The following is a 57671-nucleotide window of genomic DNA, read 5'->3' as shown; positions in this document are numbered from 1 at the left end:
TTTTTGTGCTAGGAGGTGCTATAAGCCATTTTTTTATGATTTATTTCCATGTTATTTAAAAGCGTTTCTTTTTATAAAGAGCTATTTTTTGTCTAAGTTGTTTACAGGAGAAATCATAATATGCGCCCTATGTGTTCCTGGGTTCATAATCCAAGGATGATTAGAAGCTACTGGTGCTTCAGGAAGTCCTGTCGTTTCTGAAGTTGCAAATGGTAGATATACAACATAACGGTATATTGCATCTTCAACTAATGAGGTTTCAGGATCGTATCTATTGCTAGTGCCGTAGTAAATATGAAGTGTAGCACCAGGTTCTCCCATACTAAGCTTACCAGATTTAACTTCCTCTTCTCTGATATCAAATATTTCTACTCCTGTTTTACCCTCAGCTTTTAATTCTCGACCTCTTGCCATAAAAGGTTCTAGGCTTTTATGATAACAGGCAGCATTAAATCCTGACTTTTTTGGATTGTCAGTTAAAACAATGAACTCATTGGTACCTTCTCTAAACGTTACAAATTCTCCAGCCATATTATAGCCTATAACTTTGCAATTTGCTCTACTTGATTTTGGAGCTGCCATTAAGGCTGTAGCTACCAATGCCTCGTCATTGTCAATCGAAACATAGTTCTTTTTAGTTGTATCAGTTACCGTATCGTTTGTAACTTCTGTGATTTTTGATTCAGATTCTGTTTTGGTTTTTTCATTTGTATTACATGATGTAATAACGACGATTATGAATAAAGCTGACCATAGATTTCTCATGAGTAAAGAATTTATTGGTTAATTATGAAATATTGAATACCTGTATCTTATAAAAATACACAATTTTACTGGCAATTTTGTGTGATGAAAACAATTAGCGAAGACTTATCCTTTGATAATATCTCTATATTCTTCAAAGAATGTTTCAAACAAAATCATGTTGGTATTAAAGAATTCCATAACAGCTCTCCATGAGTTTTTGTTATGAATAGATACTTTTTGTTCTAGTGGTAAATAGATTCGAGATATTTCTTTTCCATTGTCTAAATAGAATTCTTCTTCGTAAATAGCATCGGGCAGATAGTCGCTGTGCAGAATGTTTTTTAGTGCAATTAGTTTTTCCCAACAATTAATGCGATTTTCTAAATCATCTTCTAGATCTAGAGTAATGAATGCCTTTTTTGTGTCAAAATAAAACTTGAAGGAAAGACCTTTGATTTTTGTATTGTATAAAAGCCATTTTCTTGGAAAGGATTTTCCGAAACTCGTCCAAAATTCTTGACGTAACAAGCGACTATCTTCTTTCGAGAACATTAAATAAAATAAGCAATTAACACACCTAATACAATAGCGAGAAGCTTTGATAAATTAAACTTATGCCCTTCGCCAGTTTCAAATAAAATAGTTGTAGAGATATGTAAAAAGATACCAATAGCAACTGCACTAACAATATCTTCATATTCTGGTGCTATTGAAGTATTATTAGAAATAATTGTACCTAGTGGTGTCATTACACCAAAAACTAGCAAAAATCCAACAATTTGAATCTTAGTATAGTTTGATTGTAATAAAAACGCAGTGATAAGAGCTGCTATAGGAATTTTATGGATAAATACTCCATAAACCATGTCATTATGTTGGTGAATTGGGAATCCTTCGATTAAGCTATGAATACATAAACTTAAAAATAGGAGCCAAGGAAACCGATTTTCTTCTTTATGAATATGTATATGTCCATGCTCCGCACCCTTTGAGAAAAACTCTAATATGACTTGAAGTAAAATACCGCACATTATAAAAAGCCCGGTGCGTTTGGCATCTAAATGCTCATATACTTCTGGCAATAGATCAAATAAGGTTAATGCTAATAAAAATGCACCACTAAAGGACAATAAAAGCTTAGTGCCTATGGATTTTTGCTTTTTTGTTAGAATGGCGATTACAACACCTATAATTATTGCATAAACAGGAAATAGATACTTATTCATATCTGCAATTTACTTAAAAATCATAATGAGACGTTCTGACGTGTTTGATTGGTATTTACTAAGATTATAATCACCAAACACATCAAGCAAGTGAACACCTGCTTTTTCAAATAAATTTTTAAAATCTTCTAGTGTAAAAGCTCTCACACGCTCCTGAAAGTTGAATTGCTCACTATCAATTTCAAAACTTATATCTTTAATAATGTAACCATTTTCAGCCCTTCTTTTTTGATAAAAATCAATCCCATCAACCGATTTAACATCTTGAGCTACTAAATTGGATGTAACATAATTGGTATTCATAAAATCAATAACTCCAAAACCAAATTCATTAAGCTCTGATTTTATTGCCTTAATCGTGTTAAGATTACAGCTTTCGTCATCAAAATAGCCAAAACTTGTAAAGAGATTAAAAACGGCGTCAAACTTATCATTAAAAGGTTTACTCATATCATGTACCTCAAACTTTAAGGTATCATTTTCATATTGCTTAGCGTAGTTAATACTCTGTTCTGATAAATCTACACCTGTAACATCATAGCCTAATTTATTTAGATAAACGGAATGCCTTCCTTTACCACATGCCAAATCCAAAATTTTTCCGTTATCTGGCAGATTTAAATAATTGGTAAGATTATCCATGAAACCCTGAGCTTCAGAGTAATCTCTATCTTTATATAAAATATGATAATAAGGCGTGTCAAACCACGATGCATACCAATGTTTAGTGGATTTATTCATATCAATAAATGTCGCACAAAAATACTGTATTTTTGCAATCTATTAGACGTTGCTTATGGACAATAATTTCAAAATGGTTGCTAAAACTTTATTTGGCTTTGAGGATATTCTGGCTAATGAATTGACTCAATTGGGTGCTATGCATGTGGAAAAAGGTGTCCGAAATGTCAGTTTTGTTGGTGATAAGGGTTTTATGTACAAGGCTAATCTTGGACTTAGGACAGCAATAAAGATTTTAAAACCAATTCATTCTTTTAGAGTAGCACGTGAGCAAGATTTATATAATAACGTTAAAAAATTTAAATGGGAAAATTTCCTTAAGACGGATGGTTCACTGGCAGTAGATGCAACGGTTCATCATAGTATTTTTACCCATTCTAAATATACTGCACTTAAAACAAAAGATGCTATTGTAGATCGATTTAGAGAAACAACTGGTACAAGGCCTAATGTAGATCTTCGCTTCCCTGATCTAAAAATAAATGTTCATATCGATAGGCAGCGTTGTACAATATCACTCGATACGTCTGGTGAATCCTTGCACAGAAGAGGATATAAAACAGCAACTAATATTGCGCCAATAAATGAAGTATTGGCAGCAGGATTAATAATTATGAGCGGTTGGGATGGTCAAACTGATTTTATGGACCCAATGTGCGGTAGTGGAACTATTTTGGCAGAAGCCGCAATGATTGCCTGTAATATTCCACCCAATTTAATGCGTAAAGAATTTGCTTTTGAGCGTTGGCAAGATTGGGATGTTGATTTATTTGAAAAAATTGAAGAATCGTTACTGAAGAAAACAAGAGATTTCCACCATAAAATTTTTGGGTATGATAAATCACCATCTGCTGTAAAAAAGGCAAAAGAGAATATAAAGAATGCCCATTTAGATGAGTTTATTTCAATAAAGCACGAAGATTTCTTTAAAACTCAAAAAGCAGGTTCTGAAAAATTGCATATGGTTTTTAATCCACCGTATGGTGAACGACTAGAAAATCTTAATGTTGAAGAATTCTATGGTAATATTGGAACTACACTAAAACATGGTTATCCAAATACAAATGCTTGGTTGATAACTTCAAATTTAGAGGCACTTAAGTATGTTGGTCTGAGACCTTCACGAAAAATTAAAGTATTTAACGCAAAACTGGAGTCGAGATTGGTTAAATACGAAATGTACGAAGGTAGCCGAAAGGCAAAGAAGCAAGTTCAATAATTAAAATGTCTCGAATTCCTTTTTTTCATCTGGATTCTTTGCCACTAACGTTTTAGGATAAGTATCGTACAGATCTGATACTAGGTCGTATATGTATGGTTTCAATTTTTTCTCTGATTGTTGAAGATCACAAACTATAGAAGCATGCCAAATTACTTTTTTGGTTTCAAAATCTGCAACATAGACAACTAATGTCTCTTCTTCATAAGTTTCAGTGTGAATTGTACAGCTCTCCCAATATTCTAATTCTTCTGAATGTTCACAATCCGTAAATTCTGCAGTCTCTTCACTAATTAGTAATCTAAATCCGGCTTGCAATTGTGGTTTTAATACATTGGTTCGGTGTCCTTTATTTTCAATTTCTAAGGCAACCGCATCACCAATAATTCTTCTTACTTCTTCATTGTCTAAATCGGGATGATTAGTATGTTCTACAAAAAAATCATCCATACATAATACGTAAGTATCGTATTGGTTAAAGTCTACTTCTAGGTTATAATCATATACAACTTCACTGGTAGAAGCACAGCCCAAAATAATTGCGAATAATAATAACAAAAGTTTATTAACAGTTTTCATGACTCCAGAGTTTAGAATTTTACTAAAGGTCTAAATATTGAAGTAGAATAACTATGACAAATGTCAAGTTTAAAATAATAAGTTTATTTATGGTTTTCTATCTCCTCTAGTTGAATCGTATAGTCATATTGAAGATCTTCATGAAGTGCAGTGATTTTCTTCTGAATAGAAACCACTTGTCTATGGTAGAGATTGCTCAAAGTTCTGTTTCTGTGAATCGAAGGTGTAAGTGAATTTAACCGTTCACAGAAATAAAGAAGGAGTTCTACTTCGGTTGATTTTTTGTTAGAATACCTGTTGTAGGTTCTTATTTGCCTTAATATTTTACGAATCGTTTTTTTCATATAGAAATAACTATCCGTATTCATAGTTTCAAATAGTTCGTCTAAGGTATTTTTTACACTAGCCACATAACCATCTTCATCATGGGATTCAAAAAGTAGATAGGTGAGTAGTGCTTTATTTTCTTTTTTAAATCTACCTAATCGTAAACACAGAGCTAGTAAATCCTCTTTTGGAAGGTGTTTTAATTCTTTTTTAATTGTAACAATAGATTCAATCTTCATTCTACAAATTTAAAGCATTTAAAACGGATTGCTTATAGGTTTGGCCAATTGGTATTGTGTAATTATCAACTGAAATTTGATTACCTGAAACTTGTGTCATTTTATTAAGATTTACACTAAACGATTTGTGTACTCTAAGAAAATAATCTGGAAAATTTTCAATTAAACTAGAAAATGTACTATGTGTTACAATAGTTTTGTTTTCTGCATGCACCTTTACATAGTCGCCAAAAGCTTCGAGGTAAAGAATATCATCAAAATTAATTTTATGAAGCGATTTGTTCTCTTTTAAAATTATAAAATCTTGAGCATCGCTTTCAATGTTTAATAGGCTTATGGTCTTGTTAATTGCTGTAAGAAAGCGTTCAAACGAAATAGGTTTTAATAGGTAATCAACTGCATTTACTTCAAACCCTTCAACAGCATATTGAGGATAAGCTGTAGTGAAAATAACCTTTGGCGGATTTTTAAGGGTTTTGTAAAAATCTAATCCTGTTTGATTAGGCATATTAATATCTAAAAACAACAGATCTACATTTTCATTTAATTGCAGGTATTTAAATGCTTCAGAAGCATTATTGCAAGTTATTTTTAGGTCTAAAACAGTTACCTCAGCAACAAAATGTTGCAACACCTTTTGTGACGAAATTTCGTCATCAATAATCAAGCATGATATTTTAGTTTTATGCTTCATCGGTTAAATTTAAGATAACTCTAAAAATATCTTCATTTTCACTTATAGTTAGTTGGTGTTTATCAGGATATACCAAATTTAAATTATTCTTGAGGTTACTTAAACCAACACCTGAGTGTTTTTCATTAATTGCATTTTTTATTTGAAGATTTGCGTTTGAAATTTCAAAGCAAAATGTATTTCCTTTTTGTGAAATACTTGCCTTGATAGGTAAATGATCTTGACCATGGATATCCCCATGTTTATAACTGTTCTCCAGCAATGGTAATAAAAGCATTGGATAAATCTTAAAGTCGTAATCTTCTATATCTAAAGTAAAATCTACGGCATTTGTTGTGTTTATGCGATAATTTTGAAAAGCTATATAATTCTTCAATAAATTAACTTCATCTTTAAGACTTACCCTTTCAGTATCAGAATCATAAATAACATATCTTAAAATATCTGAAAGTTGAACAATAGCTTTAGATATGTCTTCTTTTTTTTCTAAAGCCAGCGCATAAATTACATTAAGAGAATTAAATAAAAAATGAGGGTTAATTTGAGACCTTAAAGCTGATAATTGGGTTTCAAACTGAAGACTTTTCTGTTTGAGTGCTTTATTCTGACTGCTATTAAAATAGAACCAATCCTCTCCTAGTTTCAGCAATGTAGTGCTTACAAGAAATATAGCAATTACTATAATTAAATTGTTGTTTGTGAGATATGAAATGAAAAAATAAGATGGAAAAAGAGTATCTAAAAATGGTTGAAAAAAATTATAAATAATATAGCCAAATACTAGGCCAGATAAGGCAAATCCTAATAAATATGAGATATATTTCTCTCTTTTGAGAAACTTTGGAATGAGCCCATAGAAATTAATGCAAACAGGAATAGCTATAAGAAGCAGAAATCCAATGGTGTAAATAAAATCTATTGTTACCGGTTGCTTGCCTTTTGTAAATACAAATATTAAAATTAGAAAAGCCAATATCCACAGAACACTATGAAACAGCAATGGTCTGTGGATATTTTTTGGTTTTATGAGTTGATGGATATTAAGGCTTGACATTGGCTGGTGTTAAAGTTTTTATTACATCTTTATCCCATTTATCTTCTAGATCTGACTCCATAAACTTTTTGAGGAATCTATAGAGTTCTTCGCTACTTGCCGTTAGAATAAAGTCTTCGTCTATTCCTGTTTTTTCGTGTTTAATCCTCAACTTTTTTTCCTTAATTAATTTTTTTACTACAGACTCATCAAGCCACTTTAGTTTTATTGAACCATTTTCTTGAAAATCAACAAAGGTTACCGAATGTGTTTTGAGTAAATGTTGTGCGGCAAGCCCATTTAAACCACTGTCTTCAAAGTCAAAAGGTGTGAAATCCAAAAATAAATGTTTACCTACCATAAACGGCATTGCTAGGAATAAAGCTTCTTTTTCCGAACTCGTATAATTTATAATATATGACTCCTTGTAGAGTTTATATGCTACTTCGTCTTCCTTCATTAGCTCTGTATTGCCTTCATTGTTCTTTTCCCAAGATTCTTTAAAGGACAAAATTTCCCATGTACTACTTTTTCCGGATGTCCAATTTCCGATTAAATCATCATTAAATTTTATATGCTCACTTAAGTAGAAGGGACGTAACGATTTTACGATGCATGAATTAAGAAGAAAAATTAGTGTAAATAATAATATGAGCTTTAATTTTTTCATGTCGAATGGATTTAAAGTTTATACAAATTTCAGGGTGTTTTATATTATAAACAACAAATTTCGACAAACAAGGATCTGCTCATGCCAAACAATATAGAGATGCTATTTTATTAATGATTTTAAAATTATACCTTATAGTGTTTACGTATTTTACGTTTAACACGTATAAGGCGAAAGATACCAATCGCAAGAATAATTACAGATACGTTAACTAATATTATTCCAAAGGATTCTATATCCGAAAACATTTCCAGTTTTATTATTGTTACTCCTGTCCCAAGTAATACTAAAAAGGTCCTAAAGTAAGCTAGAAAGGTGCGTTCGTTGGCAAGTTTAGTGCGTTCTATGGCAAGCCAATCCCTAGTAATTAATTGATTTTCTTCTTTATTTGACATTAAATTTCTCCCTTTAAAAGGTTTATACTAACTGTGGCTAAATCGCTATCAGGAAACCTAGCAAAATGATTGTCATCTGGCCTTAGTCCTGCTTTCTGAGCCATAGCTCTAAATACATCTACTTCTAAAATATACTGGTCACTGAATCCATGAGTAGCATCGTATGCTGTAGCTGGTGTCTTGCCAATATTTTTAGCTGTTAATTCTGGATTTATTGTATGTAATTCGATAATTAATAATCCAAATTTCTCAACATAAGGTTTCCATTTGTTGAGGTGTTCAAAAAGAGAGGCTTCAACGTTGTTATTTGACAACCTTATGCCATTAGTTGCAAAAGCTCCTGAGGAATTGCTTATAATATTGTGTTGATTATTTGGTGCATTCCAGATTCTATTGTGATCTAAAAATGTCCTTACATTCAGCAAATCTTTAAGCTCAATGTTGTAATCTTCCTTTAAATCCGAAGCTAAAAGGTCTGGTCTTCCTATATCACCCCAAATTATCTTAGCCCAGATATCTGCCTTAATCAGATTTGCTCGCGTTACCTTGAGAGCAGCCTTATTAAAATCTGCTCCGACTAATAGGAGAGGGTATTCATCTAACATCGTTCCTCTGAGAGTTTGTTGATCAATTACATTAAAAATGTGCTCTATAAATGCACCATTGCCACAACCCATGTCTAAAATGCCTTTAGGTTGTTCATCAATTGGCCTGTTAAACAAGTCAATAATCACCTTGTCAATTACTTTAAAATAAGTGGCGTGTGCACCACCACTTCCCCAAACATTCATCTCTCTATGAACATGTTTTTCGGTTTCGCTAGGTGATGTAGTCTTTAATATTTTTGGGTTTCCAAAGATGAGTTCATCAAGTTTTAAAAAGGTTGGAATATAGGATACCGTTACACCGTAAGCACTTGCGCGTTTAGCAAAAAACAGACCTTTATCGGTAAATTGATAAGTATTCTTTTTCTTGTTAAACCATCCTAAATGTGAAAAGAAGTCAAGAATCTTCCTAAAGCTCTCAGGATCTCTATGGTATTCTTCAGCTGTAAATGAGGCCTCCATAAAGTATTTATGAAAAAGACCATTGACACCAAGTAAAACTATAATAGGACCTACAATAACACCCTCAATATGTTTTAAAACTTGAAATTCTATTGATGATTCATCCTCATCAACTAAGCCATATTTACTTTCAAATTTTTTAAAGATTCGTTCCAAAGTAATAAATGCATCAACACTTATCATTTTTTCTTGAGCAAACCTGTCTGAATATTTTAATAGATTAACGACATCTTCATATAATAATGCAAGCTCAAATGCTTTTTTACTATTATGGTTAGTTTTATAGGTTACATGGTTGGTTTCATTATTTATTTCTTGAATTAGCCATCCTTGTGAACATAATACCCTTAATGCTACATTAAGATAACCTTCATTGGCTTTAAATTCTTTAGTTAAGTCATGTAAATCAATAGTTTCAAACTTTAGAATATGGTCTAAAACTTTATGTTTATGTAATGTATAAGCCGATGTTGATGTGGCAATACCGTCTAAGTGTCTGAAAATGGTGCTTCTAAGTTTTGACTTGTCTGTTTTTGTAAGCATTGAAGTTGTTTGATTTAAAGATATAAAAAAAGCACTTATTACTTTTAAGTGCTTTTTAAACTATAATTAATGACTAGAATAAATCAATGGTCTTGCCTTCATCTTCTTTTTTAATTTTAATCAGTAATTTTTTAAATCCTAATCCATTGACTTTATAAACCTTTGTACCTATAGACCAGTTTTCTTTTCTTTTAGAATAAGGCATCATTGGAAAGCCGTAACTAAATTTTGATCCGTCAGGTTTTGGACCAACCACATAAAAGTGGTTTCTGTTATTTGAATTATTCTTTATCCTGAATTTTATGAACTTGGGATTTTGGTTTTTAACGATTGTCAAAGAATTAAATACCTCCCTATTAATTTCCTTGTTATGAGAAATACCTGTAAGACCTATAAAGAACAATAATAGAATTGTCTTTTCCATGGTTTAGTTTTTAGTAATTTTTTCTTTAGGATCATTAAAAACTGCTTGGTATAAAATAGTTTCTGGCTTGTATTCAAAACTAATTTTTCTATTGTTTGAATCCTTCAATTCATATTCGTCATTGTTGTTTACAAATTTGAATTGTATTTGATTTACTGCAGTTTCTTTAGAAAGTGTACCTTCATATATACCATCATTATTTTGATCCTTTAATAGAATAGTTTCGTTCCACGAATTATCTGTGAAATTACCTCTAACCCCAACATATTCAGGTGCTTCAATAGATGACATATCTACCTTAAATGTTATTGTTTTTAAATGAACCTCTTGCACACAACTTGTGAGAATTAATCCAAATGCAATAATTATAATTGGTTTAATATTTTTCATGGTTTTATTGTTTTTTAGTGAATTGATATGTATTTCTTACAAATCGATTTTCATCATTCTTGTATTGAACCTCTTTAACAATTTTTAAGTTATCATCATCAAATTTGTGTGTTATAAAGATGTCGGCCTTTCTACCATTATCTTTACCTTCATAGTATGTGACAAAAATTCGTTCATCGTCTATTTTAGAGTTACTAATAACCTTTTCATTACCGTAATAAGCACCATCTTTTTTTAGCTTTACAGAAGATGAATTGTTTTTATTTGGCTCATAGGTATATTGAATATTTGTAATAATTCGATCATTTTTAATCTTCATCTGCATGGTAGCGTCAATTGTGCTTAGTTTTCCGGATTGGTAGTCTTTATATGTCAATTGACCTTCCCAACTGGTATTATTAAGAATTTCGAAATCTGAAATTTTTAAGGGTTCTTGTGCATTTAAGATCACTGCGCATCCAAATATGCTTAAGTATAGTAGTATATTTTTCATTTTATTTAAGTTTTTTACTGATTAAATAGTCTAAACCAAATCGTCCAGACCCGAGAATAAGATTGTAGATAGAAACCCATAGAAATCCTATAGCAGGTAACATTCCCCAAAGGCCTTGATTCCATTTTTGCATAAATATGGCGACCAACATGGTGCACATAATAAGAAATGAAGCTATCCTTGTTTTAAGACCTAGCATTAAAAATAATCCTCCAACGGCTTCACTAAATGCACCCATCCAAGCAAAGAATATTGGTGCTATAGCAAATATGCCACCATAAGTCGCTACGTCTTCTGGGAACCAGGCAGATACTTCGAATAAGTTTAAATTTTGACTGTCTGCAGTCCATGGCATTCCAAATTTATCAGCACCAAACATAGCTGTTAACCAAAGGCCACATAAAATGCGTGGTATGGCGAGAATTAAATCTGATGACCAATGTTTTTGAGTTACAGGTTCAATTAATTGTTTTAAAAGTTTTTTTAAGCGTTTCATTGCAAATCTGTTTTTGTTTGTTGGTACAAATTTGCAATGATAAAACCGGGTTGGAGACTTATATCGTAATGAGAGGTCTTAAATACGATTTGAGACGTCTCATGTGCTCTGTGATTTTAAATATTCGGTAGGAGAGGAGTTAGTTATTTTTTTAAATACCCTGTTAAATGTCGCTTTACTATTAAAACCACATTCCTCAGCAATACCAAGCAATGATAGTTGTTTATGCTTCTCTTCACTAAGCATTTTTTTGAAGGCATTGACCCTATATTCGTTTACAAAATCATTGAAGTTTTTATTGAAACCAGAATTTATGGTTTCTGATAGTTGTGCTCTACTCATTTTAGCCATTTTGGCTAAATCTGATAGATTGAGGTCAGAATTTAAATAAGCTTTTTCATTCTCCATTAAAGTCTTTACTGTATCAATATCCTCATTAGAAATAGACTTTACTTCAATATCGGTATTGGCCTCTGGTATACCTATGGTTTTAGGAGTGAAAGTAAAGTCTAACTTATTTAGTTTAGTAGTGTCAGTGAAATAGCCTTTAATACCAACATACAATGTTACTAGCGCCACAAAGAGATTAAGCCACCATCTTTGTTGATATCCTAAGTCAATAAAGCGAGCACCTATTATATCTTGTATAACACCATATAAGAATGAAAGACTGAATAGTATTAAAAAGCTGAGTATCCAATTAAGCTCTAGTTTATAAGTGTTAGAAAAATATTGGATGATCTTCTTTCTATAATTGTAAAACAGTTGAAAGGTAAATGCCAAATAAACGAGTATAAAAGGAGCTTCGATATAACTCATTATAGACTGAACGTAAGTCTCGTCTAATTCAATTTTTAATATTCCATTTTGTGTGTCGTCAAAACCTGGTTGAAAGGCATCATAAGTATAAATAGCAAAGCGATATATAATAACAGCAAATGCTAATGCAAAATGCCACCAATATGATTTCTTAAACTTGAAATTCGATGTGGTTATGGATTTTACATACAAGAAAATAAGTGGAGCTAAACCGATTCCAATATTAATTAGGAAATAATTGATTTTGGTTGTCCTAAATTCGTTATACCATCCCATGAAACCAACGGTGTAACAAATTTGGCTATAGCAAGTGAGTAAGAGTATGAGTCCTAAAAACAAATCAGATATGTTTCTTTTTCTGTAGTAACGTGATAATAATAGTACTACGAATATTAAACCTTGAAGTACGAGTATTAAAAGAGGTAGGCTCCAACGGTTAAAATCTGGAAACATAAATGATATATTTTATTCCCTAAAGTTAGAATTTTTATTAAATGCTAAGGCCTTAAAAAGGTCTCAAATTGTAATTTGAGATAAATTAAATGGTTTTAGATGCAGCATTTATTTATCGCTACAAAGATTTTTATAGTCTTCTGCAAATTCGCGAATTATTGCTTTTGAATCTGGGTAATATTTGCCTTTTTCAGCATTTTCGATAAGCTTTGGACATTTCTTAAAACCTTTTTTAACCGAGCGTTTATTTGAATTTAAGAGGGTGAAATGCTGTACTTGGTTGTTCCTTTTTGAGACCTCTGGTTGTTATAGAAATTTGAGCATAGACCGAAATAGGAATAAACAGTACAGTTAGAACAAAATAGAGCTTGTATTTCATGTAATTTTAATAAAATACAATTATATAAAAAGTAAGATTACCCTTCTAATAATGTGCGGATGGATTTAGGTTTTATAGTTTCTAAATCTTTAACTTCATAAGGTATTTTATGTAGTATGTACTCAAATGCTCTAATCCTAGCATTTGTTTTTCTATTCGCCTTAATGATTTTCCAAGGTGCAGCTTTCTGGGTATTTAAAAACATTGTTTCCTTATACTTTGTGTATTCATCCCAAAGTGTGATCGCTTGTTTATCCACCTCACTATATTTCCATTTTTTGTGAGGGGAGGAGATGATATCATTAAAACGCCTTGCTTGTTCATTCTTGGTTATTGAAAAATAAAGTTTCAACAATATAATTCCAGAATCCTGAATCATCTTTTCAAATTCATTTACCTGGCCCATAAATATGTCATATTCTTTTTTGGAGCAGAATCCATTTACAGGTTCAACTACAGCCCTGTTATACCAGCTTCTATCAAAGAATACGATCTCTCCATTATTAGGCAACCTATTGATGTAACGCTGAAAATACCATTGACCCATTTCGGTTTGATTTGGTTTTGGTAATGCAACAACTCTAATAGCACGTGGTGGCAAATGTTGAATAATACGTCTGATGGCACCACCTTTACCGGCTGCATCGCGTCCTTCAAAAAGGATGATTACTTTTTTATTATTTCTAGCAACCCATTGTTGTAGAATAAGCATTTCTTCTTGAAGTTTTTCAAGACGCTTCTCGTACTTTACATTTCTTAGCGACTTTTGTAGATCGAATTTGTTTTGTCTTAAAAGCGCTTCTAATCCTTTCTTGGAATTAAGAATATTAAGGTCCTTATCAGTTAAATTATATAAATTGTTCATTATTGGTCTAGTTGAATGGTGTTTCTAAAATAACGTTGTACAATGTTAGGGTCTGGCAGTAGGTTTTTACAAATCTCACCTTTGTTTTCGTAATCAAACAAACTAAGTACGTACTTTATACTTTCTAAACGAGCTTGCTTTTTGTCGTTAGATTTTATTACTACCCATGGGCTAAAGTGGTTATGGGTCCTACTAAACATTTGGTTTTTATAGGTAGTGAATTCGTCCCAAAGCTCTTGGCCCTTTTCATCAACTGGGCTAAATTTCCATTTTTTAAGTGGATTATTTAGGCGTTTTTCAAACCGACGTTGCTGTTCATCTTTAGAAACGGAAAACCAAAATTTAATGATGTGAGTGCCAGATTCAAATAACATGTGTTCAAATTCTGGTACTTGGATCATAAAACGGTCGTATTGTGTTTTATCACAAAATCCCATTACAGGTTCTACAACTGCTCTGTTGTACCAACTTCTGTCAAAGAATACAATTTCTCCGGCATTTGGCAATTCTTTTATATAGCGATTAAAATACCACTGATTCCTTTCAACCTCAGTTGGTTTATTCAATGCAACAACTCGCATGGCTCTGGGATTAAGATGCTCCTTAAATCGTTTTATAGTACCCCCTTTACCTGAGGCATCCCGACCTTCAAAAATTATAGCTATCTTTTTATTTTCTTTCTGTACCCATCTCTGAAATTGTACTAACTCAGCCTGTAATGGCAATAACTCTTGTTCATAGGCATATTTTTCAAGCGCTTTGTCAAAAATTAAATTTGAAGCTCTATTGGCTTCTAAATAATCAGTAAGGTCGGATTTTGTTTTAAAGGAATTTATAAGTTCTCTAGTCAGCATAGAATAGTATTGTTTATGATAGTTGTATCAAATCTATTTAATACACTTTAAATATATTATGATTTATGTCATATGAAAAAATAAAGCCCTCATTTTTTGAGAGCTTTATTTAACAATTGCTATAATCAAGACTTATTTATCGTAATGCAGGATAATTGGTTGGATTTAATTCGTGCATTATCGAATAAACAGTTTCAAAAATATCTTCAGTTGATGGTTTTGAGAAATAATCACCATCGGTTCCATATGCTGGTCTATGAGGTTTTGAAGCCAATGTTTTTGGCTGGCTGTCTAAATGCTCAAAGGCATTTTGTTTATTTAAAATCTCATTTAATATATAAGCAGATGCACCACCTTCAACATCCTCATCTATAATTAAAACACGATTAGTTTTAGCTATACTTTTTACAATGTCGTGATTAATATCTAATGGAAGTAATGACTGAACATCTATGACTTCTGCATCTATACCTACTTCTAGTAATTCTCTAGAGGCTTCCATAACTAATCGCAATGTAGAACCATATGATACTAAGGTAATATCTTCACCTTCTTTTAAAGTTTCTACAACGCCAATTGGTGTTTTAAATTCACCAATGTTACTAGGTAATTTTTCTTTTAATCTATAACCATTAAGGCATTCAACAACAAGTGCTGGTTCATCACATTGTAGTAAGGTATTATAAAACCCTGCTGCCTTAGTCATATTTCTTGGAACTAACACATGGATACCTCTAATTAGATTTAGTATGCCACCTAATTGCGATCCAGAGTGCCATATACCTTCTAATCTATGACCTCGAGTTCTAACTATCAGTGGAGCTTTTTGCCTTCCTTTAGTGCGGTATTGAACTGTAGCCAAATCATCACTCATAATTTGAAGAGCGTACATGAGATAATCCAAATACTGAATTTCTGCTATAGGTCTTAATCCACGCATTGCCATTCCGATACCTTGACCCACAATTGTTGCTTCTCTAATTCCAGTATCTGATATTCTTAGTTCACCATGTTTTTCTTGTAATCCCTCTAAACCTTGATTTACGTCACCAATGTATCCGGAATCTTCTCCAAAAATTAATGCTTCAGGATATTTATTAAAAATGGCATCAAAATTTTCTCGTAAGACGATACGCCCATCAACAACTTTAGAATCTTTACCATAAATTGGTTCTACAGCTGCTTGATTTAAAACATTTTTATCAGACTCGCTGTAAAGGTGCGAGCTGTATTTTGGTTGTACATCATCTATATACGTGTTGATCCAATTTTGAAGGGTAGTTTTTTCATTTGTATTTTCAGACAATACATATCTGAGGGCCTTTCTGGCTATTGATAAAACATCTCGTCTTAATGGCTCAATAACCGATTCTAATTCACCAATTAATTTGTTGATAAATACACCATTTGGACTAGAAGAGGCAAGCTGTTTCAATAAACCCAACACTTCATTTTTCTCCTGGAGAATTGGCTTCAGAAATGCAGACCAAGCTGCCTTTTTGCCATCTCTTACAGCCTTTTTTATTTCACGCTCTAGAGTTAACAATTCATCGTCCGTAGCAATATTATTGTTAATCATCCATTTACGCATCTGAGTATTACAATCGTGCTCAACTTCCCATGTTAGTCTTTCGTTATCTTTATAACGCTCATGCGATCCTGAAGTTGAATGCCCTTGAGGTTGAGTTAACTCTTGTACATGTATTAAAACAGGAACATGCTCATTACGTGCTATTTGTCCTGCTCTTTGATAAACATCAATAAGTTCTGGATAATTCCATCCTTTTACACGGAAAATCTCATAACCGTTTTCATTATCGGTACGTTGAAACCCTTTAAGGATTTCTGATATATTTTCCTTAGTGGTTTGGTGTTTAGCGTGTACTGAAATTCCATATTCGTCATCCCAAACACTTATTACCATAGGTACTTGCAAAACACCTGCTGCATTTACAGTTTCGAAGAACAGACCCTCGCTAGTACTTGCATTACCAATAGTTCCCCAAGCAACTTCGTTTCCTTCATTAGAAAAATTAGTAGTGTCAATTCCTTTTACGTTTCTGTATATTTTAGATGCTTGAGCCAATCCTAATAGTCTTGGCATCTGACCAGCAGTTGGTGAAATATCGGCACTAGAATTCTTCTGCTTGGTTAAATCTTTCCAATTCCCGTTTTCATCTAAACTGTGCGTTGTAAAATGACCACCCATTTGACGTCCAGCAGACATAGGTTCTTGCTTCAGATCTGTGTTGGCATATAGTCCGGCAAAAAACTGTTCTATTGATAATTCTCCAATCGCCATCATAAAGGTTTGGTCTCTATAATACCCTGACCTAAAGTCGCCGTTAGCGAATGCTTTTGCCCAAGCGATTTGAGGAATTTCCTTTCCTCCGCCAAAAATTCCAAATTTTGCCTTTCCTGTTAAAACCTCTCGACGACCTAGTAAACTACATTCTCTACTTGTAACAGCAAGCTTGTAATCATTTAAGACTTCTGCCTTAAAATCTTCAAATGTAATCTCTGTTTTAATATCTGGGTTGGTCTTCATTAAGGTCTAAATTAGAATACGCAAAGGTACGTAAAATAAAATTTTATGCAATATAATACACTGTTATAAAATTGAAATATTCTTATTAAATAAGCATTTTAATTATGTAATTATTAAAAAAATGTAAAAAATTAACATTACTCTAAGAATATGTTAATACCATTTTCGTCTAAACAGCCCTAAAAGTACTTGTGGGTCTACGGTTATAATGAAGCGGATTCTTTCTCCATAATTTGGTTGGGCAATCTCCCAGCCCAAGTTTGAATAAAGGGGAAAGTATAATTCAAAGTAATCTTCAACTAGATTTAGCCTAATACCAGAATCATATACGAATTTCGTTTTTTCAAATTTGTTTTTTACCAAACCAATGTCACCATAGGCTTGTATATAGCGCCAGATTGATGTGCTGAAATTGGCAGTAGTAATCCATTGATTGGCAAAGGGTGTATCTAACATGGACTTAAACCCTCCTTCTGCGATTATAATTTGTTGGCTAAATAATCCTGCATCTTCGGATCTTCCAAGATAGTTTAAATCAAATAGATAATCCGTTGGTCTGTCTAGTGCAAAACTGAAATAATCAGAATTTGGATCACTGTCATTGTTTAAGAAAATACCAGCAAAGAATCTAAAATTTATATTTCTATTACTCCTTGTGAGACGCCTAAATTCATAGTTTACAGAAAGTTTGCTGAACTGATCTGCAAGTTGAAAATCTGCATTAAATCTTGAAAAATTAATAATTCCCGGATTAGAATGTGTGTAACGTAAATTAAAAACACCATAATCAGGCTCGTCGACTGTTACAGTAGCATCTTCGCCAATATCTCTTGTAATACTTACATATCTAGCTGTAATTACGTCCCTTCTATCTGCTCTAAAATCACTGTCGTCTCTAAACGAGAACGAGATAGAGGGTCTAATCCTTGTAAAAAATGCATCTTGAGCAAAAGATTGATAACCAGCTGATATGCCATATGATATATCAAATAGATTTTGATTTTCTAAATTATGACTGTAAAACACCGAGGCTGAACCTGTTAATGACTTAGACCTTAATGCATACTGTGGCGAGAATCTATAGTTTAGTCGTTTCCTTAAAATTGTTTTGTTATAAATTTTTGTACCTAGGGTTAAACCATCATAGATATTATTAAACTCAACCAAAGGCATGAAAAATATTTGATTATAGTCTGGATCCTCAATATCCTTAAATAACCTAAACTGAAATGGCTTATTATTTAAGAAAGATCCATTTACCGCTTTATAATTATCTCTTTGATTAAATTCAGGGACTACATTGTCATAATCGAGTACAAACTTTTCCGTATCGTCTTTTGGAATAGAAATGGTCTTTGTGCCAACAATATTTTCAACCCATGTTTGGCCAATTACGGAATCATTTTTGAGTTTAAAAAGAGAGATGGGCATAGTGTTTTCTCTTTTATTCTTTATAGTTACCTTGATGGAGTCTTCTGTGGTTTCTACATCCTTTATTTTAAAATCTATTTTTTTTCTTGTACCAACATAATCTTTAAAAAACCAATCGATATCCTTAGTTGTTTCATTTTTTATAAATGATTCAAAGTCATTTACTGAGACATTTTGTGTTCTGTTTGCTTTAAGGAACTTAGTAATACTCTCCCTTAAAACAATATCGTTAGCAAATTCATCTAGATAATTAAAACCAACACCAGCTTTGTATTTATTAGCAATATTGGCATTAAACTTTATAAGTGAATCTTTTGAAGTTGCTAATGGTTGATCACGGTTTTTTCTAGCAATTTCCATTGAATACAGAAAGTACTGAAAATTAAAGTCTAGATCAGCAGCATGGAAAGCTCTAATTCCCCAGATATTGGCAAGTGTACCAATTAATTTCATATCAGGGTAATGCTCTTCAACATATTTAATTAGAAAATATATTTGTAATCCATCACTAAGCCAATATTCCTTACGTGGATTTATAAGCAGAATATTATCTAGATACTTTTTTAAAGCCGTTTTAAGCAATTTCAATTCGTATTGAAATTCTTTTGGAAATGGTCTTAGGAAGTCTGGTAACTGGTTAAGACCATATAACGGATTCTGGTTGTAATCAATTTCAGTAACTAAAAGTTGGTTATGTGGGTATTCTCCCAAGTTTTTGGTTAAAAACCGTGTAATTTTATCAGTTAAGACAGCTTTGTCCGTTGGAGCAAGTCCTTTTTCATTGATATTAGAAAGTACTATAAAATCATCTGTCTGCACAAAGCTAAATCTCGGAAACCGGTTTATTGACAAATATGTATCAACCCTATCCTTACCACTAAGAAAGGTTATCTGCGATTTTTTGTCTTCGGTTAAATCTAGGCGCATCAAATCTAACTCTGAGGTTACCTTGTAATTTAATGGGTGTGTGATTTTTAGTTCTAAATCTGCTTTTGGAAGAAATAAATCATTTAAGTCCTTGTTACTATAATAATTCCATTTACCATCATATACAGTAGGCGTTAAGTACCAGTATTTAAGATCAAAATTCTTGTTTTTAGTAAAGCCGTAATCTGTAAAGGTTGCATCTGGTAATACAAGGTTGTAATTCAGTATTAAATGAAAGGAATCACCTGGATTTAATTCTGAATTTAATGTCACCTTAATAACATCAGGATGATTTATTAAATTGGTAAACTCCAATTCATTATTAGAGATATCCTTTAGCGAAGTAATTGTGGTAAATCCTCTTTGTTCACTTTTGGCTAAGTGAAATTTGGTGCTAAATTCTTCCTCAAACCGTTTTGCAAGCGGCGTAGTTTTTGTTGAGTAACTATTGTTCCAATCATTTAGGTAAATTTCTTTTAAGGCATCGTCTGATTCATTTTTATAAATTATTGTTTGCGAAATAGAAATAGATTTAGTGTCTACATCAACTACAGCATCAACTGTAATTTTGTTCTGGGCAAATAATATTGACCCAAAACAAAATAATAAAAATGCTATGTGAGATTTACCTATCAATGAGAAACAATAATTTTAATCGGTTTGACACTATAATTTGGGACAGTTAAAAAGTACATACCATTTACCAAATCTGAACTATTGATTTTTAAATTTGAATTTAATCCTAATTGTATCTTTTTTATCATTTTACCATAACTATTATAAATGACTACTTCTTCGGTAAAAAGTTTAGTTGGTATATTAATGATGTGAATCTCCGAATCTACAATGTTTTTTTCTAGTTTTAATTTTGCTTCTGCAACATTATCATCAATGCTCAGCAAATTTTCATCTATTTCTAGGTTCAAAGTTACTGGTAAATGATCACTGAAATTATGCAAGGCATCTCTAACTTCAAAAGAAAATTCAGAACCAGGAATTGCACATGCGGTAGAATTTATGGCACTATTATAACAAGCTGATAACCCGTTATTACCATAAACTTGATAGGAGTTAGGTTCGTAGGTAATTGTGGCATTTGTCAACATATTCTCTGAGGTTAAAATAAAATCAAACCTATCATCAAAACCTCCTGTTGTGCCACCTAAACCCGTTTGAGTTCTTGTAGATTGTGTAAAAACGTCCACAAAATTAGGATTGTTACTCCAACTGCCAACTCTATCTGCAGGATCGGCTAAGGTTATATTATTAGTGTCTTGAAGCAACAATTGAAAGGCAGGTTCTGACCCTGTATATATATTTAAATCTCCTCCTAATAAAATATTTGAGTCTGAAGGCAAAGTACTTAGATAATTATCTAACTCAACGACCATATTAAATCGTCTCAATTGATTTTGAGTACCACTTGATGCCTTTAAATGACAAACGATAACATAAAATTCTATTGGATTAGTGGCTTGATCAACAGTGTTTACTTTTAATTTATACACATTAAAATCTCTTAAATCCGTTGGTACAATGATCTCGTCCTCTAACATGAATTTAGTACTATCATAATACAATAGATTTTGTAAATCATTTTGATCACCTGTGGTATCATCTGATGTATTAGAAACATAGCTTGCCATTTCATAGTTTGTAGAAATTGAAGATCTAGTAATATTAAGTACATTATTTGCACCAGTACTATTGTTTAATTCGCAAACCAAAAATAAATCGGGTTGGTAATCAGAAAGTATAAACTCTAAATCATCTTCTCTGTTAGGCACAGCATCCTCTAAAGGATAGTTTAGAAGATTATAAAACATCACCTTAAATGTTTCTTGACCAGAAACATCTATACAAAACATGCAGGAGAGCAAAAAGCATCCAATTATTTTCTTTTTCATAGCGGTGAAATTAAAAAGGACAATTTTAGAAATTTGGGCTAAGTCTAAATTCTTTGTAAAAATCGTTTAATATATCAATGACATCATCAGCACTATCAACCACGTGGAAAAGATCTAAATCCTCTGGGCTAATATTTCCGGCTTCTATCAATGTGCTTTTTATCCAATCAACCAGTCCACCCCAAAATTCTGTTCCAACCAAAATAATAGGGAAAGTCTCAATTTTTAAGGTTTGTATCAATGTCATAGCTTCAAAGAGTTCATCTAAAGTTCCAAATCCACCAGGCATTACAACAAATCCTTGAGAATATTTTACAAACATTACCTTACGAACAAAGAAGTAATCAAAGTCTAGACTTTTATCATTATCAATGTAGGGATTGTCGTGTTGTTCAAAAGGCAACTCAATATTTAATCCTACTGATGTACCACCAGCTATATATGCACCTTTATTACCTGCCTCCATAATTCCTGGACCACCACCTGTGATAACACCATAACCATGCTCAACTATTTTACTAGCAACATCTACTGCTAATTGATAGTATTTGTGGTCTGGTTTTGTTCTAGCTGAACCAAAAATAGAAATACAAGGACCTATTTTACTTAGTTTCTCATATCCACCAACGAACTCACCCATAATTTTAAATATGGCCCATGAATCATTGGTTTTTATTTCATTCCAGCTTTTGTGCTTATGCTCTTTTCTCATATAATAATTCTTATTTCCTTTTTGAAAACTTACTAATATAGTTTTTTATTATGGTTATCAATACAGGATCAATTGTAAAATAAACTTAATATTAAGACAGCTCTTTCATTAAGAATTTCGCTGTGTAGCTGTTTTTATCTTTAATAAGTTGTTCCGGTGTGCCTTTTGCAACAATTTGTCCACCGCCTTTACCGCCTTCGTACCCAATATCAATAATATAATCTACCGTTTTGATCACATCTAAATTGTGTTCAATAATTAAAACGGTATTTCCTTTGTCTACAAGTTTGTTGAGTACTTTCATTAATACTCTAATATCTTCAAAATGAAGCCCAGTTGTGGGTTCATCTAATATATAAAATGTATTCCCTGTATCTCTTTTGCTTAGTTCTGTCGCAAGTTTAATTCGTTGCGCCTCGCCACCTGAAAGGGTTGTGCTTTGTTGGCCTAACGTTATGTAACCAAGACCAACATCCTCAATAGTTTTAAGTTTTCTGTAGATTTTAGGTATATGCTCAAAGAAAATAACAGCTTCTTCAATTGTCATATTTAAAACATCACTAATAGATTTACCTTTGTATCTTATTTCTAATGTTTCCCTGTTAAATCTTTTACCTTGGCATGTTTCACATTCTACATAAACATCAGGTAAAAAATTCATCTCTATCACTCTCAATCCTCCACCTTGACAAGTTTCGCATCTTCCACCTGCCACATTAAAACTAAACCTACCCGCTTTGTAACCACGAATCATAGCTTCTGGAATTTGAGCAAAAAGCTTTCTGATTTCATCGAATGTTTTAGTGTATGTTGCAGGATTACTGCGCGGTGTACGACCAATTGGTGATTGGTTAATATCAATAACTTTATCAATATGCTCTAAGCCTTTGATTGATTTATATGGCATAGGCTTTTTTACAGCATTGAAAAAATGTGCATTTAAAATAGGGTAGAGGGTTTCATTTATTAATGTAGACTTTCCACTTCCAGAAACACCTGTTACACCAATCATTTTTCCTAATGGAAATTCTACACTAACATCTTTAAGATTATTGCCAGTACAGCCTTTAAGACTTATCTTTTTTCCATTTCCTTTTCTGCGTTTTTTTGGTACTTCAATTTCTTTTTCACCATTAAGATATGATGCCGTCAATGTATGATGTTCCAATAGCTCTTTTGGTGTGCCCTCGCTAATAATTTCACCACCATGTTTTCCTGCAAATGGACCAATATCTATGACATGATCGGCACGTTCAATCATGTCCTTGTCATGTTCTACAACAATTACAGAATTGCCCACATCTCGCAGTGAAGCAAGAGAATTGATTAATTTTTCATTATCTCGTTGATGTAGACCAATACTAGGTTCGTCTAAAATATAAAGTACACCAACTAGTTGAGATCCAATCTGCGTAGCAAGTCTTATACGTTGCGCCTCACCACCAGATAATGATTTAGAACTTCTATTTAATGACAAATAAGTAAGCCCAACATCTAACAAAAATTGAACTCTGTTTTTTATTTCCTTTAAAATTTCAGTGGAGATTTTTAATTGCTTGTCTGAGAGTCTATCCGATAGGCCCTCTAACCATTCACCTAGCTCAATCACATCCATTTTGACCAAGTCGGCAATGCTTTTGCCGTCAACTTTGAAATTAAGGGATTCTTTTCTTAAACGAGAACCTTCGCATACTGGACATTCGATTTTATCCATGTATTCCTTGGCCCAACGCACTAATGAGGTAGAATTTGACTTATGTTGGCTCTCAATAAAATTGGCTACACCTTCAAAATCTATATTATAATCCCTTGAGACACCAAGTAATTTACTTTCTACAGTAAATTTATCCTTACCACCATATAGGATCATTTGTTTTGCCTCATAGGGAATATCTTTCCAAGGGTCATTGAGGGAAAAATCAAATCGTTGTGCAATGGTATCAAACTGTTTGAAAATCCAACTTTTTTTCTGAGGTCCATGAGGTGCTAATGCTCCATTTTTAATTGAAAGAGACTCATCTGGCACCAATTTGTTTTCGTTAACTACATATTTCTCTCCTATACCATTACAATTAGGACAAGCACCTTTTGGCGAATTGAAAGAAAAGTTATTTGGTTCAGGGTTTGGATATGAAATACCTGATGAAGGGCACATTAAATTTCGGCTGAAGTATCGAGGTTCATTAGTGTCTTGGTCAATAACCATCAATACATCATCACCATGATACATGGCAGTATTAATAGATTCCATTAGACGCTTTTCATTGTCTTGAGAATCATCAATTTTTAAACGATCAATTACTATTTCAATGTCGTGCGTAACATATCGATCTAACTTCATTCCTTTTTCGAGGTCCACAATTTCACCATCGGTACGCACTTTTACGAAGCCTTGTTTTGCAATTTGCTCAAAAAGTTCTCTGTAGTGGCCTTTGCGCGATCGAATTACTGGAGAAAGAATATTTATACGCTTGCCACAATAGGCCTCAAGAATTAGGTCCTTGATTTGCTCATCACTGTAGCTAACCATTTTTTCACCAGTCTCATAGCTAAAGGCATCTGCCGCCCTAGCATATAAAAGCCTTAAAAAATCATAAATTTCAGTAATCGTACCTACTGTTGAACGTGGTGATTTACTAGTGGTTTTTTGTTCAATTGCGATTACAGGTGAAAGACCATCAATTTTATCTACATCAGGACGTTCAAGACTTCCTAAAAACTGACGTGCATATGCCGAAAAAGTTTCAATATATCTGCGTTGACCTTCGGCATAAATAGTATCAAATGCTAATGAAGATTTGCCACTCCCTGATAATCCTGTGATGACCACAAGCTTTTCTCTTGGAATGGTCACATCAATGTTTTTCAGATTGTGTACGCGAGCACCCTTAACTTCAATAGAATCATCAAATGTTGTCATATAAGCAATAGCAGAATTGAATGTTTTGGCAAAGTCGCAAAGGTACAATTTTTAGTTGTTAATTTAATGTGAAGGTTTATTGTTAATTATTAGAATTGAGGCATAAAAAAAGTGCATTGTTAACAATGCACCTTATAAATTATAGCAATTTTTATTTAAGTTGTTGGCGCTATTTCACCAGCTTCAATAGATTTATTGTAATTGGCTTTGACGCTCTTTAAATATCCAAAAAATTTAGTGCCGTCTTTTCGTTCTAAAACCACATGTGTAGTACCATCATCATTGGCTATTACTTCTTTTACTATGACAGTATCTCCATATACGCTCTTGTAGTTAGCTACTTTACCTCTTTTGGCAAGAATATTTAGCTTAGGAAATTTTACATATTTGTAATTAACTGCAGTAGGCTCATTTATAACTAATTCATCGCCAACATTCGGTTGGGACTGAGCAGAAGCAAAAAAACAAAATCCTAAAAAAAATAGAGTTAATATTACGTTTTTCATAATTAAATAGGTTTAAATTGAGAATAATACAAATTTATAAAGTTTTAGAGAATTTTTCAAGTTTTTATGAGGATATTTAACTTAGTCTCAATTGAGGTTCAAAATGGAATTTAAATTCATACTTTTGGAATAAAACAATTATAAATATTTGTATGAAATTATTAGGTATTGGTTCACGTATTAATCATTCGACTTATGGAAAAGGTGTAGTTACAAATGTAACTTCAAAGCACTATTGGGTAACATTTATTGAAAGTGGGTTAGAGACTCTAGAAATTGATGATGAATTTGAAGTGATTGAAGCTACTGAAGATGATGTAGATACTGTAAGTTTCTACGAGATAGAGAAAAGCTTAAGAAGTATATTGAAGAAATGGTCTGATGTTTCTGAAATTGTAACAATAGCAGACAAATGGAAAGGAGGTAAGCTCATATTAGAACCAGGTGATACTAATTTGCAAGGAAAAGAATTACCAATTGATACGTTTTTTCACAAAATCACAATGGTTAGGGATAGGTTAAGAGTCATGGAGCAGAAGATAAATTCTAGCAATCTAGATGAGCAAGAAAAAATAGACTTGCAACAATATATCACTAGAAGTTATGGGAGTTTAACCAGTTTTAATGTTCTTTTTAAGCTTAAAAGCCAGCAATTTGTTGGTCAAAGGAGTAAATAATCACCTGATAATCTGTCAGTAAGTACAGCTTTGGAGCAAGAATTGTTCTTTGCTCGGTATGGTAGAAGCTTTCAAAAAGGTAAAACGTATTTGTTATTTGATAATGGTTGCTTGGATGTTAGGTGTTTCTAATGTCATTCTGGAGGAAACAAGAATGGTACATGATACACGAGCAGTTATTGAACAACAAGAAGAAGCACCCGATACAGACTTTGATGCAGAAGACTTAGTTCTTTAAAACGGTTCCTTTTAAACCATCAATTTCTAAACCGAAGAATAAAATCTTGTGCAATGTTGGTAGCTTTGCGCCACTCTCAGTTGTCATCCATTTTTCCCAAGTTGCCTCTAAGCCACCAATAGGTAATATATCTACCCACATTTGAAAACTTTTTGGTTTGCCATCCTTATCAAAATGCCATAGGTAACTATCACCTGGCGTTGTGCCACCTTTGGTATACGTTACCAATAGTGATTTATCACCATCTTCGGTTTCAACAATACGTCTCTCTACACCATTATCAAATACCTTATAAGGAGCAACAAGCCAAAAGGAATCGTTGTTGAAAAAAGCTTCTGCTTTTTGGATATAATCATGTTTTTCTATACCGTTATACTCTTGTTCTGCAACAAAAACTTTTGAATTATCATGATCTTTTAAATCTAATTCGACCTTAAAGTCATCCCAATAAACTTCGCACCTGTTGTCAGCCTTAAACCATTTATAAAAGTGTCTACCTTTAAAAGTCCATTCTAAATAGTCTGTATTTTTATATGCTTCAAAATCTAAAGCATTTAGCATGCTTGTAGCCAATGCATCAGCCTGTTTATCAATTTTCCCAACTGGCAATTCTTCGTTATGTTTTAAATAAATAAAACCAAAAAAGAGGAGTGAAGGAAGGGAGAAAAATATAATTAGTCCACCAATAATTTTTAGGATGCGTTTAGTTCTTGATAACTTTGCCAAAACAGATAATATTTACAACAAAGATAATTTTTCTTTTGTGGCTTTAGCTAAAACATTAGCTGCTTCTGGATTATTCCTAAACCAAAGTTCTGGCTCAATTAACTCTAATTCCGCTAAAGCAATTTTACCTGAATTGTCATTGAAGATATCTACTCTGGCATATAAAGGCATTTCTTCACAAGCATGGACAGCTTCAATAGCAAATTTAATTTCTTCTTCAGAGGGTGAGTAATTATGAACGGTTCCGCCAAAGTCGTCTTGTACTCTAAAATCACCAGCTTTAGCTTTTTTAAGTATGGCATGTGTAAATACTCCATTGAATACCATCATTGAAACTTCACCTTCAGTAACTATTTTATGTTGAAATGGCTGTAGCATCATCGCCTCTTGTGCAATTAAATCCTGAAAGATAGATTCATAATGGTTCAAATTATCAGAATTTAGTTTGTAAGTGTGTCTTGCAGCACCAGAAATACATGGTTTTAAAACGGTTGTTTCACAATTCATTTTTGTATGAAGTTCTTCTAGCCTACAATCTGTACCTCTTTCAATAAATAGTGTTTCAGCAATATGAACACCATTGTTTTTAAGGTCTTTTAAATAATGCTTGTCAATATTCCATCTAATGGTAGCTTCTGAATTAATAAGTGTTGTGACTTTTGAGACGTCATTTAACCAATTGGAAAACTTATCGAAATCATCAAAATAATCCCACGTTGTCCTGAACATTATGGCTTTGGTATTAGACCAATCAAATTGAGGGTCATTCCAAGCTTTTCTGTTAACCTTTAATCCTTCGGATTTTAAAGCTTCACATACCAATGCATCTTCATAAAATACATTATGGTAGTATGGGTCTTTACTATCCTTTAAATAGCGACTATCGGTTAAAACAACAACATCATAATTCATATAAAATGTTTTAAAGCTTCTCTTTTACTCAGTGGTTTTAAATCAGTTCTTTTTACAAAATCAAGAACGGGCTTACTGTTATACTTTGCATATTCCCTTAAAGCCCAGCCTATGGCTTTTTTAATAAAGAATTCGTTGGATGACTTATGTTTAATGCATAATTGTGAAAGTAGATGAAAATCTGTTTGCTCCCTGTAACCTAATTGAAACAAAATTGCCGAACGATTTAACCACATATTATCACTGTTTGAAAACGACTTAATGGTTTTATCTCGCATTTCAGGTATTTCAATCAAAAATTGACCAAGTATATGTTTTGCGATAAAATCTACGGTATCCCAATGCGAATTTTTAGTAATTAAAAATTCTATTAAACCAATGTCAGTTTTGTTGTAATTTCTTTTTTTAAACCTTGAATAGACATCCTTGGTACAATAATGAAATTCTCGTTCTGGTTTATTGTAAAGTGTTTGAGTGATCTCTGAAATATCAGTCTTTAATTCGACTTTATTTACATTTATTATTTCTCTCAAAATAGACTTTCGCAAAGCAGATTTAATACCAAAAAAGACATACTTGTTTTTCATGTAAGCTTTCATTGGTATGGCATTAGCTTCATCTCTATTACTTTTTAAAGAAGAGCTAAGTTCTTTTACAAAAGACATATTTAACCTACTAGATTACTTTCAGAATTAATTATCATTTTTGTAACCATCAGGGCGTTTCCATCTTATAGGAGCTTTAGGTTCTGGTTTAAGCTCAAATTCATTACCTCTAAGTAATTTCAAAGCCTCTTCTACAGCACGTTCTAATTGCGGATCGTTACCTTTAGTTGTTTCTTTAGGATGTTGGATTACTTCAATGTCTGGTGCTACACCTTCGCCTTCAACAGCCCAATTGCCATTAACATCATAAAATCCGCCACGAGGAGCTACCATACGACCTCCATCTATAAATCTTGGTGTATCCCAGGTTCCTACTAATCCTCCCCACGTTCTAGTACCTATTAAAGGACCAAGGTCTTTCATTTTGAACATGTATGGTAGTAAATCACCACCAGATCCTGCACGCTCATTAATAATCATAACTTTTGGTCCCCAAATACCAGCCATTGGTGTGGTCCAAGGTCTGTTGTCATTTGCCTTGCTATTAAAATAGCCAAATAGTTCACGGGCCATTACGTCGATCATATAATCCGCAGCAGAGCCACCACCATTGTTGCGCTCGTCAATTACTGCACCTTTCTTGTCTTGTTGAGAAAAATAATATCTATTGAACGATGTAAAACCGCCACCACCAGTATTTGGTACATAAACATAAGCTAATTTTCCATTAGATAATTCATCTACTTTTCTGCGATTTTCTTCAACCCATTCAATACTGCGTAAACTACGCTCATTCCTAACAGGTTTAACTAATACAGTTCTAGGATTATTTCCGTTTGCAGAACTACTTACTGTGATATTAATTTCACGTTCAGATGTTTGTTCTAAATATTCATAAATGTTGTTGTTACTTGATAGTTTCTTTCCATTGATAGAAAGAATATAGTCTCCTTCATTTACATTTATTCCTGGTTGTGCTAGAGGTGCTCTTGTGTTAGGGTTCCAACGTTCGCCATCATAGATTTTTGAAATCTGATATTTACCATTGTTAATTTTGAAGTCACAACCCAATAATCCAATAGGTACAAAATTCAAATCAGGAAAATCACCACCAGAAACATAAGAATGACCCACAGCAACCTCACCACTCATAATATCTACAACATAATTTAAGTCGGTTCTATGACGTACATGATCAATCCAAGGTGAATACCATTTGTAAACATCATCCCATGGTGCACCGTGCACATTGTCTACATACAGAAAATCGCGCATGTAACGCCAACCTTCCTTAAAAATTTGATGTGCCTCAGCTTTAGGATCCAATTTAATTTTCAAGTTGGTTTTTAATTTGTCATCAGCAGGCTTTGGTTTACCTTTTGAGCTGGTCAATATCCAACTTCCGTTTTGAGCTAGAAGAACAGATTTTCTGTCCTCTGAAGCGACCATTTGTGACACACCTTTTGTGAAATCTGTAGCTTTTTCTTTTTCCACATCATACGAATGTACTTTTAGGCCATTTTCATTTGGTATAGCCTCAGCGATAAATACTTTATGCTTCGGTCCTTTTAACAGGGCTACATAATTTCTTGCAGGCAATTTTAATGCAACAGCTCTATCGAAAATGCTCTTATCATCAATAATAACTTCAAGATCTTTGTCTTCTTTCTTGTCCTTTTTAGTATCATCAGATTTGTCTTCGGCCTTAATTTCTTCCATATCATTTTTAGGAAGATTCGGCGCTTTGTCAGATGAATTGAGAACAACTGCATATAAACTTCTGGTTAAGTTAGAACCTGGGTCATAGTTACTCATATCTAACCAACCTGAAGATAAGCCATAGTTTGTACTGGCAAGTGTATACAGGTATTTGCCAGATTCATCCCAAACAGGTGTTATGGCATCTGCTATTGGATCTGTTAATTGAATAGTTTTTCCGGATTCAACGTTGTAGGCAAAAATTGATTTAAAGTGACTTTCTTGTTGTTTGGCGTACGCAATCCATTTGCTGTCAGGTGACCAAACCGGATTCATACTTCTGTTAGGATGAGCGTATCTGTCTGTTGCAACTTTCTTTGTTTTTTTGGTATCAAGATTTAAAATCCAAATATTATAATGAGTATCTGTGTAAGCAATATTTTTGCCGTCTGGAGACCAATCTGGTTGAAAATAGAAGGTTGGTTCTGGCAATGTAATGGTTACTGGATTTTGACCATCTTGGTCAGCTAAAACTAAACTGTATTCACCACCCATATCTGAAAACCATGCAATTTTATCACCCTTTGGTGACCAAATAGGACTTCGATCTGCAACACCTGGAGAATTGGTGATATTCATCCAAGTTCCATTCTCTTTAGGTATAGTAAAGATTTCTCCTCTATATTCAAATACTGCACGCTTTCCTTTTGGTGATAAATTAGGATTTGATAGGTTTCTGCCATTTACATCATCCCATTTAGATCTGTAAAAATTTAAATCGGCTTTAACTTCAATATTCAATTGACTGCTATTGCTGGTACTAGGGTCATAAATATGTAAATAACCACCTTGTTCGTACACAATTTTATCATTACTGGAATCAAGACTTTTTACGTCGAATTTTTTATGGAAAGTAATCTGTTTTTCTTCCTTGGTATTTGGATTAAATGACCAAATGTTCATTGTGTAATCTCGCTCAGACATAAAATAAACGATACCATTTAACCAAACAGGATCTAGATGACGTTCCATAGTTGGTTGCTTTGTTCTAAGTAACTCTTTTGTTTTCAAGTTAACTACCCAAATTGGCATGGCCTGTCCACCGCGATAATTTCTCCATTCAGCATCCCAACCAGTAATGGGAGTATATGCTAGGTGTTTACCATCTCTCGACATTTCTCCATAAGCTGCTCTTGGTATCTCTAAAGCTTCAGGTAACCCACCATTTGTGGAAACGGTAAAGAATTTATTGGTCATTGTTGGTTGACTTTCTCTACCAGATCTAAACAAAACTCTACCATCAGGTGTCCATCCTTGAACAAAATCACCACCTGGATGATATGTTAATCGTTTTGGTTCACCACCTTCAGCAGGCATTACATAAACATCTATATTACCATCATATTGGGCAGTAAAAGCAATTAATTTTCCATCATTAGAATAATGTGGGCTTGATTCATATCCTTCATCACTTGTAAGTCTAATTGCAGTACCACCTTGTGTTGAAGCTTTCCAAAGATCATTTGCATAAACAAATACAACATCATCTCCATGTAAAGTTGGTTGTCTTAAAAGTTGAGTGCCTTGTGAAAAACTGATTGAACTAATAAAAAAAGCTAAAAAGCCAATAAAATATCGCATGCTTAGTTGGTTTAAAGTGTAGATTAAGAATTCGGATTGGTGCTCCTAAAGATACAACTTAGAAAAGGCGGATATTTTAAAAAGTTGTTAAAACTAAAAACCGACAGCAGTATCGTCTCCACGACTGTCTGCACCTCCTTCTAATCTTCCGTCATCGAGAATCAAAACACCATCAACTTTACCAATAACAGGAGAACGAGTTAAGTTGATAGAATATCTTTTTGCTTCTAATTGATTTATTAAGGAAGGATCGAACGAATTAGGTTCCATTCTTATTTCATCTGGCAACCATTGATTATGAAATCTTGGAGCATCAACTGCTTCTTGCATGGTAAGACCAAATTCGTGCACATTTAAGATGGTCTGTAATACTGATGTAATTATTGTAGATCCACCAGGAGTACCAACAGACATGTATAATTCTCCATCTTTCTCAATGATTGTGGGTGTCATGGAGCTAAGCATTCTTTTTTCTGCAGCTATACTATTTGCTTCAGCACCAATAAGACCAAAATAATTTGGGACACCAGGTTTACTGCTAAAATCATCCATTTCGTTATTAAGAAAAATGCCAAGTTCATCAACAAAAACCTTAGACCCAAAACCTGCGTTTAAAGTTGTAGTTACTGCTATGGCATTTCCAAATTGATCAACAATAGAATAGTGTGTAGTTTCATCACTTTCATAACCAACAATTGTTCCGTGAGAGATTGAGTCTGCAGGTGTAGCCTTTTTAAAGGAAAAGTCCTTCATTCTTTGCTCTAGATAAACTTGGCTCATTAGGGTTTCTGTTGGTATTTGAACAAAATCAGGATCTCCTAGATAATAACTTCGATCTGCATAAGCACGCTTTTCTGCCTCAGCTAAAACTTGAATCGTTTTAAGTTGGTTATGACCATAATCAGCTAAGTCAAAAGGTTCTATCATTGTCATAATCTGGCTCAAGCATATTCCGCCCGATGAAGGTGGAGACATGGATGTAATTACTAAATCATCATACTGAAATGTAATTGGGTCTCTCCATTTACTTTCATACTTATTTAAATCATCTAATGTGATAATACTACCTCTTGATTTTAGGAAATCGACAAGAATACGTGCAGTTTCACCAGAATAAAATTCATTTCTTCCGTTTTTGGCTATACGCTTTAGAGTATTGGCTAATGCTGGGTTTTGAATTCGTGTACCAGCTAATACATTCTTGTTATAAAGGATCTCTTTTCCATTAACAACCCGAAAAATACTATCCTTTGACTTAAATCTACGTGCTTGTTTTTCGGTAACAATGTACCCATTTTCAGCAAGTTCAATAACTGGTTGAATAATAGTTTCTACATCTAATTTTCCAAACTTATCCTGAGCTTTAAAAATACCGGCAATAGTCCCAGGAACACCAATTGCAAGGCTTCCTGTAGTACTTTTTCCTTTAACTACATTACCGTCTTCATCAAGGTACATGTCTTTAAATGCGGCAAGTGGTGCTTTTTCTCGGTAATCTAATGCACCTTTTGTACCATCTGCTAAACGATATACTAAAAATCCACCACCACCAATATTCCCGGCAACCGGATAAGTTACTGCTAAAGCCAATTCTGTTGCCATCATGGCATCAAATGCATTGCCACCTTTTTTTAAAATATCAGCGCCAATTTTTGAGGCTTCTTGTCTAGCACTTACAACCATCGCATTTTCTGAAATTACACCTCTCTTAACAGTTTGGTTTATTTCTAAAACGCGTTCTTTTTTGCAGCTTGTAAAACAAAGTATAGTTATAATTATTAGGCCAAATAATTTTCTCATAAATTAAACTTCTTGGTTAATGTTTTTAATTTCTGGTTGTTATAAAGGATAAGTTCGTTAAAAAACTCAGTAAAATCTTTTTCAAATTCAGCATAGAATAATTTGAGTTCCTTTGTAGCTAAATTCATTTTAGATCGACCATTGGTTCTTCTATTCATACCATTTAATACCGATTGGATGCCATCAATTTTGGCATAACTCAGTAACCAGTTATCTTCTATCATAAATGGCGTTAAGTGTTTAAATTTGGGAGGTAAAATTTCAAAATGGCGCTCTAGACTATGGTAAAAGTTCTTAACATATGAATCTAAAGGAATCTTAGAATAGACACTCCAATTTTTTGCCAAAAAATGATCATAAAAAATATCTACAATTACACCACTGTAATGGCCATAAGGATTATGAAGCCGCTTGGTACTTCTTCTAAAAACTGGATGCGCGTCTGTAAAGGTGTCTATAGCTCTGTGTAATAAAATACCAACTTGGATTTCATCTGGGTATTGCTCATATTTTTTTCCTCTAATACCATCGGCGACAAAATTTCCTATAGTTATTAATTCATTGTCACCAGAAAGATAAATATGAGCTAAAAAATTCATTTCCCGAATTTACAAATTCATAATAACATAATAGGAATTAGATATTATATTTGCTCAAAATCAAAATTATATGACTTTAATAAAATCCATTTCTGGGATTAGAGGAACAATAGGTGGTAAGGTTGAAGATAATTTAACTCCAATAGATGCAGTTAAATTTGCAGCTGCATATGGTACTTGGATAAAGCAACAGCGCAATAAGGAAAATTACAAAGTAGTTGTAGGAAGAGATGCTAGAATATCTGGAGAAATGATTCAGAATTTGGTAATGAATACGCTGGTAGGTTTGGGAATCCATGTTGTAGATTTAGGATTGTCTACTACACCTACTGTTGAAGTGGCTGTACCTATGGAACACGCTGATGGTGGTATAATATTAACAGCAAGCCACAATCCAAAGCAATGGAATGCACTAAAGTTATTGAATGCTAAAGGTGAGTTTTTAAATGGTGCTGAGGGACAAAAAATCTTAGAAATAGCAGAGTCTGATAGTATGAATTTTTCTGAAGTTGATTTTTTAGGGAAAATAACAAAGAATGAAGCTTATATAGATTTGCACATAGATGAGGTGTTAGATTTGCCATTGGTTAATAAAAAAGCAATTGAAGATGCCAATTTTAAAGTTGTAGTAGATGGTGTTAATTCCACAGGAGGGATTGCTATACCATTACTATTGGAGCGTCTAGGTGTACATGCAGTTAAACTTTATTGCGAACCCACAGGTCATTTTCCTCATAACCCAGAACCTCTAAAGGAACATTTAGGAGATTTAGCTGAGGCTGTCGTTAACGAACATGCAGATTTTGGAATTGTTGTTGATCCAGATGTTGATCGTTTAGCATTTATGGATGAAACAGGAGAAATGTTTGGTGAAGAATACACTCTTGTAGCTTGTGCGGACTATGTTTTGAGTAAAAACCCTGGAAATACAGTAAGTAATATGAGCTCAACAAGAGCATTAAGAGATGTTACTGAAAAACATGGCGGAATGTACGAGGCAAGTGCTGTTGGAGAAGTAAATGTGGTTGAATTAATGAAGAAGAATAATGTTGTGATTGGTGGAGAAGGAAATGGCGGAATAATCTATCCTGAATTGCATTATGGAAGGGATGCATTAGTTGGTGTAGCCTTGTTTTTAAGTCTTCTTGCTGAGAAAAAAATGAAGGTTAGTGAGTTAAGAGCTACTTATCCAAATTACTTTATGAGCAAAAAGAAAATACAGTTAACTCCAGAACTGGATGTCAATGGCATTCTTAGCACAATGGAGTCTAATTATAATCATGAGAAATTGACCACTATTGACGGTGTGAAAATTGATTTTGCAGATAGCTGGGTACATCTTCGTAAGAGTAATACTGAGCCTATAATTAGGATTTATACTGAAGCACCAACTCAAGAATCTGCTGATAACTTAGCAGATAGATTCATTACTGAGATTAAGGCCATTGCTAATATTTAGTATCTTTGTTTATCTATAAAAAGAATTGCTGCATATATGATTTCTGAGACTGTTACAAATAGAGTATCTGATTTAGAAGCTTATTTTAATAGGTTTAGAGCGCATATAATTGGGCAGAATCAAACATTTAAATCACCATACGGTGAACAAAAAATAATTTATACGGATTGGACAGCCTCAGGCAGGTTATACAGACCAATTGAAGAGAAACTACTCAATGATTTTGGACCATTTGTAGCAAATACACATACAGAGACCACTGTTTCTGGTACAGCTATGACCAAAGCATATCACAAGGCAAAACATATTATTAAGGAGCATGTTAATGCTAATGAAGATGATGTTTTAATAGTATCTGGTAATGGAATGACAGGTGTAGTCAATAAATTTCAACGAATATTAGGACTCAAAGTCCCTGAAAATCTTAGAAAATTTACTGAAATACCTGATGAAATTAGACCTGTTGTATTCATCTCTCATATGGAACACCATTCTAACCAAACTTCATGGTTAGAAACTATGGCTAAGGTAGAAGTTGTTCCGCCAGATGAAAATGGACTTTTCAGCCTTGAGAATTTGGAAAAATTATTGATAGAATATAAAGACAGACCATTAAAAATTGCTTCTGTAATTGGTGGTTCTAATGTAACAGGTATTCAAACACCATATCACGATATTGCTAAGGTGATGCATAGTCATGGAGGTGTGTGTTTTGTTGATTTTGCTTGTTCTGCACCATATGTGGATATTGACATGCATCCAAAAGAGAGTGGAGCCCATTTAGACGCAATTTTCTTTTCTCCTCATAAATTTTTAGGAGGACCCGGAACTTCTGGTGTATTGGTTTTTAGTAAAAAGCTATATAAAAACATGGTGCCTGATTGTCCTGGTGGTGGTACAGTAAGTTGGACAAATCCTTGGGGAGAACATAAGTATATTGATGATATAGAAGATAGGGAAGATGGAGGTACTCCAGGTTTCTTACAAGCGATTAAAACCGCACTTTCAGTTAAACTTAAAGAACAAATGGGTGTTGACAACATGCTTAAAAGGGAGCATGAACTCACAGATATTGTTTTTAGGAAATTAGAACCTATTTCTAATATTAATATCCTCGCAGGTCAGCACAAAGATAGATTAGGTGTGATTTCATTTTATATTGACGATTTGCATTATAATCTTGGAGTAAAGCTTCTAAATGATAGGTTTGGAATACAAACTCGAGGTGGTTGCAGTTGCGCAGGTACTTATGGTCATTTTTTATTACATGTAGATCAGCAAACTTCTAAAGAATTAACAGATGAAATTTCTATTGGAGACCTTGTTCGTAAACCTGGATGGATAAGAATGTCAATTCATCCTACAACAACTAATGCTGAGATAAATTATGTGTGTGATAGTATTATTGACATGGCTAAAAACCATGAAGAATGGGCTTTGGACTATGAGTACTCACGTTGTAATAATGAATTTATACATAAATCTCAAAATAACGAACCCTGCAACTCTTCTGATGTAGATTCTTGGTTTAATTTGAGGTAAACCAGATTATTTCAAGTTTTCAGGGACTTGATTACTATATTTCCAGCGTTTATGTGTCCATAAATAGAACTCTGGCTTTTCATAAATCTGTTTTTCGATATATTCTATGTACTTATCCGTGATTTCGTTTTCACCATAATCCTTTGGGTTCATAATTACCTGCTCAATTGTAGCTTCATAATAACCACGTTTAACTTTATCTATTCTAAAAAACATTACAGGCACATCCAGTTTCTTGGCAATCATTTCAGGACCTGTGATTACAGGAACCTTAATTCCCATAAACTCTCTCCAATAATGCGTTTTTCTCAATTTTGGAGATTGGTCTGCCGCAAATCCTGCTACAAATAATTCACCATTTGCCTTAAGTTTAGTTAAGGTAGATATAGTTTCTTTTGTAGTAATGAGGTAGGCATTATATCTAGCTCTCATACGCTTAACTAGACCGTCAAAGTGTTTATTTCTTAAACGTTTATAAATTGCATAACCCTTATGCTTTATATGACATTGTATAACTACTGACCATTCCCAATTTGCATAATGAGAACACATTAATAAAACACTACGGTTTTGAGATTCTAGTGCTTTTATTTCTTCGATGTTTTTATAAACAAATCGTTTTTTTATTTCACTTTCCTTAATTGTTAATGACTTTATAGCTTCAAGAATTAAATCACAAAGATGGCTGTAAAATTTACTTGTGATTACCGCAATTTCCTTATCAGACTTATTGGGAAATACCAATCTTAAGTTTGATTTAACAACGGATTTGCGGTACCCAAATATTCTATACATAAAAAAGTGCATGACATCAGATAAGCCATACAAGATCCTGAATGGTAAAATTGAGACTAACCAGAGAATTGGAAAAATAATTATGTAAGCAATAAGTTGCATCAAATGATGTTAGTTTTAAAGGGCAAATATATATTATATTTGACTTAATAGATTAGAGTTTATGTACAATTTAGGAATAGTTACAATTGTTATTATCGCAGCCAACGTTATTATGTCTTTCAAGGGTTTTGACGATCGTTTGTTTTTTGAAAAATACAAATTCAATGTTGGTAGTATTATAAGAGGTGAGCAGATAAGAATGATCAGTTCTGGGTTTTTACATGCAGATACTACGCATTTATTAATGAATATGATAACTCTTTATTTCTTTGCAGGAACTGTAATAAATCAATTAGGCAATTTCAATTTTATAATTATTTATATGGCAAGTTTAGTTTTTGGAAACTTGTTATCTCTATACTTTCATAAAGAGGAATATTGGTACAGTGCTATTGGTGCGAGTGGAGCAGTTACCGGTATTTTATATGCAGCAATTTTATTAGAGCCAAGTATGAGCTTATATATGTTCTTTATTCCGATTCCAATTCCTGGTTATGTATTTGGTATTGGTTACTTATTGTATTCTATCTATGGTATAAAAAACAGAGTAGGTAACATTGGTCATGATGCGCATTTTGGAGGCGCAGTTGGTGGCTATGCATTAACACTTTTATTGATGCCAAGTTTGTTTAAAACAGACTTAGGTCACGTAGGCCTGCTTGCAATACCAATTATCATACTTTTTGTAATGTACAAAACGGGTAAACTCCGATAAATTATAATTGTAAAAACTTATTACCTAAGCAATTCTTGAACTTTAGCTTCTAACTGGCGTCCTCTTAGGTTTTTCGCCGCTATTTTACCGTCCTTATCCAAAATATAAGTCGCAGGAATAGCATTAATATCATATAGACGTGCTACAGGATCATTAAAATATTTCAGATGTGAAACCTGCGTCCATGTAAGTTTGTCTTTTTCTATGGCATCTAACCATGCTTTCTTAGGATTCTGCTGACGAGAATTACCATCTAGCGAAACTCCAATAATTTCAAGACCTTGGTCGTGATATTCATTATAAATTCTAACTACATTAGGATTTTCTTTTCGGCAAGGCCCACACCAAGCTGCCCAAAAATCAATTATGGTAACTTTTCCTTTGAGTTCTTCTAAAGAAACTATAGTTCCATCTGGTTTTGGTGCTTCAAAACTAGGTGCAACTTTACCAACTTGCAGATGCGCAGTCTTTTGGTATTCTGTGTTGATACTATCCAATTTGCGCTTAACTTTCACACCCATTGGAGTTTCTTTTAAGCTTGGGATTAAATTATCATAAGCATCTAAAAAATCCTCAACATCAAATTTCTTTTTGTTTGCTTCAAGGCCTATTAAATTGAGACTGAAATAGCTGTCATTATTATCCTTAACATACTTCGCTGGAAATTTTAAAAATCGTTGGCCATGATCTTCCAAAAGTATTTTCATAGAATCTAGTCTAGCAGTATCTTGTTCCTTTCTGAATTTCATAAAGGCATTAATCATGTTTCGATTTTCCTCTTGAAGTTCCTTTATACCACTTTGATAGTCCACAAGATCGTTGTGGGTTTTAGATCCTGTAGCTTTAGAATCTAGCATTAATTGTTTGTTAATTTCAATTTCAATTTCGCTGTTTTCAAGCATAAAAAGAAATTCTCCAGGTACACCTTGAATTTCTAGAAACCTCACTTTTGGTTCGTCTACACTACCTTTTAATGTGAATTTTCCATCCATTACAATTGCCGTGTCTGTGTAAACTTCTCGTCCAAGGTTACTTACATCTTTTAAATAGACTCTAGAGCCGTTATAGACGTCTTTTGCAATACCATTGATTACAAAATCCGATCTTGTTTCTTGTTTGCAACCTGTAAATGCAATAAGGAGTACAACTAGTATGAGAATTCTTTTCATGTTTTTTCTTTTTATATTCTAGAGTTAGCCAATAAATATGGTGTCACTAGCCTTGCAAATATAAAAACTAACACCAAAAATCATTAATATGGATTGTGAATTAAATCTTAAAATACACTAATAGGATATGGTAGAATCTGTTTATTTACAATACTTTTGCAATAAATTTGTTTCTAATGCATAATGATACAATAGTAGCTTTAGCAACACCATCGGGTAGTGGTGCAATAGCTGTTATTAGATTATCTGGTAACAATGCAATTACTATTGTAGATTCACATTTTAAATCTGTTACAAATAAAAAATCCCTTGCTAAACAGAAGACACATACTATTCATCTAGGTCATATTGTAGATGATGGCCGTACTTTGGATGAAGTGCTGATTTCAATTTTTAAAAACCCCAATTCTTACACTGGTGAGGATGTTGTTGAGGTTTCTTGTCATGGTTCAGCATATATTCAGCAGGAGATTATACAGTTGTTTTTGAGAAATGGTTGTCGAATGGCCACTGCAGGAGAATTTACATTAAGAGCATTTCTAAATGGAAAGTTAGACTTAAGTCAGGCAGAAGCTGTGGCAGATTTGATTTCTAGTGATAATGAAGCATCTCATAAAATTGCCATTCAACAAATGCGTGGTGGGTTTTCTTCAGAAATTGCGAAGTTGAGGGAGGAGTTATTGAATTTTGCCTCTTTGATTGAATTAGAATTAGATTTTGCAGAAGAAGATGTTGAATTTGCAGATAGAACCCAATTTAAGGAATTGGTAGATCGAATTACGTTTGTGTTAAAACGGTTGATAGATTCATTTGCTGTTGGCAATGTTATAAAAAACGGTATTCCGGTAGCGATTGTTGGAGAACCCAATGTTGGTAAATCTACACTCTTAAATGCACTATTGAATGAAGACAGAGCCATTGTTTCTGAAATAGCAGGTACGACTCGAGATACAATTGAAGATGAGATTTCAATAGGAGGAATAGGTTTTAGATTTATAGACACTGCTGGTATAAGGGATACAAAGGATGTTGTAGAAAGTATTGGTATAAAGAAGACTTTTGAAAAAATTGATCAATCTCAAGTTGTTATTTATCTGTTTGATGCACAGAAAAATATAGATCAATTAGAATCAGTTAGAATAGAAATTGAAAAAATTCGAAATAAACATCCTCAAAAACCATTGTTGGTTATTGCAAATAAGATAGATACATTAGATGATATCCAATTGGCTGAAGTAAATAAATCTATCGCTGATGTCCTTCTATTATCGGCAAAAACAGGTTTTGGTGTAGAGCAACTTACCAATTCACTTTTAAATTTAATTAATACAGGTTCCCTTAGAAATGATGAAACTATAGTTACCAACTCACGTCATTATGATGCTTTATTAAAGGCGTTTGAAGAAATTCAAAAAGTTAAGCATGGACTAGAAACCAGGCTTTCAGGTGATTTACTGGCTATAGATATTAGGCAAGCCTTATATCACTTTGGTGAAATAACTGGTGAAATTACTACTGATGATCTTCTTGGAAATATCTTCGCCAATTTCTGTATTGGGAAGTAAAAAACATCTTCTTTTCTTGATTTTTCATTCCCTATAAACTAAGTAGATTTGAGTTAAGTCTATGACTTGATTGCGTTTCTCTTTTTGTGTAACATTCGTTACTTAGCACTATTGGTTAATACCTTAATTTTAATGAAGATTATTTTATTTATGAAAATTATAGTTATTCTATCATTCATTACTTCTTTAATTGCCTGTAATGGCTCTCAAAGCGATACTGTTAAAGTGCTTACACCTAAAGAGTTTAAAGAACAAGTAGATAATAAACAAGTACAGCTTATAGATGTTAGAACCCCAAAAGAATATAATTCTGGTCACATAAATGGGGCGAGAAATATTGATTTCAATTCTAACAGCTTTGGTATAGAGTTCAATAAGTTAAATAAAGATGAACCTGTCTATATATATTGTAGAAGTGGAGTACGTAGTGGAGAGGCGTCAAAAAAACTCGAAACTATGGGTTTTAAAGAAATCTACGATTTAAAGGGTGGCATACTAAATTATAAATAATTAAAATATGAAACAGTTTATTGTTATTGGATTGATATTAATTTTTACCTTGAGTTGCAATGATTCTAAGAATAAAGATTTGTCTGCCTTTGATAAAGAATTAACTGCTAGCAAACATCCAGGTAAAAAACTTATGGAGACCAATTGTTATGTATGTCATAGTCCTACGGCAAGTCATGATGATAGAATAGGACCACCCATGATCGCTATAAAAAACCATTATATCAATGAAGAGACAACCAAGGAGCAGTTTGTCAATGATATGAAAGCTTGGATCAATAACCCAAATGAAGATGATGCTAAAATGAGAGGTGCAGTTAGACGATTTGGAGTAATGCCTAAACAAGCGTTTCCCATAGAAACTATTGAACAAATAGCTGATTACATGTTTGACCATGAAATTGAACAACCTGAATGGTTTGAGGAGCACTTCAACGAGGAAAAGGGAAAGCACCAAGGAACGGGTAAAGGAAATGGCATGGGCAAACATCAAGGATCGAATAAAGGAAAAGGAATGGGGCAAGGTAAGGGAAAAGGAATGCATCAAAAGCAGTCCCAAACAAATATAAAGGATTTACCTTATTCTGAAAGAGGATTGAAATATGCATTATCAACGAAAGCAGTTCTGGGCAAAAACCTTATGAAAACCATTCAAAAAAAAGGAACACTTGAAGCGCTAAATTTTTGCAATGAGAGGGCCCTTCCACTAACTGATAGTATGGCCGTTGTTCATAATGCTCGAATAAAACGGATATCAGACAAACCCAGAAATATTCGAAATTTAGCCAGTAAGACTGAGTTGACTTATATAGAAAAATTTAAGAATGATTTAAAGGCTGGTATTGAAGTACAGCCAATTATCACAGAAAATAATAGCAGCGTTAATGTTTATTATCCAATTGTAACAAACTCTATGTGTCTACAATGTCACGGAAAACCAACTGAAAATATTGAACCTAGAGTTTTAGACCGATTGGCGACCTTGTATCCTAATGACAAAGCAATTGGTTATAACGTTAATCAAGTAAGGGGAATTTGGGATATAGAATTTACGGATAAGTTATAAATTCAATTTCAAGAATTATGATATTGTTTTTTTATGAAGTAATAAATTGACAAATAAAATTCAATCTATTATAATATACATATGAGTTTTATAGCTTCAATTACTAAATCTAAATTACTTTTTATTTACTGACAATTATCATATTTATAGAGGAATTCTTCGATTAATTTTACATCAAGAATCAAAAAAGAAATATATGTTTAGTGCCTTAACAACTTTACTATATGATTGGACCAATGGAGTTATAATGATAGCGGTATTTGGTCTAGTTTGTGTTATTTTAATTGGTATATTGGTTAATTTCATGACCAGTGGAAAAGGAAAGGACAAGACTAATAGCAACTAATTAAAAAATTATTTATCGTTTTTTAAAGCGCACAATTATTTGTGCGCTTTTTTTGTTTCATTTTGGGTCAAAATTCAATGATTTGAGGTAACAAACGTTACACAGTATTGTTAATTTGATAACTAAATTTACCGTATTAATTAAAAAACTATAACGATATGGAAACTAGCGATATTTCACAAAAAGAAATTGGTTTTTCAATGCCTAGAATAGGTGATAAGGCACCAGAATTCAAAGCAATTACAACACAAGGTGAGATTAATTTCCCATCAGATTATAAAGGAAAATGGGTGATTTTATTTAGCCATCCTGCGGATTTCACGCCTGTTTGTACATCAGAGTTCATGACCTTTGCCCACCTAGAAGAAAAATTTGCTAAGGCTAATTGTAAACTTGTAGGTCTTTCTGTAGATGGACTATATAGTCATATTGCTTGGTTAAGAACAATTAAGGACAAAATTGAATTTAATGGCATGAAGGATATTGAAGTAAAATTTCCTTTAATTGAAGATATTACAATGAATGTTGCCAAGAAGTATGGTATGATTCAACCTGGCGAGCACAAAACACAAGCTGTAAGGGCAGTCTTTTTTATAGATCCAGAAAGTACAGTAAGAGCTGTTATCTATTATCCGCTTAGTTTAGGAAGAAACTTTGATGAAATATATAGAGCATTGATAGCAATGCAAACTTCAGATAAATTTAATGTAGCAACACCTGCAGATTGGGAACCTGGTAATGACGTAATTATTTCACCGGCAGGCTCATGTGGTGTAGCTGAAGAGCGTATGACTAACACTGATGACTTAGAATGTAAAGATTGGTTTTTCTGTACAAAAAAGTTAAACAAAGAAAAAGTCTTAGATGAAATAATAGAATCCTAAGGTTTGAATTAAAGGTATGGGTAATATTTGTTTCTATGAGGAGAGCACCATTAGAGGAGAGCACCATTAAAGGTGCTCTTTTTTTATTTCATAACACGCATGGTTAAGGAATAATAAATGCTGAAGGTAACCTTTGTTACGAAGCATAATCTTCTATGGGCTTAATTTTGGTCTAAATAAAAGATTAAATGTACAAGAATAGATTTCTCATAGCATGTTTTGCAATTGGTTTAGTTACTAACCTCTATGCACAAGAGGTACAACCAATTTCAAAGTCAGAAGTATTTAATAAAGTTTCAGAGGCAAATCATAAAATAAAGATTTCAGTTGAGGCCTTCAATGAAGCAAAAGCTGATTACAAACAGACTAATGCTGTTTTTTTACCAAATATTTCAGTTTCACATACTGCAATAGCAACTACGAATCCATTGATGGCTTTTGGATCTAAACTAAATCAAGAGATTGTTGCTCAAGCAGATTTTAATCCTGATGTGCTTAATGATCCAAGCCAAATACAAAATTTTGCTACTGCTTTTGAATTTCAACAACCCTTAATTAATGCAGATGGGTTTTATCAACGAAAAGCAGCCAAGTATAAAATGGATGCTACAGCATTACAATCAGAGCGTATAAGAGATTTTGTAAAGTATGAGGTTGAAAATGCTTATATGCAATTACAATTAGCATATAAAGCCATTACAGTATTGGAAAAAGCCTTAACTGCGGCTACATCAAATTTGCAACTTGCACAAAACAGTTTTGATCAAGGATATTTACAACGATCTGACGTATTACTTGTAGAATTAAGGGTCACTGAAATAAAAAATCAGTTACAATCTGCCAAGAGTAATGTAAAAAACGCCTCTAATTATTTGTCCTTTTTAATGAACGATAAGTCGGAAGTAATTTTTCAACCTGTTGATAGTTTGCAATTGGATAATAAAATATTAAATGCAGAAAGCGAAGTTTCTGAAAATAGATCTGACATTAAGGCCATGCAACTGGCAACAAATGCAATGGAGACATTATACAAGTCAGATAAAATGACCTTTTTACCAACTTTAAATGCTTTTGGTAGTTACCAGTTATATGATGATAATCTTTTTCAATTTGGTGCTGATGGTTATTTGTTTGGTGCAGAATTAAAGTGGAATATCCTTCAAGGAACAAAACGATTCAGTAAAACAAAGAAAGCAAAAGCATCATTGGAGAAATCAAAATTGGAGTATGACCAATATGTTTCTAAAAGTAAACTAGAGCTGAACAAAACTGAGCGAATGCTTGAAGATGCATCTCTAAAAGTTCAATTGTCACAGCAAGCGGTTGAGCAATCCCAAGAGGCACTGAGAATTAGAACAAATAGATTTAAGGAAGGACTGGAAAGAACAGCTGATTTGTTAATGGCAGAAACTCAATATGCACAGAAACAGTTAGAATATTTCCAAACCATTTATGAATATAATGGCACCAAAGCATATTTAAAATTTTTAACAACAAATTAAAATGATGAAAAAATCCATATATAAATTACTAGCAATTGGTTTAATACTAGGAGTGTTCAGTTGTGGTGAAAGTAAAAAAGAAATATCTGCGGATAATTCTAAAAAAATTGAGGTAAAAGTAGCAACGGTTACAGCAAATAAGACAAATGCTCCATTAGTAGTTAGCGGTACTATAGAAGCTGAGAATAGTGCACAACTGAGCACTCGCATAATGGGCCATGTAGAGCGAATAGCCGTGAAAGTAGGCGATAAAATCAATAAAGGACAAGTGCTTATGGTAATCAATAATAGTGATTTACAGGCTAAAAGAGCGCAAGTAAGTGCTGGTATTACTGAAGCAAAAGCTGCGTTAAATATTGCAGAAAAAGACTTTAATAGATATACAAACTTATTTAATCAGAATAGTGCATCTCAAAAAGAACTTGATGACGTAACTGCAAACTATCAAATGGCTAAGGCTCGGTTGGAGTCTGCTCAGCAAATGAAAATCGAAATCAATGCACAATTTGCTTACACTAACGTGAAGGCCCCTTTTAATGGTGTTTTAACAGCTAAATTTATAGACGAAGGAGCGTTAGCAAATCCTGGAATGCCTTTATTGGCCATTGAATCACCAAATAATTTTGAGGTCATAGCACGAGTACCAGAATCTACAATTTCATATATCTCAAAAGATGAAAAGGTTAACGTTATAGTGTCTTCAATAGATGCTATTATCGAAGGTACGGTAACTGAAGTGAGTACTTCTTCTGCACATTCTGGTGGTCAATATCTTATAAAAATTGGATTAGATGCATCAAATGAACAATTACGTTCAGGTATGTTCGCATCCGTTCAATTTCCAGATACTAAGGTTAATTCTTCAAACATAGGAGAAACCATAATGATTCCCGTTGAAGCAATAATAACCAACGGTCAACTATCAGGTGTTTATACCGTAAGTCAACAACAAACTGCAGTATTACGTTGGTTACGACTTGGAAAGACCTTTGGTGACCAAGTGGAAGTATTATCTGGCTTGACTCAAAATGAATCTTACATCTTGTCTTCTGATGAGAAATTATATAATGGAGCCAAACTAACTATTAATTAAAGAACCATTTTAAGCAATTAAATTAAATCTAAGAAAATGAAAGAAGGGTTAGCAGGAAAGATTGCCAAAGGCTTTATAAGTTCTAAGCTTACAGTGCTTTTAATGATTGTATTTATGGTCATTGGTGTATATAGTTCATTTCTTATTCCAAGGGAAGAAGAACCTCAGATAGACGTACCGATGGCGGATATTTTTGTTGGATATCCAGGTGCGAGTCCGACGGAAGTTGAGTCTAGAGTTATAAAACCACTAGAGAAGCTATTCTCAAATATAAAAGGTGTAGAGTATGTCTATTCTACCTCTATGCAAGAACAAGGTATGGTTATCGTGCAATTTTATGTTGGTGAAGATATAGAACGTTCTATTGTTAAGCTTTACAATGAGATTAATAAGCATATGGATCAAATGCCACAAGGCGTAACGTTTCCATTGGTTAAAACGCGTGCTATTGATGATGTTCCGATGCTTGGGTTAACATTATGGAGTGAAAAATATGACGACTATATGTTAAAACAGATTGCACAAGAATTGACTGATGAAATCGAAAAAGTTAATGATGTTGCAATAACTCATAAAATTGGAGGAAGAAATCGTGAGCTGAGAGTCGTGATAGATAAGAATAAATTGGCTTCTAGTGAATTAGACTTCCTTTCCGTCGCTGAAATGATAAGAGTGAACAATCAACAGTTGAGTTCTGGTAGTTTTGATAGAAATGACAATGAATTTTTAATAAAAACAGGAGAATTCCTAAAGACTAAGGAGGATGTCGAAAATCTTGTAGTTGGCGTATATCAAAATCAACCTATTTATCTAGGTCAGATTGCTGAGGTTGTAGATGGTCCAGAAATCCCTGTTAATTATGTGAGTTTAGGATTTGGCTCCGCTAGTGAAAAAATACATGAATTCAAATCAGAATACCCAGCAGTAACCATCTCAGTAGCGAAGCGCAAAGGTGCTGATGCAATGAAGATTTCTGATATTATTATTGAGAAGGTTGATTATCTCAGAACTAATTTAATTCCAGATGATGTACACATAGAAATTACAAGAAACTATGGTGAAACAGCTTCACAAAAAGTGTCTGAGTTACTCCTGCATTTAATAGGTGCTATAATCGCAGTAACCATAGTTGTAATGTTGGCTATGGGATGGCGTGGTGGTTTAGTGGTGTTTCTTTCTGTGCCAATAACATTTGCCCTTACATTATTGAGTTATTATTTATTGGATTATACTTTAAATCGAATTACACTGTTTGCATTAGTTTTTGTTACAGGTATCGTTGTTGACGATTCCATCATAATTGCAGAAAATATGCATAGGCATTTTAAAATGAAGCGCTTACCATTTAAAGAAGCAGCTCTTTATGCAATCAATGAGGTAGGTAATCCAACCATATTGGCAACATTTACAGTTATAGCCTCTGTATTGCCTATGGCATTTGTTTCAGGATTAATGGGGCCTTACATGAGCCCAATGCCAATAGGAGCTTCTATAGCGATGTTACTGTCATTATTTGTCGCGCTAACTATAACGCCATATTTGGGTTATATTTTCTTAAGGGAAAAGGATAAAAAAGTAGAAGTAATTTCTGAAGATGAAACTGCAGGTATTTCAGATTCAACTATATTCAAAATTTATTCAAAATTTGAAACTCCACTTATTGAGAATAAAACCAAGCGCTGGCTTTTCTTGGGTATAACATTCATCTTATTATTGGGTTCAGTTGGATTATTTTTTACAAAGACTGTGGCGGTTAAAATGTTGCCGTTTGATAATAAGAATGAATTTCAGGTGGTAATTGATATGCCTGAGGGTACAACGTTAGAACGTACTGCTGTTGTTGCTAAAGAAATTGGGCAATATTTGGCAACACGACCTGAGGTTGTTAACTATCAAAGTTATGTTGGCACATCTTCGCCGATTACATTCAACGGATTGGTACGCCATTATGATTTACGTGGAGGTAGTAATATGGCAGATATCCAAGTAAATCTCACAGATAAGCACGATAGATCAGCTCAAAGCCACGATATTGTAAAGTTACTACGTCCGGAAATTCAGGCTATAGCATCAAAATATAATGCCAATGTTAAATTAGTAGAAGTTCCACCTGGACCTCCAGTTCTTTCAACGATTGTGGCAGAAGTTTATGGTCCAGATTATAATGAACAAATTAGGGTTGGTGATTCTATTCAAGAGATTTTAAAGCGAACTAATGATGTCGTGGATATTGATTGGATGGTAGAGGCCAATCAAAAAGAATTCAATTTTAAAATAAACAAGGAAAAAGCTATGCTAAACGGTGTAGCACCGCAACAAATTACACATACTATGAATATGGCATTGTCTAATAAAGCCATTACTCATTTGTATGATGAGGACGCCTCTAATCAAGTAGGATTGGTGTTGACTTTAGATGAAAATGAAAAATCAACATTACAGGATATTGCAAGTATAAAAGTAAAATCAAAACATGGAAATTTAGTCCCTATAATTGATTTGGTTACTATTGAAGAAGGTGTCAAACCAAAGAGCATATACCGCAAAAACCAAAAACGAGTAGTTTATATCATGGCAGATATGGCTGGTGAGTTAGAGAGTCCGGTTTATGCCATTTTAGGAATGTCTGATAAACTACAGGGAATAGATTTGCCTAAAGGCTACAATATGGATGAGCTCTATATAAAACAGCCAGAATTTGAAGATGATTATACAGTAAAATGGGATGGTGAGTGGCAAATTACATTGGAAGTATTTAGAGATTTAGGTATTGCCTTCTTAGGTGTTATCATAATTATCTATATACTTATTGTGGGCTGGTTCCAAAACTTCAAGGCGCCTGTGGTTATGATGGTTGCTATACCATTATCATTAGTTGGTATAGTTTTAGGGCATTGGATGTTAGGAGCATTTTTTACGGCAACCTCATTTATTGGTATGATTGCACTTGCAGGAATTATGGTGCGAAATTCCGTGTTGTTGATTGACTTTGTTAATCTTAGATTAGATGAAGGAATTCCACTTAAGCAAGCGGTTATAGAAGCTGGTGCCGTAAGAACTACACCAATATTATTAACTGCTGGAACGGTTGTAATAGGAGCCTTTGTAATTTTATTCGATCCTATTTTCCAAGGTTTGGCAATCTCGCTAATGGGTGGAACTATAGTTTCAACCTTCTTGACCTTATTGGTGGTTCCATTGGTTTATTATTTAATTGAAAGAAAGAATTATAAATAAAATACATTATGAAAAATAGAATTGTTAGAGCGGTAGCGGGCACATTTATTTTAATCAGTTTACTGTTAGCGATTTACGTAAATCAAAATTGGCTGTGGTTTACAGCTTTTGTCGGTGCTAATTTATTACAGTCTTCCATAACTAAATGGTGTTTAATGGATACCATATTAGAAAAATTGGGAGTTAAAAATTAATATTTGAAGTGTAACATATTTAGATTATTTGCGTCATATCAATGTAAACAATCAAGAAATGGAATCAAATTATCACACACTTAAACGTACAGACAATCAGATGTTAATGATTACGCATTTAGCACAATTATTGACTTATATCACTGGATTTGGAGGTTTAATAGTACCTCTAATACTTTGGGCTACACAAAAGGATAATGTAGAAGGTATGGATGCTCATGGCAAAGCCATTTTAAATTTTCAATTAAGTATCATCGTATACTGCATCTTAAGTATACCTTTAATTTTGATATTTGGTTTAGGAATATTATTATTAATATTAATAGGAATTTTAGCATTTGTGATGCCTATTGTAAATGCTATTAAAGCTAGTAATGGGGAATTACCTAGCTATCCATTATCTCTTAATTTTGTTAGTTAGTTATTAAAGAAATGGAAAACAAAAAGCTCACTTTTCAGTGAGCTTTTTTTATGACTAGTCAAGTCAAGTTTAATTAACACATATAATCAAACCAATTAAAACTAATTGGTTAATTGTTGAGCATCACAGGCATAACAAGCATTGTTAAATGCTCTCCCTCATCTAAACCGTCAATTGGTGTTAGAATACCTGCTCTGTTTGGTAAACTCATTTCTAACTGCACGTTATCAGAGTTTAAGTTATTTATCATTTCTGTTAAGAAACGAGAGTTAAAGCCTATTTGCATATCATCGCCTTGATAATCACAACTTAAACGTTCTTCAGCTTTATTGCTGTAATCTATATCTTCAGCAGAAATGTTTAATTCGGCACCTGCTATTTTTAATCTTATTTGGTGTGTAGTTTTATTAGAGAATATACTAACTCGTCTTACTGAGTTTAAGAATTGAGTACGGTCAATGACTAACTTATTAGGATTCTCCTTAGGTATTACAGCTTCGTAATTAGGATATTTTCCATCTATTAATCGACAGATTAACACGGAATTTTCAAAAGTAAACCTAGCATTAGAATCGTTGTATTCAACTAACACATCGTCATCACTACCAGCCAAAATTCCTTTTAAAAGCGTTAAAGGTTTTTTTGGCATGATAAACTCTGCAGATTCGGTTGCGCTAACATCAGCTCTAGTATATTTAACTAGTTTATGAGCGTCAGTAGCCACAAACGTTAAATTATCCTGAGAGAATTGAAAGAAAACACCGCTCATTACAGGTCTTAAGTCATCATTACCAGCTGCAAAAATAGTTTTGCTAATTGCAGTAGCAAGTATGTCACCCATTATCGTTGTTTTACTTGCATCTTCTACGGTAACTGCATTTGGAAACTCAGCACCATCTGCATAAGCTAATGCATATTTACCATGGTTTGAGCTTATTTCTACCGTACTGTTATCTTCAACAACGAAAGTTAGAGGCTGCTCTGGAAATGTCTTAAGCGTATCTAATAACAATCTTGCTGGTAAGGCAATACTACCTTCGGAATCACTTTCTACATCTATTGTAGAAGACATGGTTGTCTCTAAATCACTTGCAGAAATTGTCAATTTTGATTGACTTAATTCGAACAAAAAGTTATCTAGGATAGGTAAAGTATTACTATTGTTTATAACACCTCCTAAAACCTGAAGTTGCTTTAGTAAATATGTACTTGAAACTATAAATTTCATGAATGTAAAAATGATTTATATCTAGAATAAATTGTCCTACAAATATATCTTAATAGATGGGTTTTATAAAACAAACTTATTAACAAATTCTAGCTGAATTTTTTCCTTCTATAGTAGTTGTAGGCAAATCCGAAGACACCAAGTAAAACTAGTGGTAATACGATATTTATGAGTTGCCATTTTACTTTATTTTCTTTAATACTTTCAGAATCTAAAAATGAAACACTTATTTCTTTAGCTCTTATGTTTATAAGTCCTGTATCGTCTAAAAGATAATTGACGACATTTAATAAGAATTCCTTGTTGCCAAAAGCTTTTCCTGTTACTTCGTCAAAACCTAATTCCTGAGGTCTATTACGAACAACCTTATTTTTAATAATATCTCCATCTGATACAACTACCATTTTAGACGGCCTTCCAGTGCTTTTAAAATCTCTTACTTTAAAAGGCAATATGCGCTTATCGTAGACAGATTTAAACTCACCTTCTAGCAGTACTGCCAAGTTTTGACTTCCATCGTTATATGCACTTCCATCTGGTGTTTTGGTAACATCTGCTAATGATATTTCAGTAGGAACACCTTCAATTTTAGAATTGGGTGAACTTCTTAGTAAAATGGATTTTTCAATACCATTTTTTAAAGTATCTATGGGACTTGCAAAGTCAAATTTAACAAGATTGAGATTTTTTGTAATCGGATGGTTGGGGTTAGATGCTGCCAAAGGTGAATACTGCCATTGTATAGGTTGCAGTTGCGCTTGACTACCTTCGCCAATTGCCAGCATAATCGGTGCGGAAAATAAATCTTTAACAAGACTAGGGTTAACACGCAATCCATATTTAAAGAAGAAATCATTTAAATTTAAATCTCTTAATATCGAGACGCTCGAATTTGTTTCGTTATACAAACTGTCTTTGTCCATAACCACTGATTCGGTAAGCCATAGACTTTTCCCTCCATTCATTGTGTATTGATCCAAAACTAACTTCTCGTTTTCACTAAAAGCTTGGGTTGGTTTTGCAACTACAATCAAGTCGTAAAACCTTAACTTATCTAAAGTACCTTGTGGATTGCTGGATACACTATCTAATGTAAATTGTGCTAAATTGTAATAAGGCTTAACAGTTTGAAGGAAATCCGCTATATACAAATCATCTAGCTCGCCATTTCCTTTTAAAACTGCTATGTTTTTACTTTTAGGCTTAATTAATTTATTAAAACCATCTGCAAAAGCATATTCTAAGGATTGAATAGAGTTCGTAATTTGTTCTGCTAAACCTTTTGTTATACTACGTTTAAGTAAAGGGATTTTAACAGTTTGGTCCTTATAGCTTGCAAATGCCCATGGAAAAATAATCTCTTGAGTAACCTTGCCAGTACTATTGTCAGTATTTATAAAGGGTTCCAGGCCAGATTTTGTTAATTCATCAATGTTGCGTTGGCGCGTTGCTTCATCTTCAATAGGATTGATGTAATTGATTAATATCTGATTAGATTCTAGACTGAATTCTTCTAAAATTTGTTTGGTTTCTGAACGGAGTAACCTAAATTCTGACGGGAAATCACCTTCCAAGAACATATCTATAATTAGAGGAGCGTCAATATCCTTAATTAGGTCTTTTGAGGTATCAGATAAAGTATAACGTTTATCCTTAGTAAGATCAAAGCGATGATAGACCTTACTAGCCAAAAAATTAATTATGATTAGTCCTAATAAAACACCAACTATATTGCGGATATTTTTATTCATCTTCTTTGTTAAACGTTATTTCTTCTTGATAATTTAATATCTTAATGAGTGTGTCATTTTTAAACTGTAACTCCGCACATTCTTTTTGATTATTGAATGCTCCAGGTTCAATTCCTAGACCGTAATTCCATTTATTTTCATCATGGTCCTTTTTAGCATCATCCCAAGAAAGCCACTCATGTTTACCGAGCATTTCTTCTATTTTGTTTTTTGATAGCCCAATTAAAGTATCAGATTCAATAGTTTGGTCAATCATTTCATAGCGTAAAGCTGGCTTATCTATCCAAGCTTCACTATTAAAATATTTTTGATGATGATAACTACTTATAATATTTATAAATGGGTAAAACACATAGAAATATGCAAACGGCGTCAGTATTAAACTTATTAATATGGTCAGCCACTTACGTCTGTCCACTGTATTAAAAAACAAAAAGAGTAGTACAAAAACTACAATCATAAAGATGATTAAAATAGGAGTAATGATCATAGTTACGATTCTTGAATTTTAAGTTTAGTAAAAAACAGAAAAGCTATTGAAATACTAATAAAGTAAATAAGGTCTCTTGTGTCAATAACGCCTCGACTCATGCTGTTATAGTGAGCAGACATTCCTAGATCTTCCAAATAGAATAAATCTCCGAATACAGCATAATTTGATAAGCCTTCGAAGCCGAAATAAAAAAAGAAACAGATAAAAACTGCTATAATAAAAGCAACAATTTGATTGTCTGATAATGTTGATGAAAATACGCCTATGGCGGTGTAAGCACCAATTAAAAATATTAAACCAAAGTATGATCCAATGGTACTGCCAATATCGATTCCTGTCTCAGGACTACTTAATTCTGAAATTGAATATACATATAGCAACGTGGGCAATACTGCCAATAAAATTAATACTAATGCTCCAAAATACTTTCCTAAGACTATTTGAAAATGAGTCAATGGCTTAGTTACCAATAATTCTAATGTTCCCTGTTTTTTTTCATCACTAAAACTACGCATTGTAACTGCTGGAACAAGAAAAATGAGAATCCATGGTGCTAAAAGAAAAAATGAAGATAGACTGGCTTCACCAGCATTAAAAACATTGAAATTGCCTTTAAATAACCAAAGAAACAAACCATTTAATAACAGAAAAACACCTATCACCAAATAACCAATAGGTGATGCAAAAAACGTGTTTATCTCTTTTTTTAAAATAGCTAACATTAGCAATTATTAATTTAAACTTTCAATTTTATCTACACTCCAAGCCTCTGGTTTGGCATTGAAAAATGGTTTTGTTTTTGCCCAAACTGCTTTAAACAGATCTGAATTTCTATAAGCGTTCAATGATTTTTCAGAATCCCAATAACTATACGTAAAAAAGATATTTGTATTGTTTTTATCTCTATATAATTCTAATAGATTACAACCTGTAAACGCCCTTATTTTATTTTTATTGATCTCAAAATTAGCAATGAATTCATCAATTCTACTAGGTTCAAAACTCATTTTTACAATTCTTACTAACACAATCTAAGTTTTATTAAAGTTGACGGTAACGGTGTCCATTGTTTTTAAGCCCATTAAGGTAGATGCACTTCCTGTAGTACTGCAATTACTTTTATAAACTGCAATTTCTAGATAATTTGATGAATTAAAGACTACCATTCCTTTGCCTTCATCATTTCGTTTAGATTCCTCAATGTCAAAATTTACGATATCGCTGTATTTGTTATAAATCCTATTGAATTTATGGTTGCGAGCAGAAATTTCAAAAGACCTTGTTTTTTGGACATTTTCAAAAAATTTCCGTTTTATATTGGTAACTACATTACCATAGTTATCTATATAAATAACACTACCTATAATTTGATTTTTTTCATCATTAACAAAAGGCACCAAATTCTTAATTGGTTTAATGTTGTTAATAACTTTTCCGATAACCTCAAGAGTACCTCCTCGAGCGATATGACAGGCAACTTTTACAAATATGTCTAAAACAGGAAAACTTGTCTCAGTCTTGTCATGTATATTTATTTCTACAATCTTTTCTGGTGCTATTTCAGCGCAAATCATACTCATTATCCCATTGTTTGCACAGATAAAGTAATGGTCGTCTAATTTTATTGCAATATGCTTATTTTCAGGGCTTAACTCTGAGTCAATTCCGATAATATGAATGGTTCCTTTAGGGAAACTGCTATAAGCATTCAAAATTATATATGCAGCTTCAGAAATATTAAACGGAGAAACGGAATGAGAAATATCTACAATTTTTGTATCAGAAAGTTCACTATAAATAGCACCTTTAATTGCTCCGGCAAAGTGGTCTTTTTCTCCAAAATCAGTCGTTAAAGTGATTATTGCCATGAATTAATTGTTGATAATTTTTTTAAGAAACCTGATAGTAAAATTGCTAGATTTGTGTGAACACAAAACTAATAAAAGAAAACAGATTAACATACTAAATCCTTCACGCTTTTGAACGAACTTATACTAGAACTAGAAGAAATTACTCCCAAAGAATTCTTCGGTGCCCAAAATGCAAATATTGAACTGTTAAAGAAGTATTTTCCAAAATTAAAAATTGTTGCTAGAGGTAATAAAATTAAAGCGTATGGCGATGAAGATTTGCTCGAGGAGTTTGACAGAAGGATGATGATGCTAATGAAGCATTTTGGTGAGTATAATAAGCTTGATGAAAATGTTATAGAGCGAGTTTTAACAAGTCAAAGTAGTGATGATTATACAACTTCTGCTAAGAGTGGAGAAGTTATTGTTCATGGTGTTGGTGGTAGATTAATTAAGGCACAAACTGTAAATCAAAGAAAATTAGTTGAAAGTATTCGTAAAAACGATATGGTTTTTGCTATTGGTCCAGCTGGTACGGGTAAAACCTATACTGGTGTTGCCTTGGCCGTTCAAGCATTAAAAAATAAAGAGGTAAAACGCATTATACTAACAAGACCAGCAGTTGAAGCTGGTGAGAACTTAGGATTTTTACCAGGTGATTTAAAAGAAAAATTAGATCCTTATATGCAACCGTTATACGATGCATTAAGAGACATGATTCCTCATGAAAAGTTAGACGCATATATAGAGAAAGGTGCAATTCAAATTGCGCCATTGGCTTTTATGAGAGGACGTACATTAGATAATGCATTTGTGATTTTAGATGAAGGGCAAAACACTACCCATGCACAAATGAAGATGTTTTTAACTCGTATGGGTAAAAACGCAAAGTTCTTATTAACGGGCGATCCTGGTCAGGTGGATTTGCCAAGACGGACTATTTCCGGTTTAAAAGAAGCATTACTTGTATTAAAAAATGTGGAAGGTATTGGGATGATATATTTAGATGATAAGGATGTTATCCGCCATAAGTTAGTGAAGAAGGTAATTGCTGCATATAAGAGTATAGAAAATAGAGATTAAGAAATGAGTAAGACCATAATAGATACCAATTTTAATTTTCCTAATCAGAAAAGTGTCTACAAAGGAAAGGTTAGAGAAGTTTATAATATCAATGATGAGCAACTTGTAATGATTGCTACAGATAGATTATCAGCTTTTGATGTTGTAATGCCAAAAGGTATTCCAT

58 protein-coding genes (2 of these 58 cut by a window edge) are annotated in these 57671 nt (G+C 33.1%); 19 read left to right on the top strand and 39 right to left on the bottom strand.

Annotation, left to right across the window (positions count from 1 at the left end; translation table 11 throughout):
- Positions 1-59: the 3' end of a PAQR family membrane homeostasis protein TrhA gene (trhA, locus tag LBV24_RS11900; protein WP_224478898.1), read on the top strand. 568 nt of this gene lie to the left of the window's left edge; only the last 59 of its 627 coding nucleotides appear in the window; its start codon lies beyond the left edge, outside the window; its stop codon occupies positions 57-59.
- Between the two features lie 22 nt (positions 60-81).
- Here the strand turns inward: trhA and LBV24_RS11895 are convergent, their stop codons facing one another.
- From LBV24_RS11895 to LBV24_RS11880, 4 genes are all read right to left on the bottom strand, one after another.
- Positions 82-765, bottom strand: coding sequence for a hypothetical protein (locus LBV24_RS11895; protein ID WP_224478897.1), 684 nt, complete (start codon positions 763-765; stop codon positions 82-84).
- A gap of 105 nt (positions 766-870) precedes the next feature.
- Positions 871-1299, bottom strand: a complete 429-nt coding sequence (locus tag LBV24_RS11890) for a DUF4268 domain-containing protein (protein WP_224478896.1) — start codon at positions 1297-1299, stop codon at positions 871-873.
- Positions 1299-1973 (bottom strand): ZIP family metal transporter, encoded by a 675-nt coding sequence (locus LBV24_RS11885; protein WP_224478895.1) that lies wholly within the window; start codon positions 1971-1973, stop codon positions 1299-1301. The genes LBV24_RS11890 and LBV24_RS11885 overlap by 1 nt, the downstream gene beginning before the upstream one ends.
- Positions 1974-1982: 9 nt before the next feature.
- Positions 1983-2714, bottom strand: a complete 732-nt coding sequence (locus tag LBV24_RS11880) for a class I SAM-dependent methyltransferase (protein WP_224478894.1) — start codon at positions 2712-2714, stop codon at positions 1983-1985.
- Positions 2715-2769: 55 nt separating this feature from the next.
- On the opposite strand from LBV24_RS11880, the gene LBV24_RS11875 reads away from it, so the two are divergent.
- Complete coding sequence (locus tag LBV24_RS11875; RefSeq protein ID WP_224478893.1) at positions 2770-3933, top strand: THUMP domain-containing class I SAM-dependent RNA methyltransferase; 1164 nt, start codon at positions 2770-2772, stop codon at positions 3931-3933.
- Here LBV24_RS11875 and LBV24_RS11870 read toward each other — a convergent pair whose 3' ends face one another.
- The 21 genes from LBV24_RS11870 to LBV24_RS11775 form a co-directional block, all read right to left on the bottom strand.
- Positions 3934-4512, bottom strand: a complete 579-nt coding sequence (locus LBV24_RS11870) for a DUF4136 domain-containing protein (RefSeq protein WP_224478891.1) — start codon at positions 4510-4512, stop codon at positions 3934-3936.
- 83 nt (positions 4513-4595) lie between these two features.
- Positions 4596-5078 (bottom strand): hypothetical protein, encoded by a 483-nt coding sequence (locus tag LBV24_RS11865; RefSeq protein ID WP_224478889.1) that lies wholly within the window; start codon positions 5076-5078, stop codon positions 4596-4598.
- 1 nt (position 5079) lies between these two features.
- Positions 5080-5772 (bottom strand): LytR/AlgR family response regulator transcription factor, encoded by a 693-nt coding sequence (locus tag LBV24_RS11860; RefSeq protein WP_224478883.1) that lies wholly within the window; start codon positions 5770-5772, stop codon positions 5080-5082.
- Positions 5762-6826 (bottom strand): sensor histidine kinase, encoded by a 1065-nt coding sequence (locus LBV24_RS11855; protein WP_224478882.1) that lies wholly within the window; start codon positions 6824-6826, stop codon positions 5762-5764. Before LBV24_RS11855 ends, LBV24_RS11860 begins: the two co-directional genes overlap by 11 nt.
- A complete protein-coding gene (locus tag LBV24_RS11850; protein WP_224478881.1) occupies positions 6813-7475 on the bottom strand; it encodes a hypothetical protein in 663 nt (220 codons plus the stop codon). The genes LBV24_RS11855 and LBV24_RS11850 overlap by 14 nt, the downstream gene beginning before the upstream one ends.
- Before the next feature lie 125 nt (positions 7476-7600).
- Complete coding sequence (locus tag LBV24_RS11845; protein ID WP_224478880.1) at positions 7601-7870, bottom strand: YidH family protein; 270 nt, start codon at positions 7868-7870, stop codon at positions 7601-7603.
- A complete protein-coding gene (locus LBV24_RS11840) occupies positions 7870-9480 on the bottom strand; it encodes a class I SAM-dependent methyltransferase (protein ID WP_224478878.1) in 1611 nt (536 codons plus the stop codon). Before LBV24_RS11840 ends, LBV24_RS11845 begins: the two co-directional genes overlap by 1 nt.
- Positions 9481-9553: 73 nt before the next feature.
- Positions 9554-9904: a hypothetical protein gene (locus LBV24_RS11835; RefSeq protein ID WP_224478877.1), complete on the bottom strand. Its 351-nt coding sequence runs from the start codon at positions 9902-9904 to the stop codon at positions 9554-9556.
- 3 nt (positions 9905-9907) lie between these two features.
- Complete coding sequence (locus tag LBV24_RS11830) at positions 9908-10294, bottom strand: hypothetical protein (RefSeq protein WP_224478876.1); 387 nt, start codon at positions 10292-10294, stop codon at positions 9908-9910.
- Between the two features lie 4 nt (positions 10295-10298).
- Entirely contained in the window at positions 10299-10787 is a 489-nt protein-coding gene (locus LBV24_RS11825; RefSeq protein WP_224478875.1) for a hypothetical protein, read from the bottom strand.
- Position 10788: 1 nt separating this feature from the next.
- Positions 10789-11283, bottom strand: coding sequence for a DoxX family protein (locus LBV24_RS11820; protein WP_224478874.1), 495 nt, complete (start codon positions 11281-11283; stop codon positions 10789-10791).
- A 99-nt stretch (positions 11284-11382) separates the two neighbouring features.
- Positions 11383-12555 carry a helix-turn-helix domain-containing protein gene (locus LBV24_RS11815; protein WP_224478873.1) on the bottom strand — a complete coding sequence of 391 codons (1173 nt, stop codon included), beginning with the start codon at positions 12553-12555 and terminating at the stop codon, positions 11383-11385.
- A gap of 244 nt (positions 12556-12799) precedes the next feature.
- Positions 12800-12934 (bottom strand): hypothetical protein, encoded by a 135-nt coding sequence (locus LBV24_RS15215; RefSeq protein ID WP_262902025.1) that lies wholly within the window; start codon positions 12932-12934, stop codon positions 12800-12802.
- A gap of 37 nt (positions 12935-12971) precedes the next feature.
- Positions 12972-13799, bottom strand: coding sequence for a polyphosphate kinase 2 (gene ppk2, locus LBV24_RS11810; protein ID WP_224478871.1), 828 nt, complete (start codon positions 13797-13799; stop codon positions 12972-12974).
- Positions 13799-14653, bottom strand: coding sequence for a polyphosphate kinase 2 (gene ppk2 / locus LBV24_RS11805; RefSeq protein ID WP_224478870.1), 855 nt, complete (start codon positions 14651-14653; stop codon positions 13799-13801). The genes ppk2 (LBV24_RS11810) and ppk2 (LBV24_RS11805) overlap by 1 nt, the downstream gene beginning before the upstream one ends.
- A gap of 136 nt (positions 14654-14789) precedes the next feature.
- Positions 14790-17201: an alpha-ketoacid dehydrogenase subunit alpha/beta gene (locus tag LBV24_RS11800; protein WP_224478869.1), complete on the bottom strand. Its 2412-nt coding sequence runs from the start codon at positions 17199-17201 to the stop codon at positions 14790-14792.
- Between the two features lie 153 nt (positions 17202-17354).
- Positions 17355-20195, bottom strand: a complete 2841-nt coding sequence (locus LBV24_RS11795) for a gluzincin family metallopeptidase (RefSeq protein ID WP_224478868.1) — start codon at positions 20193-20195, stop codon at positions 17355-17357.
- Positions 20192-21466, bottom strand: a complete 1275-nt coding sequence (locus LBV24_RS11790; protein ID WP_224478867.1) for a hypothetical protein — start codon at positions 21464-21466, stop codon at positions 20192-20194. Before LBV24_RS11790 ends, LBV24_RS11795 begins: the two co-directional genes overlap by 4 nt.
- A 25-nt stretch (positions 21467-21491) precedes the next feature.
- Positions 21492-22178 carry an LOG family protein gene (locus tag LBV24_RS11785; protein WP_224478866.1) on the bottom strand — a complete coding sequence of 229 codons (687 nt, stop codon included), beginning with the start codon at positions 22176-22178 and terminating at the stop codon, positions 21492-21494.
- A 91-nt stretch (positions 22179-22269) separates the two neighbouring features.
- Positions 22270-25098: an excinuclease ABC subunit UvrA gene (gene uvrA / locus LBV24_RS11780; protein ID WP_224478919.1), complete on the bottom strand. Its 2829-nt coding sequence runs from the start codon at positions 25096-25098 to the stop codon at positions 22270-22272.
- Positions 25099-25253: 155 nt separating this feature from the next.
- Positions 25254-25604 (bottom strand): hypothetical protein, encoded by a 351-nt coding sequence (locus tag LBV24_RS11775; protein ID WP_224478865.1) that lies wholly within the window; start codon positions 25602-25604, stop codon positions 25254-25256.
- A 152-nt stretch (positions 25605-25756) separates the two neighbouring features.
- Here LBV24_RS11775 and LBV24_RS11770 point away from each other — a divergent pair, with 152 nt between their 5' ends.
- Positions 25757-26281 carry a hypothetical protein gene (locus LBV24_RS11770; RefSeq protein WP_224478864.1) on the top strand — a complete coding sequence of 175 codons (525 nt, stop codon included), beginning with the start codon at positions 25757-25759 and terminating at the stop codon, positions 26279-26281.
- A gap of 58 nt (positions 26282-26339) precedes the next feature.
- Positions 26340-26519, top strand: coding sequence for a hypothetical protein (locus LBV24_RS11765; protein ID WP_224478863.1), 180 nt, complete (start codon positions 26340-26342; stop codon positions 26517-26519).
- On the opposite strand, the gene LBV24_RS11760 is transcribed toward LBV24_RS11765, so the two are convergent.
- The 6 genes from LBV24_RS11760 to LBV24_RS11735 all read right to left on the bottom strand — a co-directional run bounded on the left by LBV24_RS11760 (position 26508) and on the right by LBV24_RS11735 (position 34500).
- Positions 26508-27245 carry a hypothetical protein gene (locus LBV24_RS11760; protein WP_224478862.1) on the bottom strand — a complete coding sequence of 246 codons (738 nt, stop codon included), beginning with the start codon at positions 27243-27245 and terminating at the stop codon, positions 26508-26510. The genes LBV24_RS11765 and LBV24_RS11760 overlap by 12 nt on opposite strands.
- A 12-nt stretch (positions 27246-27257) precedes the next feature.
- Positions 27258-28157, bottom strand: a complete 900-nt coding sequence (locus LBV24_RS11755) for an ATP-grasp domain-containing protein (RefSeq protein WP_224478860.1) — start codon at positions 28155-28157, stop codon at positions 27258-27260.
- A complete protein-coding gene (locus LBV24_RS11750) occupies positions 28154-28822 on the bottom strand; it encodes a DNA alkylation repair protein (protein ID WP_224478859.1) in 669 nt (222 codons plus the stop codon). Before LBV24_RS11750 ends, LBV24_RS11755 begins: the two co-directional genes overlap by 4 nt.
- Positions 28823-28849: 27 nt before the next feature.
- Positions 28850-32101, bottom strand: a complete 3252-nt coding sequence (locus LBV24_RS11745) for a S41 family peptidase (protein ID WP_224478858.1) — start codon at positions 32099-32101, stop codon at positions 28850-28852.
- Between the two features lie 93 nt (positions 32102-32194).
- Complete coding sequence (gene ggt, locus LBV24_RS11740; protein ID WP_224478857.1) at positions 32195-33901, bottom strand: gamma-glutamyltransferase; 1707 nt, start codon at positions 33899-33901, stop codon at positions 32195-32197.
- Complete coding sequence (locus LBV24_RS11735) at positions 33898-34500, bottom strand: acyl carrier protein phosphodiesterase (RefSeq protein ID WP_224478856.1); 603 nt, start codon at positions 34498-34500, stop codon at positions 33898-33900. The genes ggt and LBV24_RS11735 overlap by 4 nt, the downstream gene beginning before the upstream one ends.
- A 70-nt stretch (positions 34501-34570) precedes the next feature.
- Between LBV24_RS11735 and glmM the strand changes: the two genes are divergently transcribed.
- Positions 34571-35959 carry a phosphoglucosamine mutase gene (gene glmM, locus LBV24_RS11730; RefSeq protein ID WP_224478855.1) on the top strand — a complete coding sequence of 463 codons (1389 nt, stop codon included), beginning with the start codon at positions 34571-34573 and terminating at the stop codon, positions 35957-35959.
- 36 nt (positions 35960-35995) lie between these two features.
- Positions 35996-37501, top strand: coding sequence for an aminotransferase class V-fold PLP-dependent enzyme (locus tag LBV24_RS11725; RefSeq protein ID WP_224478854.1), 1506 nt, complete (start codon positions 35996-35998; stop codon positions 37499-37501).
- 6 nt (positions 37502-37507) lie between these two features.
- On the opposite strand, the gene LBV24_RS11720 is transcribed toward LBV24_RS11725, so the two are convergent.
- Positions 37508-38398 carry a lysophospholipid acyltransferase family protein gene (locus tag LBV24_RS11720; protein WP_224478853.1) on the bottom strand — a complete coding sequence of 297 codons (891 nt, stop codon included), beginning with the start codon at positions 38396-38398 and terminating at the stop codon, positions 37508-37510.
- Between the two features lie 61 nt (positions 38399-38459).
- Between LBV24_RS11720 and LBV24_RS11715 the strand changes: the two genes are divergently transcribed.
- A complete protein-coding gene (locus tag LBV24_RS11715; protein WP_224478852.1) occupies positions 38460-39113 on the top strand; it encodes a rhomboid family intramembrane serine protease in 654 nt (217 codons plus the stop codon).
- Between the two features lie 20 nt (positions 39114-39133).
- Here the strand turns inward: LBV24_RS11715 and LBV24_RS11710 are convergent, their stop codons facing one another.
- Positions 39134-40282, bottom strand: a complete 1149-nt coding sequence (locus tag LBV24_RS11710; RefSeq protein ID WP_224478851.1) for a TlpA disulfide reductase family protein — start codon at positions 40280-40282, stop codon at positions 39134-39136.
- Between the two features lie 176 nt (positions 40283-40458).
- Between LBV24_RS11710 and mnmE the strand changes: the two genes are divergently transcribed.
- The 10 genes from mnmE to LBV24_RS11660 all read left to right on the top strand — a co-directional run bounded on the left by mnmE (position 40459) and on the right by LBV24_RS11660 (position 51100).
- Positions 40459-41847, top strand: a complete 1389-nt coding sequence (gene mnmE, locus LBV24_RS11705) for a tRNA uridine-5-carboxymethylaminomethyl(34) synthesis GTPase MnmE (RefSeq protein WP_224478850.1) — start codon at positions 40459-40461, stop codon at positions 41845-41847.
- A gap of 132 nt (positions 41848-41979) precedes the next feature.
- Positions 41980-42357, top strand: a complete 378-nt coding sequence (locus LBV24_RS11700) for a rhodanese-like domain-containing protein (protein ID WP_224478849.1) — start codon at positions 41980-41982, stop codon at positions 42355-42357.
- A 7-nt stretch (positions 42358-42364) separates the two neighbouring features.
- On the top strand, positions 42365-43423 hold the full coding sequence (locus tag LBV24_RS11695; protein WP_224478848.1) for a c-type heme family protein: 1059 nt from the start codon (positions 42365-42367) through the stop codon (positions 43421-43423).
- Positions 43424-43619: 196 nt separating this feature from the next.
- A complete protein-coding gene (locus tag LBV24_RS11690; protein WP_224478846.1) occupies positions 43620-43769 on the top strand; it encodes a hypothetical protein in 150 nt (49 codons plus the stop codon).
- A gap of 158 nt (positions 43770-43927) precedes the next feature.
- Entirely contained in the window at positions 43928-44653 is a 726-nt protein-coding gene (locus tag LBV24_RS11685; RefSeq protein ID WP_224478845.1) for a peroxiredoxin, read from the top strand.
- Between the two features lie 188 nt (positions 44654-44841).
- Complete coding sequence (locus LBV24_RS11680) at positions 44842-46155, top strand: TolC family protein (RefSeq protein ID WP_224478844.1); 1314 nt, start codon at positions 44842-44844, stop codon at positions 46153-46155.
- Positions 46156-46159: 4 nt separating this feature from the next.
- Positions 46160-47248, top strand: coding sequence for an efflux RND transporter periplasmic adaptor subunit (locus LBV24_RS11675; protein WP_224478843.1), 1089 nt, complete (start codon positions 46160-46162; stop codon positions 47246-47248).
- A 36-nt stretch (positions 47249-47284) separates the two neighbouring features.
- Positions 47285-50485, top strand: a complete 3201-nt coding sequence (locus tag LBV24_RS11670; RefSeq protein ID WP_224478842.1) for an efflux RND transporter permease subunit — start codon at positions 47285-47287, stop codon at positions 50483-50485.
- Positions 50486-50493: 8 nt separating this feature from the next.
- Positions 50494-50679 (top strand): YgaP family membrane protein, encoded by a 186-nt coding sequence (locus LBV24_RS11665; RefSeq protein ID WP_224478841.1) that lies wholly within the window; start codon positions 50494-50496, stop codon positions 50677-50679.
- A gap of 58 nt (positions 50680-50737) precedes the next feature.
- Entirely contained in the window at positions 50738-51100 is a 363-nt protein-coding gene (locus tag LBV24_RS11660) for a DUF4870 domain-containing protein (protein ID WP_114301337.1), read from the top strand.
- A 109-nt stretch (positions 51101-51209) separates the two neighbouring features.
- Here the strand turns inward: LBV24_RS11660 and dnaN are convergent, their stop codons facing one another.
- The 6 genes from dnaN to LBV24_RS11630 form a co-directional block, all read right to left on the bottom strand.
- Entirely contained in the window at positions 51210-52328 is a 1119-nt protein-coding gene (gene dnaN, locus LBV24_RS11655) for a DNA polymerase III subunit beta (protein WP_224478840.1), read from the bottom strand.
- 89 nt (positions 52329-52417) lie between these two features.
- A complete protein-coding gene (gldG, locus tag LBV24_RS11650) occupies positions 52418-54079 on the bottom strand; it encodes a gliding motility-associated ABC transporter substrate-binding protein GldG (protein WP_224478839.1) in 1662 nt (553 codons plus the stop codon).
- Positions 54072-54539 (bottom strand): hypothetical protein, encoded by a 468-nt coding sequence (locus tag LBV24_RS11645; RefSeq protein ID WP_224478838.1) that lies wholly within the window; start codon positions 54537-54539, stop codon positions 54072-54074. The genes gldG and LBV24_RS11645 overlap by 8 nt, the downstream gene beginning before the upstream one ends.
- 32 nt (positions 54540-54571) lie before the next feature.
- The gene (gene gldF, locus LBV24_RS11640) at positions 54572-55294 is read right to left on the bottom strand and encodes a gliding motility-associated ABC transporter permease subunit GldF (protein WP_224478837.1); all 723 of its coding nucleotides are present in this window, start codon (positions 55292-55294) and stop codon (positions 54572-54574) included.
- A 9-nt stretch (positions 55295-55303) separates the two neighbouring features.
- The gene (locus LBV24_RS11635; protein ID WP_224478836.1) at positions 55304-55600 is read right to left on the bottom strand and encodes a putative quinol monooxygenase; all 297 of its coding nucleotides are present in this window, start codon (positions 55598-55600) and stop codon (positions 55304-55306) included.
- A gap of 3 nt (positions 55601-55603) precedes the next feature.
- Positions 55604-56440, bottom strand: coding sequence for an SAM hydrolase/SAM-dependent halogenase family protein (locus LBV24_RS11630; protein ID WP_224478835.1), 837 nt, complete (start codon positions 56438-56440; stop codon positions 55604-55606).
- A 111-nt stretch (positions 56441-56551) separates the two neighbouring features.
- Between LBV24_RS11630 and LBV24_RS11625 the strand changes: the two genes are divergently transcribed.
- The gene (locus LBV24_RS11625) at positions 56552-57505 is read left to right on the top strand and encodes a PhoH family protein (RefSeq protein ID WP_224478834.1); all 954 of its coding nucleotides are present in this window, start codon (positions 56552-56554) and stop codon (positions 57503-57505) included.
- Between the two features lie 3 nt (positions 57506-57508).
- Positions 57509-57671, top strand: the 5' portion of a protein-coding gene (locus tag LBV24_RS11620) for a phosphoribosylaminoimidazolesuccinocarboxamide synthase (RefSeq protein WP_224478833.1). Its footprint extends 788 nt past the window's final position; 163 of the gene's 951 nt are visible here — the first part of the coding sequence; it begins with the start codon at positions 57509-57511; the stop codon falls past the right edge of the window.

It is taken from the genome of Winogradskyella vincentii, from assembly GCF_020166345.1.
Lineage (GTDB): Bacteria > Bacteroidota > Bacteroidia > Flavobacteriales > Flavobacteriaceae > Winogradskyella > Winogradskyella vincentii.
This window is presented reverse-complemented; position numbering and strand designations above follow the sequence as displayed.

Coding starts and splice junctions, on each gene's coding strand:
- LBV24_RS11895 (WP_224478897.1), bottom strand. CDS start 765: ATGAGAAATCTATGGTCAGCTTTATTCATAATCGTCGTTATTACATCA.
- LBV24_RS11890 (WP_224478896.1), bottom strand. CDS start 1,299: ATGTTCTCGAAAGAAGATAGTCGCTTGTTACGTCAAGAATTTTGGACG.
- LBV24_RS11885 (WP_224478895.1), bottom strand. CDS start 1,973: ATGAATAAGTATCTATTTCCTGTTTATGCAATAATTATAGGTGTTGTA.
- LBV24_RS11880 (WP_224478894.1), bottom strand. CDS start 2,714: ATGAATAAATCCACTAAACATTGGTATGCATCGTGGTTTGACACGCCT.
- LBV24_RS11875 (WP_224478893.1), top strand. CDS start 2,770: ATGGACAATAATTTCAAAATGGTTGCTAAAACTTTATTTGGCTTTGAG.
- LBV24_RS11870 (WP_224478891.1), bottom strand. CDS start 4,512: ATGAAAACTGTTAATAAACTTTTGTTATTATTATTCGCAATTATTTTG.
- LBV24_RS11865 (WP_224478889.1), bottom strand. CDS start 5,078: ATGAAGATTGAATCTATTGTTACAATTAAAAAAGAATTAAAACACCTT.
- LBV24_RS11860 (WP_224478883.1), bottom strand. CDS start 5,772: ATGAAGCATAAAACTAAAATATCATGCTTGATTATTGATGACGAAATT.
- LBV24_RS11855 (WP_224478882.1), bottom strand. CDS start 6,826: ATGTCAAGCCTTAATATCCATCAACTCATAAAACCAAAAAATATCCAC.
- LBV24_RS11850 (WP_224478881.1), bottom strand. CDS start 7,475: ATGAAAAAATTAAAGCTCATATTATTATTTACACTAATTTTTCTTCTT.
- LBV24_RS11845 (WP_224478880.1), bottom strand. CDS start 7,870: ATGTCAAATAAAGAAGAAAATCAATTAATTACTAGGGATTGGCTTGCC.
- LBV24_RS11840 (WP_224478878.1), bottom strand. CDS start 9,480: ATGCTTACAAAAACAGACAAGTCAAAACTTAGAAGCACCATTTTCAGA.
- LBV24_RS11835 (WP_224478877.1), bottom strand. CDS start 9,904: ATGGAAAAGACAATTCTATTATTGTTCTTTATAGGTCTTACAGGTATT.
- LBV24_RS11830 (WP_224478876.1), bottom strand. CDS start 10,294: ATGAAAAATATTAAACCAATTATAATTATTGCATTTGGATTAATTCTC.
- LBV24_RS11825 (WP_224478875.1), bottom strand. CDS start 10,787: ATGAAAAATATACTACTATACTTAAGCATATTTGGATGCGCAGTGATC.
- LBV24_RS11820 (WP_224478874.1), bottom strand. CDS start 11,283: ATGAAACGCTTAAAAAAACTTTTAAAACAATTAATTGAACCTGTAACT.
- LBV24_RS11815 (WP_224478873.1), bottom strand. CDS start 12,555: ATGTTTCCAGATTTTAACCGTTGGAGCCTACCTCTTTTAATACTCGTA.
- LBV24_RS15215 (WP_262902025.1), bottom strand. CDS start 12,934: ATGAAATACAAGCTCTATTTTGTTCTAACTGTACTGTTTATTCCTATT.
- ppk2 (WP_224478871.1), bottom strand. CDS start 13,799: ATGAACAATTTATATAATTTAACTGATAAGGACCTTAATATTCTTAAT.
- ppk2 (WP_224478870.1), bottom strand. CDS start 14,653: ATGCTGACTAGAGAACTTATAAATTCCTTTAAAACAAAATCCGACCTT.
- LBV24_RS11800 (WP_224478869.1), bottom strand. CDS start 17,201: ATGAAGACCAACCCAGATATTAAAACAGAGATTACATTTGAAGATTTT.
- LBV24_RS11790 (WP_224478867.1), bottom strand. CDS start 21,466: ATGAAAAAGAAAATAATTGGATGCTTTTTGCTCTCCTGCATGTTTTGT.
- LBV24_RS11785 (WP_224478866.1), bottom strand. CDS start 22,178: ATGAGAAAAGAGCATAAGCACAAAAGCTGGAATGAAATAAAAACCAAT.
- uvrA (WP_224478919.1), bottom strand. CDS start 25,098: ATGACAACATTTGATGATTCTATTGAAGTTAAGGGTGCTCGCGTACAC.
- LBV24_RS11775 (WP_224478865.1), bottom strand. CDS start 25,604: ATGAAAAACGTAATATTAACTCTATTTTTTTTAGGATTTTGTTTTTTT.
- LBV24_RS11770 (WP_224478864.1), top strand. CDS start 25,757: ATGAAATTATTAGGTATTGGTTCACGTATTAATCATTCGACTTATGGA.
- LBV24_RS11765 (WP_224478863.1), top strand. CDS start 26,340: ATGGTAGAAGCTTTCAAAAAGGTAAAACGTATTTGTTATTTGATAATG.
- LBV24_RS11755 (WP_224478860.1), bottom strand. CDS start 28,157: ATGAATTATGATGTTGTTGTTTTAACCGATAGTCGCTATTTAAAGGAT.
- LBV24_RS11750 (WP_224478859.1), bottom strand. CDS start 28,822: ATGTCTTTTGTAAAAGAACTTAGCTCTTCTTTAAAAAGTAATAGAGAT.
- LBV24_RS11745 (WP_224478858.1), bottom strand. CDS start 32,101: ATGCGATATTTTATTGGCTTTTTAGCTTTTTTTATTAGTTCAATCAGT.
- ggt (WP_224478857.1), bottom strand. CDS start 33,901: ATGAGAAAATTATTTGGCCTAATAATTATAACTATACTTTGTTTTACA.
- LBV24_RS11735 (WP_224478856.1), bottom strand. CDS start 34,500: ATGAATTTTTTAGCTCATATTTATCTTTCTGGTGACAATGAATTAATA.
- glmM (WP_224478855.1), top strand. CDS start 34,571: ATGACTTTAATAAAATCCATTTCTGGGATTAGAGGAACAATAGGTGGT.
- LBV24_RS11725 (WP_224478854.1), top strand. CDS start 35,996: ATGATTTCTGAGACTGTTACAAATAGAGTATCTGATTTAGAAGCTTAT.
- LBV24_RS11720 (WP_224478853.1), bottom strand. CDS start 38,398: ATGCAACTTATTGCTTACATAATTATTTTTCCAATTCTCTGGTTAGTC.
- LBV24_RS11715 (WP_224478852.1), top strand. CDS start 38,460: ATGTACAATTTAGGAATAGTTACAATTGTTATTATCGCAGCCAACGTT.
- LBV24_RS11710 (WP_224478851.1), bottom strand. CDS start 40,282: ATGAAAAGAATTCTCATACTAGTTGTACTCCTTATTGCATTTACAGGT.
- mnmE (WP_224478850.1), top strand. CDS start 40,459: ATGCATAATGATACAATAGTAGCTTTAGCAACACCATCGGGTAGTGGT.
- LBV24_RS11700 (WP_224478849.1), top strand. CDS start 41,980: ATGAAGATTATTTTATTTATGAAAATTATAGTTATTCTATCATTCATT.
- LBV24_RS11695 (WP_224478848.1), top strand. CDS start 42,365: ATGAAACAGTTTATTGTTATTGGATTGATATTAATTTTTACCTTGAGT.
- LBV24_RS11690 (WP_224478846.1), top strand. CDS start 43,620: ATGTTTAGTGCCTTAACAACTTTACTATATGATTGGACCAATGGAGTT.
- LBV24_RS11685 (WP_224478845.1), top strand. CDS start 43,928: ATGGAAACTAGCGATATTTCACAAAAAGAAATTGGTTTTTCAATGCCT.
- LBV24_RS11680 (WP_224478844.1), top strand. CDS start 44,842: ATGTACAAGAATAGATTTCTCATAGCATGTTTTGCAATTGGTTTAGTT.
- LBV24_RS11675 (WP_224478843.1), top strand. CDS start 46,160: ATGAAAAAATCCATATATAAATTACTAGCAATTGGTTTAATACTAGGA.
- LBV24_RS11670 (WP_224478842.1), top strand. CDS start 47,285: ATGAAAGAAGGGTTAGCAGGAAAGATTGCCAAAGGCTTTATAAGTTCT.
- LBV24_RS11665 (WP_224478841.1), top strand. CDS start 50,494: ATGAAAAATAGAATTGTTAGAGCGGTAGCGGGCACATTTATTTTAATC.
- LBV24_RS11660 (WP_114301337.1), top strand. CDS start 50,738: ATGGAATCAAATTATCACACACTTAAACGTACAGACAATCAGATGTTA.
- dnaN (WP_224478840.1), bottom strand. CDS start 52,328: ATGAAATTTATAGTTTCAAGTACATATTTACTAAAGCAACTTCAGGTT.
- gldG (WP_224478839.1), bottom strand. CDS start 54,079: ATGAATAAAAATATCCGCAATATAGTTGGTGTTTTATTAGGACTAATC.
- LBV24_RS11645 (WP_224478838.1), bottom strand. CDS start 54,539: ATGATTGTAGTTTTTGTACTACTCTTTTTGTTTTTTAATACAGTGGAC.
- gldF (WP_224478837.1), bottom strand. CDS start 55,294: ATGTTAGCTATTTTAAAAAAAGAGATAAACACGTTTTTTGCATCACCT.
- LBV24_RS11630 (WP_224478835.1), bottom strand. CDS start 56,440: ATGGCAATAATCACTTTAACGACTGATTTTGGAGAAAAAGACCACTTT.